The sequence below is a fragment of the Pseudomonas sp. 58(2021) genome, assembly GCF_017491585.1.
GTDB classification, from domain to species: Bacteria; Pseudomonadota; Gammaproteobacteria; order Pseudomonadales; family Pseudomonadaceae; genus Aquipseudomonas; species Aquipseudomonas fluorescens_BT.
In genome coordinates this window covers 1-55,611 of record NZ_JAFGYZ010000031.1, presented here as the reverse complement: position 1 = coordinate 55,611, position 55,611 = coordinate 1, and the positions used below count along the sequence as shown (strand labels likewise).

General features: G+C 60.8%; 55 protein-coding genes, 1 tRNA gene and 2 pseudogenes (1 of these 58 only partly in view). 33 read left to right on the top strand and 25 right to left on the bottom strand.

The window, feature by feature from the left end; all coding sequences use genetic code 11:
* From J5M72_RS26640 to J5M72_RS26625, 4 genes are all read right to left on the bottom strand, one after another.
* Positions 1–726, bottom strand: partial view of an aldehyde dehydrogenase (NADP(+)) gene (locus tag J5M72_RS26640; protein ID WP_207867814.1) — the 5' end (the start) only. The gene continues 867 nt to the left of window position 1, outside the view; 726 of the gene's 1,593 nt are visible here — the first part of the coding sequence; the start codon lies at positions 724–726; its stop codon lies beyond the left edge, outside the window.
* 80 nt (positions 727–806) lie between these two features.
* Positions 807–1,754: a dihydrodipicolinate synthase family protein gene (locus J5M72_RS26635; RefSeq protein WP_207867811.1), complete on the bottom strand. Its 948-nt coding sequence runs from the start codon at positions 1,752–1,754 to the stop codon at positions 807–809.
* Between the two features lie 55 nt (positions 1,755–1,809).
* On the bottom strand, positions 1,810–2,736 hold the full coding sequence (locus J5M72_RS26630) for a 4-hydroxyproline epimerase (RefSeq protein WP_207867809.1): 927 nt from the start codon (positions 2,734–2,736) through the stop codon (positions 1,810–1,812).
* A 22-nt stretch (positions 2,737–2,758) separates the two neighbouring features.
* A complete protein-coding gene (locus J5M72_RS26625) occupies positions 2,759–4,390 on the bottom strand; it encodes an APC family permease (protein ID WP_207867807.1) in 1,632 nt (543 codons plus the stop codon).
* A 222-nt stretch (positions 4,391–4,612) separates the two neighbouring features.
* On the opposite strand from J5M72_RS26625, the gene J5M72_RS26620 reads away from it, so the two are divergent.
* The 3 genes from J5M72_RS26620 to J5M72_RS26610 all read left to right on the top strand — a co-directional run bounded on the left by J5M72_RS26620 (position 4,613) and on the right by J5M72_RS26610 (position 6,393).
* Positions 4,613–5,383, top strand: a complete 771-nt coding sequence (locus J5M72_RS26620; protein WP_169430002.1) for an AraC family transcriptional regulator — start codon at positions 4,613–4,615, stop codon at positions 5,381–5,383.
* A 64-nt stretch (positions 5,384–5,447) separates the two neighbouring features.
* A complete protein-coding gene (locus J5M72_RS26615; RefSeq protein WP_169430003.1) occupies positions 5,448–5,720 on the top strand; it encodes a hypothetical protein in 273 nt (90 codons plus the stop codon).
* 46 nt (positions 5,721–5,766) lie between these two features.
* A complete protein-coding gene (locus tag J5M72_RS26610) occupies positions 5,767–6,393 on the top strand; it encodes a DUF3885 domain-containing protein (protein ID WP_207867805.1) in 627 nt (208 codons plus the stop codon).
* Positions 6,394–6,467: 74 nt separating this feature from the next.
* Here the strand turns inward: J5M72_RS26610 and J5M72_RS26605 are convergent, their stop codons facing one another.
* Positions 6,468–6,788, bottom strand: coding sequence for a hypothetical protein (locus J5M72_RS26605; protein WP_169430005.1), 321 nt, complete (start codon positions 6,786–6,788; stop codon positions 6,468–6,470).
* A gap of 140 nt (positions 6,789–6,928) precedes the next feature.
* Here J5M72_RS26605 and J5M72_RS26600 point away from each other — a divergent pair, with 140 nt between their 5' ends.
* The 19 genes from J5M72_RS26600 (at position 6,929) to J5M72_RS26510 (ending at position 29,915) form a co-directional block, all read left to right on the top strand.
* Positions 6,929–9,055, top strand: a complete 2,127-nt coding sequence (locus J5M72_RS26600; protein WP_207867803.1) for a TonB-dependent receptor — start codon at positions 6,929–6,931, stop codon at positions 9,053–9,055.
* 148 nt (positions 9,056–9,203) lie between these two features.
* Entirely contained in the window at positions 9,204–10,160 is a 957-nt protein-coding gene (locus J5M72_RS26595) for an AraC family transcriptional regulator (RefSeq protein ID WP_207867801.1), read from the top strand.
* Positions 10,161–10,301: 141 nt separating this feature from the next.
* Positions 10,302–11,657, top strand: a complete 1,356-nt coding sequence (benA, locus tag J5M72_RS26590) for a benzoate 1,2-dioxygenase large subunit (RefSeq protein ID WP_207867797.1) — start codon at positions 10,302–10,304, stop codon at positions 11,655–11,657.
* Positions 11,657–12,145, top strand: a complete 489-nt coding sequence (benB, locus tag J5M72_RS26585) for a benzoate 1,2-dioxygenase small subunit (protein ID WP_207867795.1) — start codon at positions 11,657–11,659, stop codon at positions 12,143–12,145. The genes benA and benB overlap by 1 nt, the downstream gene beginning before the upstream one ends.
* A 46-nt stretch (positions 12,146–12,191) precedes the next feature.
* On the top strand, positions 12,192–13,199 hold the full coding sequence (gene benC, locus J5M72_RS26580; protein ID WP_169430010.1) for a benzoate 1,2-dioxygenase electron transfer component BenC: 1,008 nt from the start codon (positions 12,192–12,194) through the stop codon (positions 13,197–13,199).
* A gap of 27 nt (positions 13,200–13,226) precedes the next feature.
* Entirely contained in the window at positions 13,227–13,988 is a 762-nt protein-coding gene (locus tag J5M72_RS26575; RefSeq protein WP_207867793.1) for a 1,6-dihydroxycyclohexa-2,4-diene-1-carboxylate dehydrogenase, read from the top strand.
* 22 nt (positions 13,989–14,010) lie between these two features.
* Complete coding sequence (locus J5M72_RS26570) at positions 14,011–15,132, top strand: muconate cycloisomerase family protein (RefSeq protein ID WP_207867791.1); 1,122 nt, start codon at positions 14,011–14,013, stop codon at positions 15,130–15,132.
* A 17-nt stretch (positions 15,133–15,149) separates the two neighbouring features.
* The gene (catC, locus tag J5M72_RS26565) at positions 15,150–15,440 is read left to right on the top strand and encodes a muconolactone Delta-isomerase (protein WP_169430013.1); all 291 of its coding nucleotides are present in this window, start codon (positions 15,150–15,152) and stop codon (positions 15,438–15,440) included.
* Between the two features lie 41 nt (positions 15,441–15,481).
* On the top strand, positions 15,482–16,396 hold the full coding sequence (gene catA, locus J5M72_RS26560; RefSeq protein ID WP_207867789.1) for a catechol 1,2-dioxygenase: 915 nt from the start codon (positions 15,482–15,484) through the stop codon (positions 16,394–16,396).
* 321 nt (positions 16,397–16,717) lie between these two features.
* Positions 16,718–17,233 (top strand): Hcp family type VI secretion system effector, encoded by a 516-nt coding sequence (locus J5M72_RS26555; RefSeq protein WP_169430015.1) that lies wholly within the window; start codon positions 16,718–16,720, stop codon positions 17,231–17,233.
* Positions 17,234–17,361: 128 nt separating this feature from the next.
* Complete coding sequence (gene tssI, locus J5M72_RS26550; protein WP_207867787.1) at positions 17,362–20,268, top strand: type VI secretion system tip protein TssI/VgrG; 2,907 nt, start codon at positions 17,362–17,364, stop codon at positions 20,266–20,268.
* Complete coding sequence (locus tag J5M72_RS26545; protein WP_169430017.1) at positions 20,265–24,986, top strand: RHS repeat-associated core domain-containing protein; 4,722 nt, start codon at positions 20,265–20,267, stop codon at positions 24,984–24,986. Before tssI ends, J5M72_RS26545 begins: the two co-directional genes overlap by 4 nt.
* 8 nt (positions 24,987–24,994) lie before the next feature.
* Positions 24,995–25,435: a hypothetical protein gene (locus J5M72_RS26540; RefSeq protein ID WP_169430018.1), complete on the top strand. Its 441-nt coding sequence runs from the start codon at positions 24,995–24,997 to the stop codon at positions 25,433–25,435.
* An 86-nt stretch (positions 25,436–25,521) separates the two neighbouring features.
* Positions 25,522–25,785, top strand: a complete 264-nt coding sequence (locus tag J5M72_RS26535; RefSeq protein ID WP_207867785.1) for a PAAR domain-containing protein — start codon at positions 25,522–25,524, stop codon at positions 25,783–25,785.
* 130 nt (positions 25,786–25,915) lie between these two features.
* Positions 25,916–26,311 (top strand): hypothetical protein, encoded by a 396-nt coding sequence (locus J5M72_RS26530; protein ID WP_207867784.1) that lies wholly within the window; start codon positions 25,916–25,918, stop codon positions 26,309–26,311.
* A 249-nt stretch (positions 26,312–26,560) separates the two neighbouring features.
* Positions 26,561–27,613, top strand: coding sequence for an isopenicillin N synthase family oxygenase (locus J5M72_RS26525; protein ID WP_207867783.1), 1,053 nt, complete (start codon positions 26,561–26,563; stop codon positions 27,611–27,613).
* 27 nt (positions 27,614–27,640) lie between these two features.
* Entirely contained in the window at positions 27,641–28,450 is an 810-nt protein-coding gene (locus J5M72_RS26520) for a MetQ/NlpA family ABC transporter substrate-binding protein (RefSeq protein ID WP_207867782.1), read from the top strand.
* Positions 28,447–29,247 (top strand): ATP-binding cassette domain-containing protein, encoded by an 801-nt coding sequence (locus J5M72_RS26515; protein WP_207867781.1) that lies wholly within the window; start codon positions 28,447–28,449, stop codon positions 29,245–29,247. The genes J5M72_RS26520 and J5M72_RS26515 overlap by 4 nt, the downstream gene beginning before the upstream one ends.
* Positions 29,244–29,915, top strand: coding sequence for a methionine ABC transporter permease (locus J5M72_RS26510; protein WP_207867780.1), 672 nt, complete (start codon positions 29,244–29,246; stop codon positions 29,913–29,915). The genes J5M72_RS26515 and J5M72_RS26510 overlap by 4 nt, the downstream gene beginning before the upstream one ends.
* Positions 29,916–29,930: 15 nt before the next feature.
* Here J5M72_RS26510 and J5M72_RS26505 read toward each other — a convergent pair whose 3' ends face one another.
* Positions 29,931–30,344 (bottom strand): cupin domain-containing protein, encoded by a 414-nt coding sequence (locus J5M72_RS26505; protein WP_207867779.1) that lies wholly within the window; start codon positions 30,342–30,344, stop codon positions 29,931–29,933.
* Between the two features lie 43 nt (positions 30,345–30,387).
* Positions 30,388–31,140 (bottom strand): SDR family oxidoreductase, encoded by a 753-nt coding sequence (locus J5M72_RS26500; protein ID WP_207867778.1) that lies wholly within the window; start codon positions 31,138–31,140, stop codon positions 30,388–30,390.
* A 242-nt stretch (positions 31,141–31,382) separates the two neighbouring features.
* On the opposite strand from J5M72_RS26500, the gene J5M72_RS26495 reads away from it, so the two are divergent.
* Positions 31,383–32,948 (top strand): winged helix-turn-helix domain-containing protein, encoded by a 1,566-nt coding sequence (locus tag J5M72_RS26495; protein ID WP_207867777.1) that lies wholly within the window; start codon positions 31,383–31,385, stop codon positions 32,946–32,948.
* Positions 32,949–33,296: 348 nt separating this feature from the next.
* Here the strand turns inward: J5M72_RS26495 and J5M72_RS26490 are convergent, their stop codons facing one another.
* Positions 33,297–33,542, bottom strand: coding sequence for a hypothetical protein (locus tag J5M72_RS26490; protein ID WP_207867776.1), 246 nt, complete (start codon positions 33,540–33,542; stop codon positions 33,297–33,299).
* 163 nt (positions 33,543–33,705) lie between these two features.
* On the opposite strand from J5M72_RS26490, the gene J5M72_RS26485 reads away from it, so the two are divergent.
* The 3 genes from J5M72_RS26485 (at position 33,706) to J5M72_RS26475 (ending at position 35,327) form a co-directional block, all read left to right on the top strand.
* Positions 33,706–34,350, top strand: a complete 645-nt coding sequence (locus tag J5M72_RS26485) for an ATPase (protein WP_207867775.1) — start codon at positions 33,706–33,708, stop codon at positions 34,348–34,350.
* Positions 34,351–34,436: 86 nt separating this feature from the next.
* A complete protein-coding gene (locus J5M72_RS26480) occupies positions 34,437–34,778 on the top strand; it encodes a hypothetical protein (protein ID WP_115077529.1) in 342 nt (113 codons plus the stop codon).
* Positions 34,779–34,934: 156 nt separating this feature from the next.
* Entirely contained in the window at positions 34,935–35,327 is a 393-nt protein-coding gene (locus tag J5M72_RS26475) for a DUF1801 domain-containing protein (RefSeq protein ID WP_207867774.1), read from the top strand.
* A gap of 50 nt (positions 35,328–35,377) precedes the next feature.
* Here J5M72_RS26475 and J5M72_RS26470 read toward each other — a convergent pair.
* The 5 genes from J5M72_RS26470 to J5M72_RS26450 form a co-directional block, all read right to left on the bottom strand.
* Positions 35,378–35,452: transfer RNA gene (locus tag J5M72_RS26470), tRNA-Gln, on the bottom strand.
* 201 nt (positions 35,453–35,653) lie between these two features.
* The gene (locus J5M72_RS26465) at positions 35,654–37,117 is read right to left on the bottom strand and encodes a GDL motif peptide-associated radical SAM/SPASM maturase (RefSeq protein WP_207867773.1); all 1,464 of its coding nucleotides are present in this window, start codon (positions 37,115–37,117) and stop codon (positions 35,654–35,656) included.
* 104 nt (positions 37,118–37,221) lie between these two features.
* Positions 37,222–37,800 carry a DUF1842 domain-containing protein gene (locus tag J5M72_RS26460; RefSeq protein WP_207867772.1) on the bottom strand — a complete coding sequence of 193 codons (579 nt, stop codon included), beginning with the start codon at positions 37,798–37,800 and terminating at the stop codon, positions 37,222–37,224.
* Between the two features lie 40 nt (positions 37,801–37,840).
* Positions 37,841–38,473 (bottom strand): DUF1842 domain-containing protein, encoded by a 633-nt coding sequence (locus J5M72_RS26455; protein WP_207867771.1) that lies wholly within the window; start codon positions 38,471–38,473, stop codon positions 37,841–37,843.
* Between the two features lie 34 nt (positions 38,474–38,507).
* Complete coding sequence (locus tag J5M72_RS26450) at positions 38,508–38,693, bottom strand: DUF1843 domain-containing protein (RefSeq protein ID WP_085708738.1); 186 nt, start codon at positions 38,691–38,693, stop codon at positions 38,508–38,510.
* Between the two features lie 549 nt (positions 38,694–39,242).
* Here J5M72_RS26450 and J5M72_RS26445 point away from each other — a divergent pair.
* On the top strand, positions 39,243–40,160 hold the full coding sequence (locus tag J5M72_RS26445; protein WP_207867770.1) for a LysR substrate-binding domain-containing protein: 918 nt from the start codon (positions 39,243–39,245) through the stop codon (positions 40,158–40,160).
* A 39-nt stretch (positions 40,161–40,199) separates the two neighbouring features.
* Here J5M72_RS26445 and leuD read toward each other — a convergent pair whose 3' ends face one another.
* From leuD to J5M72_RS26430, 3 genes are all read right to left on the bottom strand, one after another.
* Complete coding sequence (gene leuD, locus J5M72_RS26440) at positions 40,200–40,808, bottom strand: 3-isopropylmalate dehydratase small subunit (protein WP_207867769.1); 609 nt, start codon at positions 40,806–40,808, stop codon at positions 40,200–40,202.
* A 3-nt stretch (positions 40,809–40,811) separates the two neighbouring features.
* Complete coding sequence (gene leuC, locus J5M72_RS26435) at positions 40,812–42,233, bottom strand: 3-isopropylmalate dehydratase large subunit (RefSeq protein WP_207867768.1); 1,422 nt, start codon at positions 42,231–42,233, stop codon at positions 40,812–40,814.
* A gap of 116 nt (positions 42,234–42,349) precedes the next feature.
* Positions 42,350–42,772 (bottom strand): RidA family protein, encoded by a 423-nt coding sequence (locus J5M72_RS26430; RefSeq protein WP_207867767.1) that lies wholly within the window; start codon positions 42,770–42,772, stop codon positions 42,350–42,352.
* A gap of 134 nt (positions 42,773–42,906) precedes the next feature.
* Between J5M72_RS26430 and J5M72_RS26425 the strand changes: the two genes are divergently transcribed.
* On the top strand, positions 42,907–43,848 hold the full coding sequence (locus J5M72_RS26425) for a LysR family transcriptional regulator (protein ID WP_169430038.1): 942 nt from the start codon (positions 42,907–42,909) through the stop codon (positions 43,846–43,848).
* Here the strand turns inward: J5M72_RS26425 and J5M72_RS26420 are convergent.
* The 8 genes and pseudogenes from J5M72_RS26420 to J5M72_RS26385 all read right to left on the bottom strand — a co-directional run.
* Positions 43,811–44,008: pseudogene (locus J5M72_RS26420) on the bottom strand (LysR substrate-binding domain-containing protein); the annotation flags it as partial. The gene J5M72_RS26425 and the pseudogene J5M72_RS26420 sit on opposite strands and share 38 nt — an antisense overlap.
* A gap of 11 nt (positions 44,009–44,019) precedes the next feature.
* Positions 44,020–44,682: a glutathione S-transferase family protein gene (locus tag J5M72_RS26415; RefSeq protein ID WP_207867766.1), complete on the bottom strand. Its 663-nt coding sequence runs from the start codon at positions 44,680–44,682 to the stop codon at positions 44,020–44,022.
* A 30-nt stretch (positions 44,683–44,712) separates the two neighbouring features.
* On the bottom strand, positions 44,713–45,120 hold the full coding sequence (locus J5M72_RS26410) for a RidA family protein (RefSeq protein WP_207867765.1): 408 nt from the start codon (positions 45,118–45,120) through the stop codon (positions 44,713–44,715).
* A gap of 24 nt (positions 45,121–45,144) precedes the next feature.
* Positions 45,145–45,639 carry a PaaI family thioesterase gene (locus tag J5M72_RS26405; RefSeq protein ID WP_207867764.1) on the bottom strand — a complete coding sequence of 165 codons (495 nt, stop codon included), beginning with the start codon at positions 45,637–45,639 and terminating at the stop codon, positions 45,145–45,147.
* A 114-nt stretch (positions 45,640–45,753) separates the two neighbouring features.
* Positions 45,754–46,038, bottom strand: a complete 285-nt coding sequence (locus J5M72_RS26400; RefSeq protein WP_169430042.1) for a DUF4880 domain-containing protein — start codon at positions 46,036–46,038, stop codon at positions 45,754–45,756.
* A gap of 290 nt (positions 46,039–46,328) precedes the next feature.
* Positions 46,329–46,448, bottom strand: a pseudogene (locus J5M72_RS26395) (manganese efflux pump); the annotation flags it as partial.
* Positions 46,449–46,719: 271 nt separating this feature from the next.
* Positions 46,720–48,111 (bottom strand): ATP-binding protein, encoded by a 1,392-nt coding sequence (locus tag J5M72_RS26390; RefSeq protein ID WP_207867763.1) that lies wholly within the window; start codon positions 48,109–48,111, stop codon positions 46,720–46,722.
* Positions 48,108–48,770, bottom strand: coding sequence for a response regulator (locus tag J5M72_RS26385; RefSeq protein ID WP_169430045.1), 663 nt, complete (start codon positions 48,768–48,770; stop codon positions 48,108–48,110). The genes J5M72_RS26390 and J5M72_RS26385 overlap by 4 nt, the downstream gene beginning before the upstream one ends.
* Positions 48,771–48,940: 170 nt before the next feature.
* Between J5M72_RS26385 and J5M72_RS26380 the strand changes: the two genes are divergently transcribed.
* Genes J5M72_RS26380 through J5M72_RS26360 form a run of 5 tightly spaced genes read left to right on the top strand, consistent with a single transcriptional unit; the run spans position 48,941 to position 53,738 of the window.
* Positions 48,941–49,207, top strand: a complete 267-nt coding sequence (locus tag J5M72_RS26380) for a PepSY domain-containing protein (RefSeq protein ID WP_114882494.1) — start codon at positions 48,941–48,943, stop codon at positions 49,205–49,207.
* Positions 49,207–49,752 carry a cytochrome b/b6 domain-containing protein gene (locus J5M72_RS26375; protein WP_207867762.1) on the top strand — a complete coding sequence of 182 codons (546 nt, stop codon included), beginning with the start codon at positions 49,207–49,209 and terminating at the stop codon, positions 49,750–49,752. Before J5M72_RS26380 ends, J5M72_RS26375 begins: the two co-directional genes overlap by 1 nt.
* A gap of 51 nt (positions 49,753–49,803) precedes the next feature.
* Positions 49,804–51,099: a sialidase family protein gene (locus tag J5M72_RS26370; RefSeq protein WP_207867761.1), complete on the top strand. Its 1,296-nt coding sequence runs from the start codon at positions 49,804–49,806 to the stop codon at positions 51,097–51,099.
* Positions 51,099–51,701 carry a hypothetical protein gene (locus J5M72_RS26365; RefSeq protein ID WP_207867760.1) on the top strand — a complete coding sequence of 201 codons (603 nt, stop codon included), beginning with the start codon at positions 51,099–51,101 and terminating at the stop codon, positions 51,699–51,701. Before J5M72_RS26370 ends, J5M72_RS26365 begins: the two co-directional genes overlap by 1 nt.
* A 3-nt stretch (positions 51,702–51,704) precedes the next feature.
* On the top strand, positions 51,705–53,738 hold the full coding sequence (locus tag J5M72_RS26360; protein ID WP_207867759.1) for an LTA synthase family protein: 2,034 nt from the start codon (positions 51,705–51,707) through the stop codon (positions 53,736–53,738).
* 35 nt (positions 53,739–53,773) lie between these two features.
* Here the strand turns inward: J5M72_RS26360 and J5M72_RS26355 are convergent, their stop codons facing one another.
* Positions 53,774–55,450 carry an MFS transporter gene (locus J5M72_RS26355; protein WP_207867758.1) on the bottom strand — a complete coding sequence of 559 codons (1,677 nt, stop codon included), beginning with the start codon at positions 55,448–55,450 and terminating at the stop codon, positions 53,774–53,776.
* Positions 55,451–55,611 lie beyond the last annotated feature (161 nt).

Sequence of the window (55,611 nt, the reverse complement as noted above, 5' to 3'; positions counted from 1 at the left end):
CGAACCGGTGAAGCCGACGGCCTTGACCCGTGGATCGCTGATCAGCGCAATGCCCACTTCACGGCCCGAACCGTAGAGCAACGAGAACACACCTTCCGGCAGACCACAGGCCTTGACCGCCCGTGACACGGCACGGCCAACCAGTTCGCTAGTGCCGGGATGGGCGCCATGGGCCTTGACGATCACCGGGCAACCGGCGGCCAGGGCCGAAGCGGTATCGCCGCCCGCCACCGAGAACGCCAGTGGAAAGTTACTCGCACCGAACACGGCCACCGGCCCCAGCGGAATCTGCCGCTGACGCAGATCCGAACGCGGCATTGGCTGGCGCTGCGGTTGCGCGGTATCGACTCGCACATCCAGCCATTCACCGGTCCGCACGGTGCGGGCAAACAGCCGTAGTTGCTGGCAGGTACGGCCTCGTTCCCCCAGCAGGCGCGGTCGCGGCAGGCCGGTTTCGGCCAGGGCGCGGTCGATCAGTTCGTCACCGAGGGCTTCGATTTCGCCCGCGATGGTTTCAATGAATTCGGCCCGTGCCTCGAGCGATGTCTCACGATAACGGTCGAGCGCCGCCCAGGCCAGTGCGCAGGCCTGCTCGACATGTTCGGCAGAGCCGCCGGCGTAGGCCGGTTCCAACGGGGTGTTGGTGGCGGGATTGATTCCGTGGATGACGTCGCGGTCGCCGGTGAGGGTTTGCTGACCGATCAGCAGTTGGCCCGTCAGGGTCATGGCGCATTCCTTATCAATAAAGCAGGTCACGAATAGAGCCCGCCGCCGTGGGGGGCGGCGGGCTTGAGCGCAGCGGCAGGTCAGGCGAAGTTCTGCTGCGCCGACCAGTTTTCGTACCAGTGACGGAACAGCGCGTACTGGGCTTCCGCGTACCGACGCTGAGAGTCACTGAGGGCGTCGGTCTCGTTGAAATGCAGGGTGTATTCCTTGTCGCCGTTGAGCACCATCAGGTGTTTGTAATACAGCACCAGATCCGTGCCTTCATCGAAGGACGACAGCACCGCCAGCGCCGATTCCAGCTCCCGCGCCTGACGCCGGGCGTTGGCATCACCCCTGGCCGCCTGCTTGCTCAGCGCCACCAGTTGCAGCACTTCGCGGGGCAGGGCGTTGCCGATGCCGGTGATGGCGCCGGTGGCGTTGCAGTTGACGAAACCGTGCACCACTTGAGTGTCGACACCGACCATCAAGGTCACGTCATCATCCTTGGAGGTGATGTTTTCAGCGGCGTAGCGCAGGTCGGCGCCACCGCCGAATTCCTTGAAGCCGATCAGGTTCGGGTATTCACGGCGCAGTTCGAAGAACAGGTCGGCGCGGGTGGCGAAGCCGTAGTAAGGGCTGTTGTAGATCACCGCCGGCAAGTTCGGCGCGGCGTGCAGAATCGCGGAGAAGTGCGCCTTCTGCGCGGCGAGCGAAGCGCCTCGAGACAGCACCCGTGGAATCACCATCAAACCCTGAGCACCGACTTTTGCCGCATGGGCAGCATGGGACACTGCTTCACGAGTGTTGATGGCGCCAGTACCGACGATGGTCGGAATCCCGGCACCCACCAGCTGCGCCACGCCTTCCTGACGCTCGGCTTCGGTGAGCAGCGGCCAGTCGCCCATGGAGCCGCAATACACGACCGCGCTCATGCCGATATCGATCAGCTCGCGACCCTTGGCCACCAGCGCATCGAAGTCCGGTTTGCGTGCGGCGGTGCACGGGGTCATCAGGGCGGGCATGCAGCCGGTGAAGATGTTGTCGCTCATTATTGTTCTCCTTGGAACGGTCATTCAGATAGGTTTGGAAAAGCAGCGCAGCGGCTCAGATGCCCCACGCGAACGGATCTGTTTCGTCGATCAGCAGCGTGCTGTCGGCGGTCATGTGGGCGCGGCCGGTGATGTAGGGGCGGATGCGTTCGCCTTCCCATTCAAAGCGGCCTTCGAACTGGCTGCCGGTGATGCTCGCCTGCACCCAGCGCTCGCCCGGCGCGAGTTTTTCGTCGGCGGCCAGGCACGCGAGTTTGGCGCTGGTGCCGGTGCCGCAAGGGGAGCGGTCGTATGCTTTGCCGGGGCACATGACGAAGTTGCGGCTGTCGGCCTCGGCGTCATCGGCGAACAGTTCGATGTGGTCGATGACCGCGCCGTCCTCGCCATGAATGCCTTGGTCCTCCAGGGCCTTGAGCATTTTCCAGGTGAAGTCGGTCAGGGTTTCGACGTTGTCCATCGTCAACGTCTGGCCGTGTTCGCTGACCAGGAAAAACCAGTTGCCGCCGTAGGCCACATCACCAAGGAAACGGCCGTATCCCGGCACTTGCACCGCCACCTGTTTGCGTGAGCGATAGGCGGGCACGTTGCCCAGGGTCACGGCGCCGTCTTCATGCAGCGTTGCACTGACCGGGCCGACCGGCGTGTCGATCTTGTGCACGCCCGGTGCGATCAGCCCCAGATGTTGCAGCGAAGCAACGAGGCCGATGGTGCCGTGGCCGCACATGCCGAGGTAGCCGGCGTTGTTGAAGAAGATCACGCCGCAGGTGGCGTCCGGCGACACTGGCTCGCAATACAGCGCGCCCACCAGCACATCGTTGCCGCGCGGTTCCAGCAGGCAGGCGCGGCGCCACTGGTCATGCTGGTGGCGCAGGGCGTCGCGCTTTTCGGCCATGGTGTTGCCGGGCAGATCGGGAAAACCCTTCATCACCAGACGCGTGGGTTCGCCGCCGGTGTGGGAATCAATGACGTGTACTCGTTTCATGGACAGGTCCCGTTGAGTGATTTCAGTAAGCGCCGGCAGCGCGAGGATTGGCGTTGGAGGCAGGGGACAGCGAAGCGACTTCGCTTTCATCCTCTTCCGATTCCAGGCGCAGCAGGTGCGCCGGTACGCCGGTGGCGGCGCCCCAGTAATAGATGCCCATCGCACAGGCCGCGACGACCAGGGTGTCGAACGGATGAGTGAGGATGCCCAGGCCGCCGAAGGTGCCGAGTTTCGACAAGACGATGGTCACGGCGTAGAACGCGATCAGCCACGCCGACGAGCGCACCTGCCGGGACAGGCTGAAGTGGGCGGTCGGCACGAAGCGGCCGCAAAGCAGGTAGACGACGAACATCAGGATTTGCAGGCCGAGCAGCCAGGACACGGTGTCCCAGCCCGACCAGTAAACGATCAGCGCCGCGATGATGAACGACACCGGCCCCAGCACGCCCATGCTCTTGACCCGGAACGGGCGCGGCATGTCGGGTGCATTGCGCCGCAGCGCGGCGACGGTCACTGGAGCGACGGCGTAGCTCAGCACCAGCGCGGCGGAGACCACGTTGATCAGCGCTTCCCAGGAAGGGAACGGCAGGGTCCAGAACACCGACAGGGCGAAGGTCAGCCACAGCGCCGGACGCGGGATCCCGGACTTCTCGTCGATGTGGGTGAAGACCTTGAAGAACGTGCCGGTCTGCGCCCAGCCGTAGATCACCCGAGGTGTGGCGTTCATGTAGATGTTGCCGCAGCCGCTGGGGGAGATCACCGCGTCGGCGACCACCAGATACGCCAGCCAGCCCACGCCCAGCGCCAGGGCGATGTCGCGGTACGGCAGGGCGAATTCCTTGGAAACCCCGGCCCAGCCATTGGCAAGCAATTCGGTGGGGATGCCGCCGAGGAAGGCGGTTTGCAGCAGCACGTAGATTGCAGTGGAGAGCAGCACCGACAGGATCAGCGCAATCGGGATGGTGCGCTGGGGATTTTTCACTTCGCTGGCCACCGAGATGATCGGGGTCAGGCCGAGGTAGGCGAAGATCACGCCGCCGGCGGAAACCGCCATTTCGATGCCCGAGAGCCCGAAGGGGGCGAAGCCTTGAACCTGAAAGTTTTCCGGTTTGAAGAAGGTGAACAGCACGCCGATCACCAGCAACGGCACGATGAACTTGAACACGCTCACCAGATTGTTGGCCTTGGCGAAGGTCTTCACGCTGCGGTAGTTGAGGAGGAAGAACACGCAGAGCAGGCCGAACTGCACCAGCCAGCCGAGCAGGGTCGGATCACCGCTGCCGGCCTTGGTCAGGCTCGGAAACCAGGCCGCCGCGTATTGGCGCGATGCAACCACCTCGATTGCCACCAAACTGGAAAACGCGATCAGCGTGATGAAACCCATCAGATAACCGAGCAGCGGCCCGTGGCTGTAAACCGGGTAGCGCACCACACCGCCAGCCCTTGGCAAGGCCGCGCCCAGTTCGCAGTAGACGATGCCCAGCAGCAACACGGCGAAGCCGCCCAGCAGCCAGGAAAATATCCCTGCCGGCCCGGCAATCGCAGAGACGTGACTGGCCGCGAACAACCAGCCGGAACCGAAGATCGCCCCCAGTCCGATAAAGGTAAGGTCGATCAATGAAAGTTGTTTTTTGAACTTGCCTTGGCCTGACATGGCATCGCCTTCTTGTGAGTTATTGGATAGGCAGGTGTGAGTCACTGGAACGGCTAAACAGTGAACTCATCGGGCGTCGGGCGATTGATGTTTTGCGCAGTTCTGGATGACGAATTCGGCACAGTTGCGAAGAAAGACAGCGGCGCTCGACACGCTTCGAACGTTGCTGCAATCTGCACGCGAACACCTCAGGCCGATCCATTCACCGGGGAAGACCTTCACATGCAGAACGCGTTTGCGATCCTCTGTCAGGGCGATGAGCGCCAGCGTCCTCATACCCTCGACGCGCTGCTGGCCGGCGTGGCGCCGCTGTTGCCGATGCTGGACGTGATTCCGAACGCGGTCATTTTCATCAAGGATGTGCAGGCGCGGTACGTCCTGGCCAACCGTACGCTGGTGCAGCGCTGCGGTCTGAAAGACCTTAAACCGCTACTTGGGAAAACCAGTGCGCAGGTGTTTCCGGCGCAACTCGGGCCCGGTTATACCGAGCAGGATCGTCGGGTGCTGGAAGAGGGGTTCGTGCTGGAGGATCAACTGGAACTGCATCTGTACGGCAGCCGCGAACCGGGTTGGTGCCTGACGCACAAACGCCCGCTGTACAACCGCGACGGCGAGATCATCGGCCTCGCCGGGATTTCGGTGGACCTGCAATCGGCCAGCGAAACCCATCCGGCGTTTCAGCGCCTGGCGGCCGTCGATGAACACATCCGCGCGCATTTCAATCGGCGGGTGACACTGGGTGAATTGACCCGGATTGCCGGTATTTCGGTGGCGCAACTGGAGCGCTACTGCAAACGGGTCTTCCACCTGACGCCGAGGCAGATGATCCAGAAGGTACGGCTGGAACATGCCCATCGCCTGTTGCACACCGAACTGCCGATCACCGAGGTGGCGCTGCAATGCGGCTACACCGATCACAGCGCCTTCACCCGGCAGTTCAAGGCTTCGACCGGGTTCACCCCGCGTCAGTATCGACAGGCGACGGAGCAATGAGCGGTTCGCGGGTCATAGCGGCTAGACTGATCCTGTCAGCCCCACTTGCTGCAGGTAAAACGAGATGAGCGAATTCTGGGTACGCCGATGCTCGTATGGCCTGTGCGCGATCCTGCTGACGCTGACGGCGTCCTGTTCGAGCAAGGCTCACTACGCGACCACCGGTGATCGCTGCTATGCCAAAGCGGTGCCGACGATGGGCGAGGGTGGCCTGGCGTGGGGATCGACCCTGGGCCAGGCACAGAAAAAATCCATGGATAACTGCATGCGCTACGCCGGCCGCTCGGGCGGTACGCCCGGTACCTGTCAGGTGGTGCTGGCCAAGTGCAAGAATTGATAAGGCGCGATAGCCGCCCGAGCCATAGTGACCGGAAAGGACTTCAGTGAACCTTCATCTTGAAATCGAGCGGATTTTTACCGACCAGGCCTTCGCAAGGCCGCTGTTTTATTCCTGCCCGGGAGGACTGCGTTTCGAACTCTCCGAAACGGGAGGGATGATCGAACAGTTCCTGTTGGCCTTGCGAAAATCGACTGAAATCTGCACCGACATTTTCAGTGGCGAGCCCACGCTCGTGACCTGTCTGCGCTTTCACTCCGGCGGCCAGCGATTTACCCATCGAGCGTTACTTCAGTCCCTTCGGTCGGCTGGCATCGAGATACCTGCAGAACGCTCGATCTGGAGTGAACGCACTGATCCGGATAACTGGTTCTGCGAAAGCGAACCCGAGTACTGGATCAACCTCGCATTCGAAGCGCCCGCAGGGTCGCTTCAAGCATTGCTCTGGTGCGCACTGGCGACGGACTTTGGCGCCATTGCGCCGAATCCACGCTGCGCGGTCTACCTGTTCAATTTGAAGGCCGAAGTGATGGTTTTCCCTTACGACGACCGAGGGATGGACGTGGTCGGGCCCAACAAGGCGCTGCTTTCAAGGCTGTATCACCGCCATCAAGCGTATCTCCTCGATTACGACCGGCCCGCGATGGACGCTGACTTTGCGGGCGCTGCCTGAGATTGGCCCCGGAGCCCTTGATGCCGATCAGAGAGGTCCGAGGGCTCAAGAGCATTTAAATCAAGCTCCGTTCACTAGGTGCGTTGCAAGGCTCGCGACACGTACATTTTGGTAATCATTGACACCATCTCTTTCGCCCCGAAACAACGGAAGTAAAAGCAGCCGTAGTCGGTTTCCAGACACACAATCTTGGTCATGAACCCCCATTCCAGGCTGACCTTTCGAATCGATGCCATGGGGATTTCAATATCCAGAGCCCCGTCCTGAACCATACGGTTCATGGCATTGGCGTTCATGAAAATCGTGGAGTGGGTCACCGTTACCTTCCCGCCAACCCAGAGTCCGCCGGGGGCCAGAAAATTGACCAGTTTCGTCTTCAATACTGCTTCGGCCATCCCTGCATCTCCCTCGTTCAAATCACAATTCAGCATTTCAGCCGCCTGTTTACCTGACAAAAAACAAAATCACCATGTGTTTACTTCGTTCATTCATACGTCGCAGTTCTCACTGCCCGTTTCTGTCTGGAGTTCTCTCGATGCCCTCGCTCAAAACACTGCCCGCTGCATTGCTGGGGCTGGCCCTTGCTTGTCCGGTGGAAGCCGAGTCTCAGGGCATGGAGTTGGGGCAAGTGCTGATCGGGGCTGAAGACCAGAGCGGCGAAGACCTTTCGCTGGAGGAGGCCAAGGCCCGGTTGGCACAGGTGCCCGGTGGCACCAACGTGGTCGATATGCGCCGCCCGATGCAGGGGCGGGTGGCGAGCAATCAGGATGTGCTGGCGTATCAGCCGGGGGTCTATGCCCAGTCGGCGGGCAACGAGGGGGTGAAAATCTCGATTCGTGGTTCGGGCATCAATCGGGCTCCCGGTGCTCACGCGTCGGGGCTGTACACGATGCTCGACGGCCTGCCGCTGACCGGTCCCGGCGGCACGCCTTACGAGTTGCTGGAGCCGCTGTGGCTCGATCATGTGGAAGTATTGCGTGGTGCCAACGGCTTCGATCGTGGTGCGCTGGCCCTTGGCGGGGCGGTCGATTACGTCAGCCACACCGGCTACAACGCGCCACTGCTGAATGTGCGCTACGTCATGGGCAGCCACGGCTATGCGCAACGGCAAGTCAGCTCGGGCCAGGTGCTCGGCGATTTCGATTACTACCTGTCGATGACCGATGCGCACTCCGACGGCTATCAGGATCACACCGCCAGCAAGAGCCAGGGCGTGATCGCCAACTTCGGTTATCGCTTCAATCCGAATCTGGAAACCCGCTTCTACATTCGTCACCGCGAGACCGACAACGACCTCGCCGGGCGAGTGACCAAACACTCCATCGAACACGATCCGCGCGCGGCCAACCCGGCCTACGTGACGCGCAACGACAGCCGCGATCAGCCGGGCAGCACCTTCATCGGCAACAAGACCACGTACTACATCGACGACGATTCGAGCATCCAGACCGGCCTCGTTTATCACGATTACCCGATGGACCTGCGCGAAGGCCCCAACCGCCTGAAGGTGGCGTACACCGATGTCAGCGGCACGTTCGACTACAAGCGCCGCGACACGCTCTGGGGTCTCGAAAGCCGCAGCACGGTTGGCCTGCGGGTGACCAAACACCTGCCCAACGACGGTGCCACTGAGTTGGTTCGGATTCCCGGCGGCAACACCGCTGGTTATACGCCGGGCACGCACATGCGCAACTTCACTTATCAGGGGTCGGATTCTGTCCTGCATGTGGGCAACGACCTGGAAATCGCCGACGACCTGTGGCTGACCACCGGCCTCGCCGCGATCTACACCCGCCGCGAAAGCGCCGTGACCTACCCGGAAGGTGGCGGCAAAACCAGCCTCGGCGACTGGGATTACGCCCCACGCCTGGGCTTGCGTTATCAGGTGACGCCGGACCTGCAACTGTTCGGCAACCTCAGCCGCTCCGTCGAAGCGCCGCATCCGTGGTCGCTGATCTACAGCTCCAACGTCCGCTTTCCGGCCGGCAGCGGTGCGGCCACCGGCACTCAGCGCGACCCCATCAAACTGCAGAACCAGACCGCGACCACCCTGGAACTCGGCGGCCGTGGCGACAGCGCGCTCGGCGAATGGAGCCTGGCCTGGTACTACGCCCAGGTGCGCCACGAATTGCTTTCGGTGTTGCCGGACGCCAACGCCACCACGCCTTACGAACTCAATGCCAGCCCGACCGTGCATCAAGGCGTGGAAGCCAGCCTGCTCAGCAACCTATGGTCAGCGAACGATGGCGGCAAGTTGAGCCTGCGCCAGGCCTACACCTTCAGCGACTTCCATTACCGCGACGACGACCGCTTCGGCGACAACCGCCTGCCGGGCTTGCCGATGCATTACTACCAGGGCGAATTGCGCTACGACTTCCCGCAGGGGTTCTTCGCCGCCGTCAACACGCAACTGGTATCGAAAGTCGCGGTGGATTACGCCAACAGCTACTACGCCGATCCTTACGCCACCTTCGGTGCGACCCTCGGTTACAACGCGCCGAAAGGCGACTGGCAGACCTGGCTGGACATGCGCAACCTGACCGACAAACACTACGCCGCTACAGTTACGCCGGGCTATGACGATAAAGGACTGGACGCCGCACGCTCCACGCCGGGTGAGGGGATGGCGATGTACGTCGGGGTGTCGTGGAGTCTGCTTTGATCTCACGACAGAACGGTGATTGAAACCGTTCGATCACCGGACAGCCAAACCTTCGTCCAATTGCCCGATCCTGCTTGCCGGCGTACTGTGACCGGTGATGGCGTAAACCGTGACCATCACCATAACGACAAGATCGAGTGCCCTGCCCATGGACAGCCGCCTGCTGAGCGACCGCAGCAGCGTGTTTCGCCACGCTGACCCGTATGCCGTCTCCGACTATGTGAACCAGCACGTCGGTCAGCATTTCATCGGCCTGTCCAAAACCACCCACCCGCAAGCCAGCCTCAACCACCGCAAACTCGCCGACCTCGATCTGTGCCGCATCAGCTATGGCGGCAGCGTTCGCGTCACGTCGCTTGCACTGGAAACGGTCTATCACCTGCAAGTCCTGCTGCAAGGCAACTGCCTGTGGCGCGGGCACAAGCGTGAGCATCATCTGGTGCCGGGCGAATTGCTGTTGATCAACCCGGACGATCCGGTCGACCTGACCTATTCCGACGATTGCGAGAAATTCATTCTCAAAGTGCCGGTCAGCGTGCTGGAATCGGTGTGCGACGAACAGCGCTGGCTGCATCCTGCCGGGGGCATCCGGTTCCTGCGCAATCATTACCGGCTCGACGAGCTGGAAGGGTTTACCCACCTGCTGGGCATGATCTGCCAGGAAGCCGAAGCCAGCGATCCGTTGTTGCGGGTACAGGAGCACTACGCGCAGATCGTCGGCAGCAAACTGATTTCGCTGATGAACACCAACGTCAGCCGTGAATGCCTGAGTTCGCCGAGCGTCAGTTTCGAGCGGATCCTCGACTACATAGAGCGCAATCTGAAACTGGATCTGCCCGCCGAACACCTGGCGGCCCAGGCGAACATGAGCCCGCGTTCACTGTACGCGCTGTTCGAACGCCAGCTCGGCGTGACCCCGATGCAATACATCCGCCAGCGCAAGCTCGAGCGCATTCATGCCTGCCTCAGTGATCCGAGCTGCCCGGTGCGCAACCTCACCGAACTGGCGCTGGACTACGGCTTCCTGCACCTGGGGCGTTTCTCCGAAAGCTATCGCCAGCAGTTCGGCGAATTGCCGTCCGTGACCTTCAAACGCCGCCACTGAATTCCCGCCCCGAAACAATCTGAAGCACCTGCCGCGCCGTCCTGCACAAAACGGATAGCGCTCTGCAGGATTCGGATATTGCCGCCCGCGTTGCCTCCCTAATCTGACCTGGCCTGAACAATAACAATGGAGGCCCCGGCCATGTCCCTGGGAATCGACTACCTCAATGCCATGCTTGAAGAGGACCCCGAGAAGGGTGCCTACCGCTGCAAGCGGGAGATGTTCACCGATCCGCGGCTGTTCGAACTGGAGATGACGCACATCTTCGAAGGCAACTGGATCTACCTCGCCCATGAAAGCCAGATCCCCAACGTCAATGACTTTCTGACCACCACCATGGGCCGCCAACCGGTCTTCATCGCCCGCAACAAGGCTGGTGAACTCAATGCCTTTCTCAATGCGTGCAGCCATCGCGGTGCCATGCTCTGCCGGCACAAGTCCGGCAACCGTTCCAGCTACACCTGTGCGTTCCACGGCTGGACGTTCAACAACAGCGGCAAACTGCTCAAGGTCAAGGACCCGAGCGAGGCCGGCTACCCCGAAGGCTTCAATTGCGAAGGCTCCCACGACCTGACCAAAGTCGCGCGTTTCGAATCCTATCGCGGCTTTCTGTTCGGCAGCCTGAATGCCGATGTGAAATCCCTCGCCGAGCACTTGGGCGAGTCAGCCAGGATCATCGACATGATCGTCGATCAGTCACCCGAAGGCCTTGAAGTGCTGCGCGGTTCCAGTTCCTACATCTATGAAGGCAACTGGAAACTCACCGCCGAAAATGGCGCTGACGGTTATCACGTCAGCTCCGTGCACTGGAACTACGCCGCTACCCAGAACCAGCGTCAGCAGCGCGACGCCGGCGAAGAGATCAAGACCATGAGCGCCGGCAGCTGGGCGAAGAAGGGCGGCGGTTTCTACTCGTTCGATCACGGCCACTTGCTGCTCTGGACCCGCTGGGCCAACCCTGAGGACCGCCCGGCCTACGAGCGTCGCGATGAACTGGCCCGGGACTTCGGCCAGGCCCGCGCCGACTGGATGATCGAGAACTCGCGCAACCTGTGCCTGTACCCCAACGTGTACCTGATGGATCAGTTCAGCTCACAGATCCGCATCGCCCGGCCGATCTCCGTCGACAAGACCGAGATCACCATCTATTGCATCGCCCCCAAAGGCGAAAGCGCGGAGGCCCGGGCCAAGCGCATTCGCCAATACGAAGACTTCTTCAACGTCAGCGGCATGGCGACCCCGGATGATCTCGAAGAATTCCGCTCGTGCCAGACCGGTTACGGCGCCGGGCGCGGCTGGAACGACATGTCCCGTGGCGCGACCCATTGGGTCGAAGGCGCGGACGCGGCGGCCAAGGAAATCGACCTCAAGCCCTTGCTGTCCGGCCTGCGCACCGAGGACGAAGGCCTGTTCGTGCTGCAACACAAGTACTGGCAGGAAACCATGCTCAAGGCCGCCGCCAGCGATAAAAACCTGATCCCCGTGGAGGCTGTGTGATGAGCAATCTCTACGACACCGTGCGTGATTTCCTCTATCGCGAGGCGCGCTGTCTGGATGACGGTCAGTGGGATCAATGGCTGGAACTCTACGCCGCCGACGCCAGTTTCTGGATGCCGGCCTGGGACGACCACGACACCCTGACCGAAGACCCGCAAAGCGAAATCTCGCTGATCTGGTACGGCAACCGTGGCGGCCTCGAAGACCGGGTGTTCCGGATCAAGACCGAGCGCTCCAGCGCGACCATTCCCGACACCCGCACCTCGCACAACCTCAGCAACATCGAGATCGTCGAGCAGGGCGAAGGGCAATGCCAGGTGCGCTTCAACTGGCACACCCTGAGCTTTCGCTATCAGGTCACCGACAGTTATTTCGGCACCAGCTTCTACACCCTCGACCTGCGCGGCGACCAGCCGTTGATCAAGGCCAAGAAAGTCGTGCTGAAGAACGATTACGTCCGTCAGGTCATCGACATCTACCACATCTGATCGAGACGGCGGCGAGCCGGGCTCGACGCTGTGAGCGAGGTGCACCATGAGTTTCCAGATCGCACTGAATTTCGAAGACGGGGTCACCCGTTTCATCGAGGCCTCGGGCCACGAGACCGTTGCCGACGCGGCCTACCGTCAGGGCATCAACATCCCGCTGGACTGCCGCGACGGCGCCTGCGGCACCTGCAAGTGTTTCGCCGAGGCCGGGCGTTACGACATGGGCGACAATTTCATCGAAGACGCCCTGAGTGAAGACGAACTGGCCCAGGGTTACGTCCTGACCTGCCAGATGCGCGCCGAAAGCGACTGCGTGGTGCGGGTGCCGGTCGGCTCGCAGGTGTGCAAGACCGAACAGGCGAGTTATCAGGCGTCGATCAGCGATGTCCGGCAGCTTTCCGAGAGCACCATCGCGCTGTCGCTCAAGGGCGAGTCCTTGAGCAAACTGGCGTTCCTGCCGGGGCAATACGTCAACCTGCAAGTACCGGGCAGCGAGCAGAGCCGGGCCTATTCCTTCAGCTCGCTGCAGAAAAACGGCGAGGTCAGTTTCCTGATCCGCAATGTCCCCGGCGGCCTGATGAGCAGCTTCCTCACCGGGCTGGCCAAGGCCGGCGACAGCCTGAATCTGGCCGGGCCGCTGGGGAGTTTTTACCTGCGCGAGATCAAGCGGCCGTTGTTGCTGTTGGCGGGTGGCACCGGGCTGGCGCCGTTTACCGCGATGCTGGAAAAAATCGCCGAGCAGGGCAGCGAACATCCGGTTCACTTGATCTACGGCGTGACCAACGACTTCGATCTGGTGGAGCTTGACCGCCTCGAAGCCTTCGCCGCGCGTATCCCGAACTTCAGCTTCGGCGCTTGTGTGGCCAATCCGCAGAGCCGGCACCCGCTCAAGGGCTACGTCACCCAGCACATCGAACCGCGTCACCTCAACGAAGGCGATGTCGACGTGTACCTGTGCGGCCCGCCGCCGATGGTCGAGGCCGTCAGCCAGTACATCCGCGAACAGGGCATCACGCCGGCGAATTTCTACTACGAGAAATTCGCGGCGGCCTGAGTCTTCTTTCTGAATGTCGAGGTTGTCATGAACAACAGATTCGCCAACAAGGTCGCGCTGGTCACCGGCGCGGCGCAGGGCATCGGTCGCCGGGTGTGCGAGCGATTGCTGGAAGAGGGCGCACACGTCGTCGCCGTCGACCGCTCCGCACTGGTTCACGAACTGCAAGGCGAGGGCGTTTTGTCGCTGACCGCCGACCTTGAGCAATACGCCGATTGCGCTCGGGTGATGAGCGCCGCCATCGATGCTTTCGGGCGCCTGGATGTGCTGGTCAACAACGTCGGCGGCACCATTTGGGCCAAGCCGTTCGAGCACTACGAAGTCGAGCAGATCGAGGCCGAAGTGCGCCGCTCGTTGTTCCCGACGCTGTGGTGCTGTCATGCCGCATTGCCGTACATGCTTAAGCAGGGGCGCGGCGCGATCGTCAACGTATCGTCGATTGCGACCCGCAGCCTGAACCGCGTTCCGTATGGCGCGGCGAAGGGCGGGATCAACGCGCTGACCGCCTGCCTGGCCTTCGAGAATGCCGAGCGCGGGATTCGGGTCAACGCCACCGCGCCCGGCGGCACCGAAGCACCGCCCCGGCGCATTCCGCGTAACAGCGGCGAACAGTCCGCGCAGGAGCAGGCCTGGTATCAGGAAATCGTCGCGCAAACCCTCGATAGCAGCCTGATGAAACGCTACGGAACCCTAGACGAACAGGTCGGCGCGATCCTGTTTCTCGCCTCGGACGACGCCTCCTACATCACCGGCGTGACCCTGCCGGTCGGTGGCGGTGACCTCGGTTGATCACGCTTGAATGGACACTGAAATGAACCGGATCCTGATTGAAAACCTGTCGGCGGTCATCGTCGACCTGCCGACCATCCGCCCGCACAAACTGGCGATGCACACGATGCAGAACCAGACGCTGGTGATCCTGCGCCTGCGTTGCAGCGACGGTATCGAAGGCATCGGCGAAGCCACCACCATTGGCGGCCTGGCCTACGGCTATGAAAGCCCGGAAAGCATCAAGGCCAACATCGATGCACACCTGGCGCCGGCGCTGATCGGCATGGACGCGGACAACATCAACGTCGCCATGCAGAAACTCGACAAGATCGCCAAGGGCAACACCTTCGCCAAGTCCGGCATCGAGAGCGCATTGCTCGACGCCCAAGGCAAACGCCTTGGTTTGCCCGTGAGCGAATTGCTCGGCGGCCGGGTCCGCGACAGCCTCGAAGTGGCCTGGACCCTGGCCAGCGGCGACACCGCTCGGGACATCGCCGAGGCCGAACAGATGCTGGAAGCGCGGCGGCACCGGATCTTCAAACTGAAGATCGGCGCCAACCCGCTGGAGCAAGATCTGAAACACGCAGTGGCGATCAAAAAAGCTTTGGGCGAGCGCGCCAGCGTGCGGGTCGACGTCAACCAGTACTGGGACGAGTCCCAGGCGATTCGCGGCTGTCAGGTGCTCGGCGACAACGGTATCGACCTGATCGAACAGCCGATCTCGCGGGTCAATCGCTCCGGGCAAATTCGCCTGAACCAGCGCAGCCCGGCGCCGATCATGGCCGACGAATCCATTGAAAGCGTCGAGGACGCCTTCAGCCTTGCTGCCGACGGCGCCGCCAGTGTGTTCGCCTTGAAGATCGCCAAGAACGGCGGCCCGCGCGCCGTGTTGCGCACTGCGCAAATCGCCGAAGCCGCCGGCATTGCCCTGTACGGCGGCACCATGCTCGAAGGCTCCGTCGGCACCCTGGCCTCGGCCCATGCGTTCCTCACGCTCAGGCAACTGACCTGGGACACCGAGCTGTTCGGTCCGCTGTTGCTGACCGAAGACATCGTTACCGAGCGCCCGCAATACCGCGACTTTCACCTGCACATTCCACGCACCCCGGGCCTGGGCCTGACGCTGGATGAACAGCGTCTGGCGCGTTTTCGCCGGCACTGAACCCTAAGGAGAACGCCATGTTGTTCCACGTAAAAATGACCGTGAAATTGCCCGCCGATATGGCTCCGGCCGTTGCCACAAAGCTCAAGGCCGACGAGAAGGAGCTCGCCCAGCGCCTGCAGCGCGAAGGCCAGTGGCGCCATCTCTGGCGCATCGCCGGGCACTATGCCAATTACAGCGTGTTCGATGTGCCCAGCGTCGAAGCGCTGCACGACACCCTGATGCTGTTGCCGCTGTTTCCCTACATGGACATAGAGATTGACGGTCTCTGCCGCCACCCTTCGTCGATTCACGCCGACGACCGCTGACCGCGGAACCGACCCCACAACAACAAGATGAGGTGAACACCATGACCGTGAAGATTGCCCATACTGCCGAACTGCAAACGTTCTTCGAAGAAGCCGCCGGTTTTGCCAACGATGGCGGCAGCTCGCGTCTGAAAACTATCGTCCTGCGGATGTTGCAGGACACCGCTCGGATCATCGAAGACCTTGAGATCAGCGAAAACGAATTCTGGAAAGCCGTCGATTACCTCAACCGTCTGGGCGGCCGCTCCGAAGCCGGGTTGCTGGTGGCGGGCCTCGGCCTCGAGCATTTCCTCGACCTGTTGCAGGACGCCAAGGATGCGCAGATCGGCTTGACCGGCGGCACGCCGCGCACCATCGAAGGCCCGTTGTACGTGGCCGGCGCGCCGCTGTACGAAGGCGAATGCCGGATGGATGACGGCAGTGAGGAGGGCGTCGCCACGGTGATGTTCCTCGAAGGCCAGGTGTTCGATCCGCAAGGTCAGCCGTTAGCGGGTGCCACGGTCGACCTGTGGCACGCCAACACCAAAGGCACTTACTCGTTTTTCGATCAGAGCCAGTCCGAGTACAACTTGCGCCGGCGGATTATCACCGACGCCGAAGGCCGCTACCGCGCCCGCAGCATCGTGCCGTCCGGCTATGGCTGCGACCCGCAAGGCCCGACCCAGGAATGCCTGAACCTGCTTGGCCGTCACGGCCAGCGCCCGGCTCATATTCACTTCTTCATTTCCGCACCGGGGCATCGGCACCTGACCACGCAGATCAATTTGTCGGGGGACAAATACCTGTGGGATGACTTTGCGTATGCGACCCGTGAAGGGTTGGTCGGGGAAGTCGAGTTTTTGGAAGATGCAGCGGGACGTCGCGCTGAATTGAAGTTCGACTTTCAGTTGCAGCAGGCGCCGGATGCGGCGGCGCAGCAGCGCAGTCAACGGCCAAGGGCGTTGCAGGACTACTGATTCCGGAGCTCTCTTCGGATTGGCTGAACTGCGCAAAAAGTTGCGCAGTTGTTCGTAATAAAAGCACGGTGAAAACCGCTGGAGGCCTTGTCTTTAAAGGCCTGCAGCCAAGTGCGCAAGAAGTTGCACAGTACTGCGCAACTTCTTGCGCACTTTTTCGCTGTTTCCTACAGAAAAAATTGGAAAATTCCCACGAGAGCTTCGTAAACCCTTGATGGGTAATGGCCATGTGATTGCTGGCACGACTTTTGATAACTCCTTCGCTACCTGGGCAGGCAATCACGCCGTCCGGTTCTGTCTATCGAGCAAGGAGCACACCCCATGGCAACACCCGCGTACATGTCGGTTACCGGCGAAAAACAAGGCCTGATCACTGCCGGCGCGTTCACCGCCGACTCCGTTGGCAACACCTACCAGGAAGGCCACGAAGACCAGGTCATGGTTCAGGCGTTCACCCACGACGTGATCATCCCGCGTGACCCGCAATCCGGTCAGCCAACCGGTCAGCGCGTGCACAAGCCAGTTGTGATCACCAAGGTCTACGACAAGGCTTCGCCGCTGCTGCAAGCAGCCCTGACCTCCGGCGAGCGCATGAGCGAAATCGTTATCCAGTGGTATCGCACCTCGGCGCAAGGCACCCAGGAGCATTACTACACCACCAAACTGGAAGACGCGATCATCGTCGCCATCAACAACAAAATGCACAACTGCCAGGACCCGGCGAACGCCCACTTCACTCATCTGGAAGAAGTGCAGTTCACCTACCGCAAAATCACCTGGACCCACGAAGTCTCCGGTACTTCGGGTTCCGATGACTGGCGTGCTCCGGTCGTTTAATCGCGACTGATGGTTGTATCGCCTCGGCCGGTTTCGCCGGTCGAGGCATCTTCACTACTCAAAGAATTTTTGCCGTCCGATCCTTAGCGATCTGGCGCGCATCGCAGCACTGTACGAGGGACAAGGGAATGTTCTCACCGGCCAACCAGCCCCATTTCAATCTGACCATCGATGGCGCGGACAGCGACTTTCAGGTGCTGTCGTTCACCGGTCGGGAAGCCCTCAACACGCCCTTCGAATTCGAGCTGGAACTGGTCAGTGAAAAGGCCTCGATCAACCTCGAAAGCCTGCTGCACAAACTGGCGTTTCTGCAGCTGTCGCCGAGCGGAACCGGGATCCACGGGCTGATCTACAGCATCGCCCAGGGCGAGGCGGGCAAGCGCCTGACCCGCTACAGGATCTCGCTGCGACCGCAGCTTTCCTACCTCGCACACCGCTTCAACCAGCGCATTTTTCAGCAGATGACGGTGCAGCAGATCATCAGTCAGGTGCTGGAAGAACACGGCATTCTGGCCAGCGACTACCACTTCCAGCTGAGCGCGGTGTATCCCGAGCGCGTCTACTGCACGCAGTACGATGAAAGTGACCTGCATTTCGTCCAGCGCCTGTGCGAGGAGGAGGGGATTCACTACCACTTCCAGCACACGTCCAGCGGCCACAAACTGACCTTCGGCGATGACCAGACGGTGTTCCCGAAACTCGCGCCCGTGGCCTATCAGCAGGACTCCGGGCTGGTGGCGGACAAACCGGTGGTCAAGCGTTTCGGCCTGCGCCTGGCCACCCGCACCAGCCGCACCACGCGGCGCGATTACGACTTCGTCAAACCGAAGATCGAGCTCGAAAGCGACGCCAAAAGCAGCGCCCAACCCGACCTGGAAGACTACGATTACCCGGGCCGTTTCGTGGACCGTGAGCGCGGCAAGCACCTGGCCAACCGCAACCTCGAACGCCACCGCAGCGATTATCGCCTGGCCGAGGGCAACAGCGACCAGCCGATTCTGGTCACCGGGCATTTTCTGGCCCTGACCGACCACGCCAACCCGACGTGGAACGACCTTTGGCTGCTCACGGAAATCTTCCACGAAGGCAAACAACCGCAAGTGCTGGAAGAGTCGGTGACCAGCGACACCACCGACAACAAAGACGATTTCCATCAGGGTTATCGCAACCGCTTCAACGCGATCCCGTGGGACGTGCCGTACCGCCCGCCGCTGGACCACCCGAAACCCAAAGTCCTCGGTTCGCAAAGCGCCGTGGTCACCGGTCCCGAAGGCGAAGAAATTTTCTGCGACCAATACGGCCGGGTGAAGGTGCAGTTCTTCTGGGACCGCGAAGGCCAGCACGACGACAAGACCACCTGCTGGATGCGCGTGGCCTCCAGCTGGGCCGCCGAAACCTTTGGCTCGATCAACATTCCTCGGGTCGGCATGGAAGTGCTGATCACCTTCCTCGAAGGCGATCCCGACCAGCCGCTGATCACCGGGTGCCTGTACCACGGCGCCAACCTGCCGCCGTACAAATTGCCGGACTTCAAGACTCTCGCGACGGTCAAGAGCAAGGAATACAAGGGCAGCCGCGCCAACGAACTGCGCATCGACGACACCACCAGCGAAATCAGCATCGCGCTGCGCAGTGATCACGGTGCGAGCGCGATCAACCTGGGTTACCTGACCCATCCGCGTCCTTCAGGTGGGCAGCCGCGCGGCGAAGGTTTTGAATTAAGAACTGACCGCCACGGCGCCGTACGTGCCGGCGCCGGTCTGTTGATCACCACCGAACCGCGCCCGAACGAATCCAAACACCACAAGGACCTGCCGGAAACCGCCGAGCGCCTGGCCACCGCCAGCGATCAACAGGACGGTTTCGCCACGCAGGCCAAGGAACTTCAAGCCCAGGAAGCCGGCGATCAGGACGACGTGGCCAAGGCCTTGCACGCGCAGCACCAAGGCGTGCTTGGCTCGGGACCGGCGAACCTCACCGCCAATGAATTTCCCGAGTTCACCGAGCCGCATCTTGTACTCGCCAGCCCGGCCGGCATCGCCCTGACCACACCGCGCTCCAGCCACATCGCCACCGGCGAACATCTGGCGCTGAGCAGTACCGGTCACACCAGTTTTTCCATCGGCAAACGCCTGCTGGCCAGTGCCAGTCGCGGCATGCGCCTGTTCGTGCAGAGCATGGGGTGGCGCCTGGTGGCGGCCTCCGGCGACATCGACGTCAAGGCGCTCAAGGACAGCATCAACCTGCTGGCCAAACTCAACATCACCGCCAACGCCGACCGCATCACCATCACCGCCAAGACCGAACTGGTGATCCAGGGCGGCGGCAGCGCCACGACCTACAACGCCGGCGGCATCACCCATGCCACCAGCGGCCCGTACACCGCCCACGCGGCGAACTTCGCCTACACCGGCGCCAAAAGTCTGGCCGGCGTGTTCCCGGAACCGCCGAAACCGGGCAAGGGCAACCTCGAATTGTTCAACCAGTACGCCGGCCGCCAGGGCATCAAGGACGGCGACTACGAAGTCATCGATGCCTTGGGCAAAAGCATCAAGGGCAAGCTCGACGCCAAAGGTTTTGCCAGCGTCGCCGGCGCCGCACCGGGCCCGGCACGGGTGCTGTTCGGCAAGGATCCTGCGGACACCTGGAGCGAAGGCAGCTACATCGGCAAGCCGGAATGGCCGTTGAATCCACCGGGTGCGGAAGACATTCCGAGCCAAGTGCAAGCCATGGTGGCGCAGGCGTTGCCGAGCAAGAACTGGGACATGTTGGAAAAGGGCAAGGAATTGGCACAGACAGGGATGGGTGCAATGCAGACCGCGCAAGGTGCGATGCAAACGGCGCAGCAGGTGAAAGGGGCAGTGCAGGGCGGGGTGGCCGGACTGCCGAAACTGGCGAGTGCGGCGATGCCGAGTGCGTCGGGGATTCTCGGGGCGGCGAGCAAAGCGGGCAAGTTGCCAACGCTTCCGGCTCCAGCCCTGCCAAAAGCTTCCTTGAAAACCCCGGGCCTGCTGGCGGGAGAGGTGTTGTCATGACGACTGGATCCGATGGTGCGAAAACGCGTGAGCCGCAAGTCGCGGTGGTGCCACTCAACACGATCGATATTCAGGATGTCGGACGCGGCGCTGCCAAATTCGATGCCTGGTTGCAGTCCATCAGCGGCGGTGTCGTCACACTCGATCGGGTCAAGAACGTCGCGGGTGCTCTTCCTGTCGTGGGCAACATCATGGCGTTGGTTGATGCCCTTGGAGACATCGTCACCCTGGCCAAAAGCAAACAGCGTCAAGTGCTGGATTGGGTCAGCCTGGGTATCAACCTGATTGGTGTATTGCCTGCGCCACCGACCATGGCTTCTGCGCGCATGACACTACGCCCGACCCTGGGGTTGGTGCGTCAGGAGCTGCGTAACAGCGCCAAGATGCTGCTGGGGGACTCTCTGATTGAAGTGTTGATCGGGCATCTGAACGCGACCATCGTCGGCACCATCGATGACTTCGTCAAACAGGCACAACCCAAACTGGCGGGCATTCTCGACGACGCTGGAAAACTGGGTCAAAGCGCGGTGAACGAGATCGCCAAGGGCCTGGAAAAGGTGGTCAATGGCAAGCTCGATGCGAAGGGAGACCTCAATGCGGCCGGTTCGAAAATCACGGCGGCGCGCGGTCAGTTGTTGCATGACCCCAAGGCGGCTATCAGCAACATTTTCGGTGCCGCTTTCAGTGCCTACAAGGCTGCAGGCAAAGGCGTTGCCAACAGTGCCGCCAAGAACTTGCTGCCGGAGAAAGCCAAGGCTCTGGTACTGAGCAACACATCGATGCTTCGCACGCTGGGGGTGGAGCTGCAATCCCAGATGAAAAAGCTTGGTGACCCGGGCGTTCAGCATTCCATCGGCTGGCTGTTGCAGATGTTGGCGGGCTCGGTAGTAACTTGGCGCAAACGTCGCTCTCATGGTCAGGCCGCCAGTGTCAAACCGGGGGCCACGAGCAAGGCAGAACAACGCGCCGGCAAAGGCCAACTGGAGTTGCAGCAAAGCCAGGTTCGAGCCCGTTCTGATGCCAGTGATTGCAAGAATCGCGTCCCGACAGGCACGAAAAGAAACATCAGCTTTGCACGCGGCACGGAAACCATCACCCACACGGATTTCCGTTTGCCGGGCCCGTTTCCCGTCGTCTGGAACCGTACTTATTACTCGAATCTGGAGGCCTACGACAAAGGCAGCCTAGGTGCTCGCTGGATCAACGAGTTCACCACTCGTTTCGATTATGTGGATGACGGGTTGGTCTTTCATGCGGCCGATGGCCGAAGTCATGAGTATGCGTTGCCCAAAGTCGGCGATGCCCATCATGACCCGATTGAAAACCTGACTCTGATTCGCTCAGGTGAAAATCAATTGCTGCTGTGCCGCGGTGTCGAGAGAAAGGAGACCTACGTGCGTCGTGGGGCACGCTTTCTGCTCGCCGGCATCGAGCTGCGCAGCGGTGCTGGAATCATGCTGCACTATGAGCACATGCATGGTAATGAACCGGTGCTCTCTGACCTGCTCACCTATCAGGGGGACGTTACAAAGGTTCATCTACAACTCGGAACACTGATCGATGACCACGGACGTCTGACAGGTTTGTGGGAGATCGCCGATGGCATTCCTCAGCGCCAACTGTGTGCCTATCACTATGATGCGTTGGGCGATCTGGTTCAGGCACGGGATGAAAACGGTTATGCCTGGAATTATGAATTCCGCAGCCATCTGATCACGCGATACACCGACCGGACCGGGCGGGGCATGAATTTGCAATGGCAGGGGGACGGCTCCGATGCCAAAGCGATTCGTGAATGGGCGGATGATGGAAGCTTCGATACTCGACTTGAGTGGGACGAAAACATTCGTCTGACCTACGTCACTGACGCTCACGGCAATGAGACCTGGCACTACTACGACATTCTTGGCTACACGTACCGTATCCGTCATCCGGATGAGCGTTCGGAATGGTTGTTCCGCGATGAGGCCAAAAATGTCGTGCGACATGTCCACACCGATGGAAGCGTTGATCGGTTCAGCTACGACGAGCGTGGCAATCTTCTCGAACACATCCGTGCCGATAACACCGTAGTGCATTACGCATACGATGATCTGGACCAACTGATCAAGGTTAGTGATGCAGAGGGCGGACAGTGGACCAGAGCTTATGACGACAGCGGCAATCTTGTGGAAGCTGTCGATCCTCTGGGTAACAAGACGGAGTACACCTACACATCTGCCGGCTATCCGGAGACCGTCAAGGATGCTAACGGAGCAGAGAAGAAATTCGAATACAACGATGCCGGTCAGTTGACCGGGTACACCGATTGTTCCGGCAAAACCAGTACCTGGGAGTACAACGGCCTGGGTCAGTTGATTTGCTTTACCGATGCGGCAGGGCAAAGCACCGAGTATGAGTATGTGGCAGGTCAACTGGTGTTGATCAGGCATCCGGACAAGTCTGAGGAGCGTTTCAGTCGCGATGCCGAAGGGCGACTGTTGGCCCATGTCGACGGCCTGAACCGCTGCACCACCTGGAACTACAGCGCCGCCGGCCTTATCGCCGAGCGAGTGGATGCGGCTGAGCAAACATTGCGCTATCGCTGGGACCGTCTCGGTCGTTTGACCGCTTTGGAGAACGAAAATGAGCGTAGCGCCCATTTTCACTACGATCCGATGGGGCGGTTATTGGAGGAAACAGGTTTCGACGGCCATATTACGCGCTACCAGTACGACACTGAATCAGGTCGTTTGAGCAGCAAGCTTGATGGCGAGCGGCGAGTGGCTTTCCAATTCGACCTGATGGGCCGCCTGATAGAGCGCCGTGCGAGTCTGGGCGAACAGGTACAAAGTGAAACATTTGCCTACGATGGCAACGGCAATATGACACTGGCTGAAAATGATCACAGTCGCTTGCAGTGGTTCCACGATCCGGCGGGCAACCTGCTGCGTGAACATCAGCATTATCTGAGTCTGGAGCAGCCTCGGATCGCAGTCTGGCAACATGAATACGATGCCCTGAATCAGCGGGTAGCGACTGTGCGTCCGGATGGCCAAAGAGTCAGTTGGATGACCTACGGCAGCGGGCACTTGCTGGGATTGAAAGTGGATGACCACGAGTTGCTGGCCTGGGAGCGTGATGATCTGCATCGCGAAATCGCCCGTCATCAGGGCAACCATTTATTGCAGACGCAGAAGTGGGACCCGGCTGGGCAGTTGCAGGAGCAATTGTTGGGTCGCAGCGATGACAAGCGCACGTTGCTCAAGCGTGAATATCAATATGATCCTGCGGGCCAACTGATCCTTCTCAACGACACGCGACGCGGGCCGCTGACGTATCAGTACGATCCGGTGGGGCGCCTGATCAAGGCGGCGAGTCGACAGGGTGTGGAAACTTTCGCCTTTGATCCTGCCGGTAACTTGCTTGATGAGCCGGTTGAACAGATGCGCCGACCTCTGGATCAGGACCCGATGCGTAGCAAGCGGGTGGATAACCTGCTGCGCGAGTACTCGGGTACCCACTATGAATACGATGATCGAGGCAATCTGATACAGCGTTGGCACAACGGCAGTATCGCCAGAATGCGCTGGGATTTGTTCGACCGTTTGGTTCACTTTGATGATGCCCGACTGGAAGTCGAGTATGCCTACGATGTATTGGGACGCCGCCTTTACAAGAACTCGACTGCGCATTTCAAGCGACGGCCTGAAGCCGGCTCACAGTGGAACGACAATGAGTTTGTCCGCAAGCAGCGAGAGTCGGGTTGTGGTTTCACATTGTATGGCTGGGACGGCGATACGCTGGCCTGGGAGAGCAGTCCGGCTCTGCTGGATGGTGATCCCGGACGCACAGTGCATTACATCTATGAGCCGGGTACTTACATTCCGGTTGCGCAAGCTTTGCGACACCAACCAATCATTCTGATGGGGCAGCCTGACTTCAGCGGCGAGTATCAATTGGAGGACGACCCGGTGTGGAATCACGTACCTGTGGCACTGCCAATCGACGTGTTGAGTTGGTATCAATGCGACCGAATGGGGGCGCCTCTGGAGTTGACCGACCAGAATGGCGAAATAGCCTGGAGCGCTCAGTACAAGGCATGGGGGAGCGTGTCTGAGCAGCGTTCGCCAATGGCGCAGCAACAGGGTATTGGCAACCCGATTCGCTTCCAGGGGCAATATCACGATCATGAAACGGGGCTGCATTACAATCGTTATCGTTATTACGATCCGTTGATTGGACGCTTCATCAGCAAAGATCCCATCGGTTATGACGGTGGGTTGAACCTCTTTGTATATGCGCCGAGTCCACTGGGCTGGATTGACCCGCTAGGCTTGGCAAGATGTCCGTGTGCCGATCTGAAGAAAGGCAACCCTGAAGGAACCGGGCCATTCAGAGGTGGATCTTACGGAGGCACCACGGCCTCGGGGATCGAGTCGCATCACATGCCGGCAGACAGCACCAGTCCGATTAAGAGAAGCCAGGGGCCAGCAATACAAATGGAGCCCTATGACCATAGCCAAACAATGAGTCACGGCCACCAGGGTAATCCCGGAAAAGCCTATCGAGCTCAGGTTCAGTCAAAAATCGAAGTGGGAGACATGAGAGGTGCAATGGCGATGGAGATCAGAGATGTGCGCCGTGTAGCCACTCAGGTCGGACAACCCAGAAAGTACAATGAAGCAATGCAAGAAATGCTGGCGTATGCCAAGTGCCGTAAATTTCTGGATAAGTGAGAGAAACCATGAATGATCAAGCGTTCAAAGTGTGGCGAGATAAACTGGTTTCATTGGATCGCTACGAGAACCCGGAAGATGCTCGTGAGTTCTCGGCGCTCGTGAGCAGTGTCCGCGACGAACTCGATGCAAAAACCATTGATGCACTACTGTCGACCTTTTGCGATGAAGACGACTACGGTGTGCAAGAGCGCGTGGTGGGTGTTCTTGATCATGCTGAAGCGGGCGTTTTTGCTGAAAGGCTTGCGGTGAACTTCTCAACGTTGCAAAGACAGGCAAGTGGCAAGGAATGGCCTCTTATTCTGATCGGTCGTGTCGTGAACTCGGACAACGCAGAGAAGATCAAGGCGATTGTCGCGGCTGCGAAGAAGTCCCCGGATCTTGACGCCTTTATTCGAAGTGATGAGTTCCTGGATGAGTATCCGGAGATCGAAAGCTACTTCCCCTGATACGACTCAAGGCCCGCCGTTTTCACGTTTGATGGGTTCGACGGCCCCATTTGGCATGCCAGAAGTCAGGTCAAAGGAGTGACAACATGAAAGACGCAATCCGCCTCGGCGACTCCACCACCCACGGTGGCAAGGTCCTCGAAGCCTTCTCCCAAACCAACCTCAACGGCAAGCCGATTGCCGGGGTCGGTCACAAGGTCAGTTGCCCTTTGTGCAAGGGGATTTTCCCGATTGCCGAGGGCAGCAGCACCTACACCGTCGATGGCACACCCATTGCGCTGGACGGTATGAAAACAGCCTGTGGGGCGGCGCTGATTGCCAGCGGGCCCAAAGGGGCCGTTGTCAGCTAAATCGATATTTGTAATTGCCGTCTCCATGACGCGGCCTTTTCGGCGCGTTATTTGAACAAGACATGCTTCACCCAAAACATGCTTCACCTCAAAAAGAGCTCAAAACGCTCCAACATTTAAAGGAATAAATATGAAGACCGCTTCTTTGATTCTCGCCATGGCAGCCGCGTTTGGCACCAGCATGCTCGCCCACGCCGAAGGGCAAGACGCCGCCACCCTGAAAGGGATTTACGACAACGGTCGCAACATGTCAGGCCTGATCAAAAGCTGTGTCGACAAGGGGTTCCTGAAAGCGGACAGCACCGAGAACGCCAACAAGATGGCTGCATTCGTTAGCAACATGCCGGGTGATTTCGACAAGCGTGACGGCGACAAGAACGAACAGTCTGGCCGTAAAGGCGAAGTGTTCACGGATGGGGAATACAAGAGCCTGGAAAGCAACCTACCGCCGAACCTCACCCTCAAACAATGGTGCGAACAGGCGGATCAGGGCATGCGCGAAGGGTTGAAGCGCGTCGGTCTGTAGCCGTCAGCTGATTCAGGACCGATGGTAACGGCAAGCCGAATGCCGTGGTCGGTCCTGAGGTCAGTCGAGCCGCTCGATAGACCGAACTAAGCTAATGCAAAAAAGATATTTGTTCGGTGTTTTTAATATCGTTTAGTTTTGTTTCATAGACGAATCAAAAGCATCAAACCGACAGACCCCCGATTGCCATGACGGCACACGCTGAATCGATCACAGGCTCTTCAGGTTTGATTCACACGGGAGTGAATCATGCCGCACACCTCAGCTATCACCGCATTACCCATCCTCGACCTGTCCCTGCTCGACGGTACGCCGTCGCAACGCCAGGCCTTTCTCGATGACTTGCGCCACGCCGCCCGCGATGTGGGCTTTTTCTACCTGACCGGCCATGGCATCGACGCCGCCCTGCTCAATCAAGTTCAAGACCACGCCCGTCAATTCTTCGCCTTGCCTGACAGCGAGAAAACAGCCGTCGGCATGATCAATTCGCCGCATTTTCGCGGCTACAACCGCGCCGCGTCCGAGATTACTCGCGGGCAGCCCGATCAGCGTGAACAGTTCGATCTGGGCGCCGAGCGCGACGCCTTGCCATTGAACGTCGACAGTCCGTTGTGGGCACGGCTGCAAGGGCCGAATCAATGGCCTGAAGCGTTGCCGCAACTCAAGCCGCTGCTGCTCGACTGGCAGCAGGCGATGACCCAAATGTCGCTGCGTCTGCTGCGCGCTTTCGCCCAGTCACTGTCGCTGCCGGAAGATGCCTTCGACCGCTTGCACGGCGACAAACCCAACGAACACATCAAGCTGATGCGCTATCCGGGGCAGTCCTCGACGGCGAGCAATCAGGGCGTCGGCGCGCACAAGGATTCGGGTTTTCTCAGCTTTCTGCTGCAAGACCAGCAGGCCGGACTGCAAGTGGAAATCGAAGAGGGGCGCTGGATCGATGCGTTACCTCGGGACAACACCCTGGTGGTCAACATCGGCGAATTGCTGGAACTGGCCACCAACGGTTATCTGCGCGCCACGGTGCATCGCGTGGTTTCGCCGCCAGCGGGCAGTGAGCGCTTGTCCATCGCGTTTTTCCTGGGCGCGCAACTCGACGCGGTCGTGCCGCTGTACCCATTGCCGGCGGTGTTGCTGCGCGAAGCTAAGGGGCCGGCGAGTGATCCGCTCAATCCGTTGTTTCGCGATGTCGGCTGGAATTATCTGAAGGGCCGACTGCGTTCGCATCCCGATGTCGCGCAGCGCTTCTATGCCGATGCGTCGAACACTCAGACACCGCTTCGCAAGATCGCCAACGCCTGATTCATCACTCGCAAAAGGACTCTTCCCATGTTGAAAAAAGCAGGCTTGACCCTGGCCGTCCTCGGCGCGCTGGTGACTTCGTTTGGCGCTCAGGCGCTGGAACCGTTGCGTGTTGCCGCCGACCCGGTGCCCCACGCACAGATCCTGGTCTACATTCAGAAAATCGATCCGCAACTGAATCTCAAGGTGATCGAAATCCCTCAGGGCGTGAATTCGAACGAGCTGCTGGTTCACGGCGATGTGGACGCCAATTACTTCCAGCATCTGCCGTACCTGCAATCCCAGGAAAAGGCCCTCGGCGAAAAACTGGCGGTGGCCGCGACGGTGCATATCGAACCGTTGGGGATTTATTCTCATCGCCACAAAACCTTCGCCCAGGTGCCGGACAAAGGCACGGTTGCAGTGCCGAACAACGTCACCAACCTGAGCCGTGCGTTGTACCTGTTGCAGGACAACGGCCTGATCAAGCTCAAGCCCGGTTTCAACGACCCGGCGGCGGATCAGGCAACGCCCAAGGACATCGCCGAAAACCCGAAACACCTGAAGATCCTCGAAATCGAATCGCCGCAACTGCCCCGCGCACTGGACGACGTCGACCTGGCGGTGATCAACGGCAACTACGCGCTGGAAGCCGGGCTGGTGCCGGCCAGGGATGCGCTGGGGCTGGAGAAGGCCGAGCACAATCCTTACGCCAACATTCTGGTGACCACGCCGAAACTGGAAAACGATCCGCGCATTCAGCAGCTGGCCAAGGACCTGACCTCGCCGCAAGTCGCCAAGTACATCGCCGAGAACTTCAAGGGGTCGGTGATCCCGGTGGCGGACGCCAAGCCATGATCGTCGTCGAGCAGTTGAGCAAGACTTACCCGTCAGCGCCGACACCGGCGCTGGATCAGGTATCGCTGAGCATTCCCGATGGCGCGATCTACGGGATTCTCGGGCGCAGCGGTGCGGGCAAGTCGACGTTGCTGCGTTGCCTCAATCTGCTCGAACGCCCGGACTCGGGGCGGATTCTGCTGGATGGCGAGGATCTCACCGCGCTGTCCGATAGCGAACTGCGCCGCCAGCGTCAGCGCATCGGCATGATCTTCCAGGGCTTCAATCTGCTGCATTCGCGCAACGTGTTCGACAACGTCGCGGTGCCGCTGGAAATCGCCAAAATCGCCAAACCACAACGCCATGAACGGGTTCGCGAGCTGCTGGATCTGGTGGGCCTGGGCGACAAGGCCGAAGCCTTTCCATCGCAACTGTCCGGCGGGCAGAAGCAGCGGGTGGGCATCGCCCGGGCATTGGCGGCGCGGCCGGCGTATCTGCTGTCGGACGAAGCCACCAGCGCCCTCGACCCGGAAACCACCGCGTCGATTCTGGAGCTGTTGCGCGACATCAATCGGCAGCTTGGTTTGACTGTCGTGCTGATCACCCACGAACTGGACGTGGTCAAGTCGATCTGCGATCACGCCGCGTCCATGGCCAACGGAAAACTGGTGGAGGCGGGGCCGGTCGCTCGTTTGCTCGCCGATCCAAAGTCGGCCCTTGGCGCTTCGCTACGACCCAGTTGCGGCTTGCCGCTGGGGCATGACGCGCCGGGCCTGAGTTTTCTGCGGCAATACGGCGTACGGGCGGCCCACTCATGAACCGCACCGTCGACTGGAACGAAATCCTGCAACTGGTGCTCAACGCCACCGGCGAAACCCTTTACATGGTGCTGCTCGCCGGTCTGTTCACGTTGCTGATTGGCTTGCCGCTGGGGGTGTTGCTGTTCATCAGTCGTCGTCAGGGGTTGTACCCGTTGCCGAGGCTCAATCAAGCCTTGGGCGCGATCATCAATCTGGGACGTTCGCTGCCGTTCGTGGTGATGCTGATTGCCCTGATCCCGCTGACCCGGCTGGTGGTCGGCACCACCCTGGGCAGCACCGCCGCCGTCGTACCGATCACCATCGGCGCCTTTCCGTTTTTTGCGCGGATCGTCGAAAACGCCCTGGACGAAGTTGAAAAGGGCCGGATCGAAGCGATCCTCGCCATGGGCGGCGACATCCGTCATGTGATTTTCAAAGTGCTGCTGCCCGAAGCGCTGCCGGCCCTGCTGGCAGGCGTCACCTTGACGCTGGTGATGCTGATCGGTTTTTCCTCCATGGCCGGGGTCATCGGTGGCGGGGGACTGGGCGACCTGGCGATCCGCTACGGCTATCAGCGGTTCAACAACGAAGTGATGGTCGCCACCGTCGTGGTGCTGGTCATCCTCGTTCAGGGCGTGCAGAGCCTGGGCGATCGGCTGGTGCGATCGCTGGCTCATCGACGTTGAAGGTCGGTTGCAGGCTTACTTTTTGAGGGGCGTGACGAGCGCCGTTTCGTCGGTGTCGAGGACGAACACCGCCAGCAGGCGCGCAGGCTCTGTGTCGCTGGCGTTGGCGCTCACCAGATGCACGGAACCTGGTTCCTCGACGAAGTTTTCGCCGACGTGATAGATCTTTTCCGGCTCGCCTTTGACTTTGATGCGGAACGAGCCTTCCAGAACCGTGGCGTAGATGAAGGCGGTTTTCGGATGGGTATGTGACGGCGAAGCAGCTCCCGGCCCGTACTCGACGACCACACCCCTCATGCTTTTGCCGGGGATGTTGGGAATCGGGCGATCAAATACTACCGAAACCTTGCCGGCGGGTGGCTCGGCGGCTGATACGGCGTTGATCGAAAGGGTTGCGACAATGACGGCCAACAGCAATCGGATAACCATGAGATGTCTCCTTGGTTGACAGGGAAGGGAATGGCGCGAATGACTATCGGGCTGCCGACTGAGCGATCCAGTTTTCAAAACGGATGGCACCCAGGCGTGAGTGCTTGCCGGTGACCAGCGATTGATCGTCGAGCAGCGTTCCGAAGTAGCGTGCGTGCACGTCCGGTACGACCCTGCGTTTGTCCTGGCGCGCCTGCAGAAAGCGCCGGACCAGTTCGTCCAGCGGCAACGCCTCAGGCCCGCCGACATCCACTGAACCGTTGAGCGGAGCGGCCAGGACGACGTCTACCAGCGCCGCCACCACGTCGTCAGAAGCAATCGGTTGAATCAGCGCCGGAGGCACACGAAGTTCATCGGCGACGGCAAAGGATTCAGCGATGCCACCGACAAACTCGAAAAACTGCGTGGCCCGCAGGATCGAGTAAGGCATGCCGGATGCCTTGATCAGGTTTTCCTGGGCCACCTTGGCGCGCATATAGCCGGCCTCGGGCAACCGTTCACACCCGACAATCGACAGCGCTACGTGATGACGCACCCCGGCCGCCGCTTCGGCCGCCAGCAGGTTACGGCTGGAGGTTTCGAAGAAGTCGAGGACGGCCTGATCCTCCCACGACGGAGCATTGGCCACGTCGACCACGACATCGGTGCCGTCCATGGCGGCCGCCAGACCTTCGCGGGTGATGCTGTTGACGCCCGTGCCGGGGCTGGCGGCGAGCACGTCATGGCCGCGCTCGCGAAGAAGGTTCACCAGTTTCGAGCCGATGAGGCCGGAGCCTCCGATAACGACGATCTTCATGGGTCTCTCTCCTTGATGACGCCAACCATTGGCGTCAGTGGGATAGAGACTGCCGGTACGAATGAGGGAAGTCCTTGCGGCGACCTTGGGTTTGTCTTGTCGAAACCTTGCATTTTTGTCCAGCCAGCGCCCCGGAATGGACGCAGTGGCGTGTTCAAGTCAGGCGTATTATCGTTCTCGACTTCTCACCATCTGCCGCCCGGGACACGGAGTTGAAGGCGCGTCGCAAAGGGACGTTCGCTGTGCCATTCACGTTTGAAGACTATGTACTGGATCAGGAGCGTCGTGAGCTGACCTTGCGCGGGCAGGTTGTATCCGTCGGCCCGCAGGTGTTCGATCTGTTGCTGCTGTTCCTCAACAACCCCGACCGCGTGTTGAGCAAGGACGAATTGCTCGGCACGGTATGGAGCGGGCGCATCGTTTCCGAATCAACGATCACCAGCCACATCAACGCCGTACGCAAGGCCATCGGTGATACCGGCGAGGAACAGCGTCTGCTGCGCACGGTCGCCCGCAAAGGCTATCGTTTCATTGGCCGGGTCTCCGATATGACCGAGCCGGTGCCTCACACCGACGAGGGCTCAACTGCAGCTCCCCGGGCACTGGTGCTGCCGGATAAACCCTCGATCACCGTCCTGCCTTTCTACAATCTGAGCGGCGATCCCGAACAGGACTACTTTGCCGACGGTATCGTGGAGGACATCATCGCGGCGTTGTCGCGTCTGCGCTGGTTGTTCGTCATCGCACGCAATTCGAGTTTCACGTTCAAGGGGTGCACGGTAGATGCCCAAGGGGTCGGGCAGGAACTGGGCGTGCGCTATGTGCTGGAAGGCAGTGTGCGCAAATGCGGAAACCGGGTGCGCATCACCGGGCAACTGATTGACGCCACGAGCGGGGCACACATCTGGGCCGAGCGTTTCGAAGGCACCCTCGACGACATCTTCAAGCTGCAGGATCAAATCACCGAAAGTGTCGTCGGGGCCATCGCGCCACAACTGGAGCGCGCGGAGATCGAGCGCGCCAAACGCAAACCGACGGAAAGCCTGGACGCCTACGATTACTACTTGCGCGCCATGGCAAAGCTGCACAGCGGCACCCAGGAGGCCATCGAGCAGGCGCTGCCGATGTTCTACAAGACCCTCGAACTCGATCCGGAATTCGCTTCTGCCTATGGCATGGCCGCCTGGTGTCACTTCTGGCGCAAGCTCAATGGCTGGATGACGGATCGCCCGGCCGAGATCGCTGAAGGTATACGCCTGGCGCGTCTGGCGGTCGCGCTGGGACGCGATGACGCCGTGGCGTTGACGCGCGGCGGACATGCGCTTGCGCACCTGGCGGGTGATGTGGATGCCGGCATCGCCTTGCTCGACCGCGCACGTCTGCTCAATCCCAATCTCGCACCTGCGTGGTTTCTCGGCGGGATCCTGCGTGCGCTTCGCGGAGAAACCGCGCCCGCCATCAAGGACTTGAACCATGCCGCTCGCTTGAGCCCGCTGGATCCGGAAATGTTCAGAATGCACGTCGGCATGGCTCTGGCGCATTACTTCGCCGGGGACTTCGAGGCCTCGGCAGACTTCGCCGAAAAAGCCTTGGGCAACCTGCCCACGTTGTTGGTGGCGGCGGCACTGGTGGCGGCCAGTCATGCGCTGGGCGGGCGCCCGGAGAAAGCCCGCTGGGCGATGCAGCGCCTGCAGACGCTGAGCCCGGCGCTGCGTCTGGGGCATCTCAAGGACTGGCTGCCGATTCAGCGCCCCGAAGATTTTTCGCGGTTCATTGAAGGGCTTCGACTGGCGGGGTTGCCGGAGTGATTGCTTGAGTGCACCCGCTCCAGTCTCGCGGACATGCACGGCTGTACCGGGCTTAAGCTAATACCAAAACGGGAGCCATCATAAGGGGCATCACTAATAGCGATGAAAGATTAAAAATGGTCATCTGCTTGATTTTCGGAATAAGGAGTTCAGCCGAAAAAGCCTTGAAGCAGCGGAATGTCCGGGAACAAAAAAGGCGCATGAGCTGTTAACTCATGCGCCTTTCATTGCTGACTTCGACGTCTTCGTCCCCCGGCGGGCCGGGATCGTTGTGGGTTCGGTGTTATGGCTCATCGGCGGACACCTCCAGGTCTGGCGCTGCGGGCGCAGCCTGAAGAGTCTGGCGGCTCATCGTGCAGGCGCGAGCCAGGTGTCCAGCACGCGCCGGTCGAGCTCTTCCCAGTCCGCCATGCCCAGCACTCGCGTGGTGTTGAGGCCGCGCAGATAGCCGCGCAACTGATTGGCCACGGCCCGTACCGACTCCGAATCATCCGCTGACCGGCCCAGCACGGTTTCGTATTCGACAAGGTATTCGGCCACCCGGTCGCGGAATTCGGGCAGGACGGCATCGCGGATCAAATCAAAGGTTCGCACGGAAAATCCTCATTTGTTTTCGTTGTGATCGAGTGTGCAGCAGTCTGCACGCAGCGCAACTATTGGTTCAAGTAATAGTGATCATCAAGAAACGCAAGTTCTGCTTTGTGGCCGACAGGCGGAAAATCGCCTCCATCGAAACGCAGCTCAAGGAATTTGCGCGATGAAGACTTTGACCCGACTGGCTTTGGTCGCCCTGCTGATGGGCGGGGTAGCCACCACTGCACCGACTTACGCAGCCGACGCCGGTTCGTGCCATTTTCTTCCCATCGGCGGTACCGCCAGCGCACTGCAGCACTCGCAAACCGTGGGTGTGCTGTACAGCGAAAACACCCTCGAAAACCTGCAATACCTCGAGCGTTACCACGATGTGGCGGTCAACGGTGCCAAGGACGCACTCGATGCGCGGATCCGTGACGCCTTCGTCAACAGCTCCGATCCGGAACTGGCCATCGACTGGTTGATGAGTTCGCTGCAACAGCAGTTTCTCTCGGTGACCGTCTACGACAGCCTCGATGCGCTGGTGCAGGCCCATCCCGACGTGGTGGTGATGCTCGACACCCACAACCGTCTGCTGACCCAACGCAACAGTCAGGTCGAAGCGCGGTTCGCTGCACGCTTCTACGACGCCAACCTGCAATACATCGGCAAGGCCGAAGGCGCGGTGGAGAAGCAACTGCCTTCGGTGTGGGTACACAACAAGGCAGCACCCGAGATTGCAGCCCAGATCGAAAAACAACGCGACCTGCAATTCAGCGCCTTGAAGCAGTTCGATGACTCGCTCAAAGCCCTGGTGAGTGCAGGCTGAGCACCCAGATCAAAAATCGCGACGCCAGCGGCCGTGACGCTGAACGTTGCTTGAGAACCGAACCTTTTATTTTCAGGATTTTATCCATGCGTGCCTTTTTTATCCCTGCCATGGCTTCTGCCACTTTACTGCTGACCGCCTGCGCCTCTGCGCCGAACGACCCGACGCTGACCCTGCAGACGCACAAGACGCCTGCCCAGTACGCCGAATGCGTCGTGCCGAAACTGCAGGGCAGTGCGCTGAACCCGACCGTGTCGCAGACCCAGCGCAGCTACCGGATCGTGGTGCCGAGCAAGGTGGCGGCGGACAACGTGCTGGAAGCCTACAAGGCACAGGATGGCGGCAAGGTCTTTTTATATGAACGCCATTTGCTGGCGTCGAGTTTCATGCCATCGAGTTTTGAACGGGCTGCCCAGGAGTGCCTGTGACGGCTGACGGTTAACGCTTTTGACGATGCTCCTTTGGTTGGCCGCAACCAACCAATTCCTTTGCCCCGCATATTGCGGGGCTTTTTTTTGCCCGGCGTTTGGTGCAGTCGGCGCTACGCTGGATAGCGAATAAGGCTTTTTCGGGAGAACAAGGAGATGAAGAAGGACAGCAGCGGCGCGGCGACTGAGAATCCCTCTGTGCTGATCGACGCGAGAATCAAGGAATTGAACGACTGGCGCGGCCAGAAGCTGGCCGAGATCCGCGCGATCATTCACGAGGCCGATCCTGAGGTTGTTGAGGAGTGGAAGTGGCGGGGCGTTCCGGTCTGGTCACACAACGGCATCATCTGCACCGGGGAAACCTACAAGGCCGTGGTGAAAATGACGTTTGCCAAAGGCGCGGCACTGGAGGATCCGTCCGGACTGTTCAATGCCAGTCTGGAGGGCAACACCCGGCGGGCGATTGATGTTCACGAAAACGACAAAATAGATGCAAAGGCACTGAAAGCGCTGGTGCGTTCGGCGATTACGTTGAATTCGAAAAAGTGATTTGCCGTTGAGGCAGAGGTGAAGCGGAGGATGGTGAAACGAGGAAAAAATGGCAGGGGCGGCTGGATTCGAACCAACGCATGGCAGGATCAAAACCTGCTGCCTTACCGCTTGGCGACGCCCCTGTAGCTATTGTGTTCAGTCCCGGGAGGACCTCTGCAACAGTGGGCGGCACTTTACCAGCGCTCTTGCGTTCTGGGAACCCCCGAGGCAAATAAATTTCATGGAAAACAGCTACTTATTTTCCGGAGTGGTTGAAACGGCCGGATTTTCAAGATGCCTGAGCGGTCCAGGTGCCCGAATCCTGCGGGCGCCTGGACCCGATTTCACACCAGGGTACTCGGCGCCACCCCCAGCAACCCCGTCAACGTGTTCATGATCGCCTGCTGACGGGCGCGGTCCGTCTGGTGCCTGGCCTCGGCGGCCGCGACGTCGGCGTGGCAGTGCGGGCAGATCGATTCGTGGGGATGAATGTACTGCAGGCAGCTGCGGCACAGCGCCAGTTGCACGGGGATGCGTCCTTCTTCCGGCGATTTTTGGCCCTGATTGACCCACGCCAGTTTGATCACTTGTCCGCTGTCGCTGACGCTGCTGACTTTTTCGCCGGTGTCGATGCGTTCGGTGATCAGGTCAAAACGTCCGACCGCAAACGAGCGCTGGGCGGCGTCCTCGACTTTGACGATGCGCTCGCGCAAACCCTGTTTCTGCAATTCCAGGGTTCGGTAGTGGCAGTAAGGATTGTTGCCGGGTTTGCCCAGCAGCGAGTGCGATGTCCAGGTGCAGCCGCCCCGGCAGACGTCGTTGTAATAGCAACTGCGGCAATAACCCCAAAGATCGTCGACCGAGCGCAAACGGCCGAAGTGCATGCCTTCGCTGTAGTGCCAGATGTCGTGCAGGCTCATGTTGCGCACATTGCCGCCGGAAAACCCGACGGTGGCCAGCGACGGGCAGCCTTTCACTGTGCCGTCCGCCTCAAGCGCCAACACAGTCTGACCGGCCGCGCAGCCGCTCCAGTGCACGCGTTCGTCACCGAACCCACGCCACAAATGTTCGTAAGGACCGTAGTAGCCGATGTTGTTGCCGACGTTCATCAGCAGGCCGCGATCCACGCCTTCGCGGTACAGGCGCGCGAGCAGCGGCATCACTTCCAGCAATTGATAGGGTTGCAGCAGCAGTTCCGGGTGATCCACCGCATTGCCCATGGCCACGGTGATCTGGATCTGCCAATGGGTGGCGCCCAGTTCAATGATCGTGTCCATCAGCTGCGGCAAATCGGGCAGGGTCGCCGCGCCGATCTGAGTGTTGACGCTCACCGCCAGCCCGGACGCCTTGGCCCGGCGCAGGGTGTCGACCGCCTTGTCGAACGAACCGGGCACGTTACGCACTTTGTCGTGCAACGGTGCGAGCCCGTCCAGAGAAATCCCGACCCCGTTGAGGCCCGCATCAACCGCTGCCTGCATCTTCGCCGGCGTCAGGTTGCGCCCGCCGGTCTGGATCGCGCAGTACATGCCGTGGTCGTGGATGGCCTGGATCAGTTGCGTCCAGTCCTTGCGCAAATAGGCTTCGCCGCCGATCAGGGTGATCTCGCGGGTGCCGAGGGCGGCGAGGGAGTCGATCACGTCGAGGCATTCACGGGTGTTCAGTTCATCGGGGCGTCGATGCCCCGCGCGCGAGCCGCAATGCAGGCATTTGAGGTCGCAGGCCAGGGTAATTTCCCAGACCACATGCACCGGCACGTAGCGTTTGAGGTCGGTGTCACTGAGGTAGCGGGCAGGGCGGATGTCTGTCATGGGAGATCCTTGCGCACGGTCCTGTGCGCGGCACGATTGGACTGATCTCGATTCGCTGCAAGACCGGGCGAGGCCAGCAGTGACCTCGCCCGGATCGTGCGCTTTTAGCGTGCTTCCAGTCGGGCAATCTCCGCGTTCAGTTGCTCAAGGGCACTGCGCAATGCGCCCTCGTGAGCCAGCTGTTGTTCACCTTGCTGCACGGCGACTTTCAACTGCGCCAGATCACCGCTGGCCTGAGCCGTTTGCACGGCCACCGCATACAGCGGCTGGACATGATGCTCGGGCGGTAGAGGCTCAACACTCGGCGCCTGATGCACGGCAACGTGCCGCACGTCCTGCCACTGGCCGCCTTCGTTGTAGCGGTAATCGACAAAGCCGCTGGTCCAGTCGTTCAGAATGCCCTTGAGGTGGAAGGTCTGGGCGATCTGGCTCAGCGGGCCGCTCGGGCTGCCGTCGAGGGTGAGAATGAGGTAGGTCTCGGTGGATGGCGTGAGCCTGGCCTCGGAATAGTCGCCCCAGACCCGGGCATGGAAATTCACCGGTGGCCAGGTACTTTGAAACACGCTCGCGGTTCCGCTGACTTTTTTGCGGACGGTATCGACCACGATATCGAGGGTCAGAACCGGTGCGCCCAGCAGTGAATTGCTGGCGATGAGGCGGGTGTGAAAAAGTCCGATCGACATGATGCTGCTCCCTTGTGAAAGTAATGGTTCCAGTAGCCGATCAGCGACTTTGCAGGCGGCTGATTTCTGTCTTGGCGGTGTCCACCGCTATCCGCAATTGCGGCAATTGCTCCAACTGCTGTCTGGCCTGTGCGGACAGACTCTTCATCTGGGCCAGGTCACCGCTGGCGATGGCGCCCTGAATCGGCGCGGCATACAGCGGCAGGACCGGTTTGTGCGGCTCGATCATAGGGCCAGGATTGAAAGCCTGAAGAACGTTCGAAGGCACCTCCACCAGATGCGCCGGCACGTTGTTCAGTTCGTGCCAGCGCTGGCCGTCGAAGTACTCATAGTTGGCCACGCCTTCGCGCCAGTCGGTGCCGACCACCAGATGGATCTTGAAGTTGATGATCGAGTTGGAGCCGGGGCCGCCGTGGTTGCCCTGGGCGGTGATCAGGATCTTGCTGACACCGGGCTTCATCACCGTCATGTAGGTGTATTCGCCCCAGACGTCCGAGTCGATGTCGAGCGGCGGATTGGTCGCCTGAGTCACCGCGGCGTTGCCGGTGACATGCTGCTGTGGCGTGGACACCAGCAGGTTCAGCGCAAGACTCTGCGCCCCCGGCTGACCCGTACCGATCCGATAGCTCACGGGGAACAAGCCGACATTTTGTTGCTGAACTGAACCAGACATGTGAATTGCCTCCATTGCAATGTGGGAAATGGCCTTAGTGTTTTTCCAGGCGGGAAACTTCCTTGGCCAGTTTTTCGTACGCGGTTTGCAGCTCCTTCGCTTCCGGCTTCGTCGAATCGCGCTGCTTCAACAAAGTCTTCATCTGTTGCAGATCGCCTCCAGTGATGGCGCTCTGGATGGCGACGCCGTAAGGCGGCATGTTGTGTTTTGAGCCAGTCATATCGAGGGTCTCCTCGTGGTGGTTGCCAAACGTCCCCTTCAGGCAAGGGGCGCCTTCCCTGACAGGCAGGCGACAGCCAGCGCCAGGAATCACTGGCGAGGTAATGCCTGATCCGTCCGGATCCGGTGAAGTGATCAGTTGAGTGGCGCGGCAGTGAGGGGGCTGTCCCGACTCACGCGCAGGCGTCGTCAGCCAAAACCGTCAGGCCTGGTATCGGGCGTCAGTAATGAGGTTTGCCGGAGCGGCAAAGGGGAAAAGTTCGCCTGTACGTTGGTCATCTTTCTGTCCTTGATAGAAAGCAACGAAACACAGGGATAGGTCGCTCACTCATCAAGAGTGCATTAACCCGCAAGCACAAAAAACCATCCCTGATTTATCTTCCAGTGCTGCTGATGGCGCTCATCGAAAGATGTTTGCCAAGTGGCCAGCATATCGCCAGCTACGCAACCCTAGCCCTGTTTGTTCGCGGCTGCCAGAAAAAGCGCCGAACGGTCATGGCCGCTGCTATCCTGCGCCAATCATGAAGCAAGCAGTGGGTGAGCGCGCTGTATGAACACGAATCGTGACCAGTTTCCCTTGCCCGAAGACCTCAAGGTATTCCTGACGGTCATCCGCAAGAACAGCTTTGCCAGCGCCGCCGACGAGTTGGGCTATTCGCCGGCCTACGTCAGCAAACGCATCGCGATGCTCGAAACCACGCTCTCGACAAAACTGTTGCACCGCACCACCCGGCGCATCGCGCTGACCGACGATGGCGAGCGGGTACGCATCTGGGCGGAAAAGCTGCTGGGGGATTTCGATGACTTTCTCGGCGAAATGGCCCAGGCCCGGCACCAGCCAGCCGGGTCGCTGCACATTTGCAGCAGCTTCGGCTTCGGTCGCAATCACGTCGCACCGGCGATCAGCGAGCTGTCCCGAACGTGCCCGAAGCTCGATATTCGCCTGGACGTGTTCGACCGCGTGGTCGATCTGGTGGGCGAGGGCTTCGATCTGGAAATCCTTGTCGGCGATGATCTGCCGGGCCAGCACCTGGCGCGCAAACTGGTCAGTAATCGACGGGTGCTTTGCGCCACGCCGCAGTACCTTGAGCGCCGGGGTACGCCGCATTCGCTCGAGGATCTGAAAGACCATGATTGCCTGGTGCTGAAGGAACGCAACAATGCGTTCGGCATTTGGGAGCTCACCAAAGACGGGCAGCAGGAATCGGTGCGGGTCAGCGGCCCGTTGTCCTCCAACAGCGGCGAAATCGTGATGGAGTGGGCGCTCAGTGGCGGCGGGATTCTGTTGCGCTCGATGTGGGACGTCAAACCGATGCTCGAACAGGGGCGGTTGGTGCAGGTACTGGCGGATTACACCCAGAGCGCCAACGTCTGGGCGGTGTACCCGACGCGGCTCAGCGAGTCGGCCAAGTTGCGGGTGTGTGTAGAGTTTCTCGAAGAGTATTTTCGCGACTTGTCTGTTCAATGAAAAACCGGGTGGTTCAGTGAGCCACCCGGTTTTTTGCTTTCAGCCCAACCAGGGATTTTCCGCCAGATGACGCGCTTCAAAGGCGCGAATCTGCTCGGTCCGTTGCAGCGTCGTGCCGATGGCGTCCAGCCCCAGCAGCAGTGACTGTTTGCGCAGCTCATCAATCTCGAACCCGATCAGTGTTCCGTCCGCCAGTTCAATGGTTTGCTCGGGCAGGTTCACGCGGATATACGCGGTCGCCTGAACGCTGATGACTTCGGCGACCTGTTTGAACTGCGCGGCATTGAGCTGAATCGCCAACACGCCGTTGCGCTGACAGTTGTCGTAGAAAATCCCGGCAAACGTGGTGCCGATCAGCGCCCGGATTCCGACCTGCTTCAGGCCCCACACCGCGTGCTCACGGCTGGAACCGCAGCCGAAGTTGGGGCCGGTCACCAGAAATGCTGCGTCCTGCCAGGCGGGCTGATTGAGCACGAACCCGGGATTGGGCTCGCCCGAGGCCAGAAAGCGCAGATCGAAGAACAACCCCCGATCCAGCCCCTGACGATCAATGCCCTTGAGGAACTGCTTGGGCATGATCACGTCGGTGTCGATGTTGGCCGCCAGAAACGGCGCGGCGCTGCCGCTGATAGTGGTGAACGCTTGCATGGCTCAAACTCCCGGCGCGAAGGCGCGCACGTCAGTCAAGTGGCCGGTGATGGCGGCTGCGGCGACCATTGCCGGGCTCATCAGGTGGGTGCGCGCCCCCGCGCCCTGACGACCTTCGAAGTTGCGATTGGTGCTGGACGCGCAGCGATCCCCCGGCGCGAGGACGTCGTCGTTCATCGCCAGACACATCGAGCAGCCGGATTGCCGCCATTCGAAACCGGCGTCGCGAAAGATCTGCGCCAGCCCTTCGTCTTCCGCCTGATCGCGAACCCGCGTCGAGCCGGGCACGATCATCGCCCGTACGTGGGGCGCCACGTGTCTGCCGCGCACCACACGCGCCACATCTCGCAAGTCTTCGATCCGCGCATTGGTGCAGGACCCAATGAAGGCATGGCTGATCACCACTTCGTTCAGCGGCGTGCCGGGTGTCAGGCCCATGTAATCGAGGGCGCGTTGCAGGCCCTGACGCAGAATCGGATCGGGCTGGCTGGCCGGGTCCGGCACTCGTCCGCCGACCGGGGAGGCCTGATCCGGGCTGGTGCCCCAAGTGACCATCGGTTCCAGAGCCGAGACATCCAGGCTGACTTCACTGTCGAACATCGCACCCTGGTCGCTGTGCAGGCCTTTCCAGCGCTCGACCGCCAGCGCCCAGAGTTCGCCTTTCGGCGCACGGGGCTTGAGTTGCAGATAGGCGAAAACCTTGTCGTCCGGCGCCATGAACGCTCCACGGGCGCCGGCCTCCACCGCCATGTTGCAGATGGTCATGCGCGCTTCGACGCTGAGCTCGCTGATCGCCGGGCCGGTGAATTCGATGGCATAACCGGTTGCTCCCGAAGCACCGATTCTTTCGATCAGGGCCATGATGATGTCTTTCGACGTGATGCCCGCACCGAGCTTGCCGTTCACCGTCACCCGCATGGTTTTCAGGCGCTTGTAGACCAGGGTCTGCGTCGCCAGCAGGTGTTCGATTTCCGAGGTGCCAATGCCGAAACCGAAGGCACCCAGTGCGCCGTAAGTGGTGGTGTGGCTGTCGCCGGCCGCGACCACCATGCCCGGCAGAATGAACCCCTGTTCCGGCGCCACGACGTGTTCGATGCCTTGGCGCTTGTCCAGCACATCGAACAGCTCGATGCCGAAGTCGCGGCAGTTTTCTTCGAAGTACGACACCTGACGCGCGCCCCCGGCGTCAGGCATGGTCGCAATGCGCATCGGCGCCGTGGGGTTCACATGATCGACTACCGCCAGCGTCGCCGCAGGCCGCCACACCGTGCGCCCGGCGTCGCGCAAACCGCTGAAGGCTTGCGGGCTGGTGTATTCGTTGGCGACCTGACGGTCGATGTAGAGCAGCACGTGGCCCTGATCGTCGAGATCGCAGACGGTGTGACTGTCGATGTGCTTCTGGTACAGCGTTCTCGGGCTGGGCATCGCTTGCGCTCTTTTCTGTCCGGGGCAAAAACAACATGACGCCAGCATATTGATTGCGCAAACGCCATCAAGAGCACTTCAGTGAAGCCGTTGAACACGGATTGTGAGCAATTGCCTCAGATTTTCGCCTGCGTTTCCTCCGGCACTTTGGCAATCACCTTGATCTCGAACTGAAACCCATACAGCCACGTCACGCCGACCGCGGTAATGGTCGGATGCGGCGCCTCGCCCCAGAACTCCGGCACCACTTCCCAGATGGTTTCGAAGGTCGATTGCGGGTCGACCATGAACACGGTCACGTCCACCACGTCGTCGAAGCTGCCGCCGGCTGCGCCGAGAATCGCATTGAGGTTGGTGAAGGCCAGGCGCACCTGTTGTTTCAGATCCGGTTCCGGTGAGCCGTCCTCAAGGCTGCCGACCTGGCCTGAGACAAACAGAAAACCATTGGAACGAACCGCCGGGGAATAACGATTGCGCTCGTAAAGGGCATGGCGTCCGGGCGGGAAAACCACGTCGCGTTTTGGCTGGGCATTGGTCATGGTGTGTCTCCTTCAATGGGGTGAAAACTTCTGATGGAGAAACTCTAGGGACTTGCCTCTGCGCGATAAACGCGCAACCTTGGCGATCACTGTTTGTAAATCCCAAACAATCGAGCCGCTTTCAGGGGGGGAATATGGACCGTTTTGACGCGATGCAAGCCTTCGCCCGGGTGGTGGAGGCGGGCAGTTTCACCAAGGCCGCCGAGACCCTGCACATGAGCAAGACCACCGTGACCCAGCTCATCCAGCAACTGGAGGCACGGCTGCGAGTGAAGTTGCTCAACCGCACCACGCGCAAGGTCAACGTCACGGCGGACGGCGCGGCCTATTACGAGCGGGTGATCAAGTTGCTGGCGGACATGGACGATGCCGAGACCAGTCTTCCCGGCGCGGCAGCGCAGCCCAAGGGCCGCTTGCGGGTCGATGTGCCTAGCCCTTTGGCCAATCTGATTCTGGTGCCGGCGCTGCCGGAGTTCTACGCGCGTTACCCGCAGATCCAGATCGACATGGGCGTCAGCGATCGGATCGTCGACATCATTGATGAAAACGTCGATTGCGTGGTGCGCGGGGGCGAGCTGCGGGATCAGTCACTGATGGCCCGGAAGGTGGCGGATCTTCAGCTCGGCGTGTATGCCGCGCCGAGCTATCTGGCCCGTTCCGGCACCCCGGCGCACCCCCGTGAGCTGGAAGATTCCCATCACCGGGTAGTCGGTTTCCTCTGGGCGCGCACCGGCAAACCGGTGCCGTACGCCCTGCACAACGAACACGAAGACTTGCAGATCAAGGGCCGCCACGTGCTGGCGGTGGATGACGGCAATGCTTACCTGGCGGCGGGCCTTGCGGGGCTGGGCGTGTTGTGGTTGCCCAAGTACATGTCCAGGGCCCGAGAGGCCAACGGGGAGCTGGTGCCGCTGTTCGAAGACTGGTGCCTCGATCCGATGCCGCTTTACGTCGCGTACCCGCCGAACCGCCACATCAGCCGCAAGTTGCGGGTGTTCATCGACTGGATCGCCGAGGTGATGGCCCGCCACGCACCGGTCATGGATCGCTCAGGTTCGCCAGCAACCACTCGATAAAACTGCGGGCCATCGGATCGTTTTCGCTGTCGCGGTGGGCCAGCAGTGCCCAGTTCGGGCCGCGAATGGTGTCATCCACCAAAGGCTGCAACAGCCCGTCGGCCCGGGCCTTGCGGCTGAGCAACTGGCTGACCAGCGCGATCCCCAGACCTGAGCACGCAAGGCTATGCCTCAGCGGAAACGTTGAGGCAGGGCTTCGGCAAAGGGATAGAAGTCAAACCACGGTTTGGCTTCGTCGATCACCTGCCTGAAGGAAGGGCGCTGAACCAGCCGCTCGAAAAAGGCGCTCAGGCGAGGGTGGTCGTCGCCAAACGGCACCAGCGTGCTGGCGTAGAACAGGGCCGGTGCGGCGGAACAATCGGCCAGGCTGAAATCCGCGCTGGCGATCCATTCGCGGTCGGCCAGTTGTTGTTCGAGCATGCCGTACGCCGTGGCCAGCATTGCCCGCTGACTGCTCAGGTCGCCCTGGGCGGACTGGATGCGGTCGGCGACGATCTGCTGCATCGGCGTCATCACGTAATGGTCGCAGAAGCGGTCCCACAGACGCACGTCCAGCGCGGTCTCCCAGTCTTCGGGAATCAGTCGCTTTGACTGCCCCGGTTGATGATCCAGGTACTCGATGATCACGCTCGATTCCGGCACTGTGCGCTGGCGGGCGTGATCACGCAGCACCGGGAATTTGACCAGCGGCCAAAGCGCCTGCAGCTCGGCCCGTTCGGCTTCGTTGGAGAGGTCGATCAAGCGTTTTTCGAAGGCGACGCCGTGTTCGTAGAGAGCGATCAGCGCTTTGTGGCAGTAGGACGACAACGGGTGGTAATAGAGGGTCAAGTCCATCGTTCAACACCTCGATGAGGGGAAATGGCGTTACTCAGGTATAGCCCGCCTGCGCACGGCCACGCATTTGATTTCCACCAGCAGCCCCGGATGGGCCAGTTCGCTGACGCCGACGCAGGTCCAGGCGCAGAAGCCTTTGGGGAAAACGCGATTCTTCACCTCGCGAAACACTGGCATGTGTTGACTCATGTCGACGTGATAGGTGGTCATCTCCACCACATCGTCGAAGCTGCAACCGCCAGCCTTCAACACCTCGTCGAGGTTTTCCCAGGCGCGGATGAATTGCTGCTCGGGGTCTTCGATGACTTTCAAATCAGCTGTCCTGCCCACCTGGCCGGCGCAATAAAGTGTGTCGCCGACCAGAACCGCCGGGGCGTAACCGGCGCGTTCGACGATGGGTTTCATGGATTCGGGGATGATGATTTCGCGATCGGGCATCGTGTTTTCCTTCAATGACGGATTTCAGCGACCGTGCGCGGCCGCCGCCAACTGCTCGGTATCCACCCGAACGAACACTGAGTCACCCACCGCCGTCAGCACATCCCCGGCGTACACCTCGCAGATCACCCGGCTCTTGCGCCCGACTTCACCCTCGACTTTTGCCTTCAACGTCAGCGGCACGCCCATCGGCGTCGGCTTGATGAACTTGATGCCGAGGTTGCCGGTGACGCAGTTGATGCGCGGCAAGCTCTCGGCTTCGCGCCCTTCGGCGCGGTAGTGATAAGCCATTGCGGTCCAGTTGGAATGGCAATCCACCAGCATCGCGATCAGGCCACCGTAGACCAGCTCCGGCCAGCCGCAGTATTTGGCTTCGGGCACGTGCTCGGCCATGACGTGCACGCCGTCCTCGTGCCAGAAGCTCTTGATGTGCAAGCCGTGCGGGTTGCGACTGCCGCAGCCGAAGCAGACGCCGTCGGGGGCGGCGGAGTCTTGCAGGGAGGTGTCGAGAGTGGACATGCCGGGATCATCCTTAAACGGGTTAGCCAAACCGGGGGATTCTAACCCTGAATCAAGGACAAGGCGTTGCCTCAAGTGACGCCTGCCGCTGTTGGCGTCGATACCCGCAGGATGCTAATTGCGCTGCGCCAGATTGCGTTGAAACTCTTCAAAGCTGCAGGGCAGGCTCGTGGCTTTGCGTTTTTTCGATGCGTCGTGCTCGTCGGGCAATTGATCGCTCAACTCCCAGACCTCAAGCATCTTTGCGTACTCGAAGGCATGGCGCGGGCTGCTCTGAATCCATTGCTGGAAGGCCTGGCGCTCGTCAGGTGTACAGGTTTCGTCTTGCAGGCGCAGGCACCAGTGCGCCGCTTGATTGAGGATTTCATCGTCGGCGTCTTGAGGGCTTTGGAGGTTCATTGACTGCTTCCAGGATGGCCGGAGAGGGCACTTTACCCTGCCTCTTGCAAAAAAAACGTCAAAGTTCGACAGGGATTTAGCCTGCCTGACGGACAGAACGCGCGCCGGCCGGACAAATCGCGCCGCCATTACGCTTTTCGCAGATTTGCCATATTCAGTCACGTTTCGCTGCAGATAGTGGTCAGCCCCACGTCGCTCAATCCAACGGATTCAGGGTTGACAACGATCTTGCCGGCGGCGCGAAGGACGAAGGTGATTTCGTCGAACGGCTCGGGAAAGGGTACCCGGGATCAGGCCGAAAGGTGCTCGTAGAGAATCGTCGCACCGACGATCATCAGCACCACGCCACCGACGATTTCCGCACGCTTGCCGACCACGGTGCTGAGCACCCGGCCCAGCATCACGCCGATGGCGGCCGCGAAGGCATCCGTGGACATGGCGAGTGCGAGGAAGATCAGGGAAACAGGATTCACGGGCAATACTTCCAGTCGGGCCATGAGTCAACGACACAACCACACGCCCGACTTTCGGCATGGATGTGTCGTCGGTCTCACCAACCAGAAGGTGTTCGCACCACGGCATGTTGCCGAATATTTTGATACGAACGCTTCCGAGGGGCTCGGAAGCAGGTTACTCCCCAACGAAGGCCCGGATCATGGGCAGGCAAACATGAAAGTTTCGTTAAACGCCCGGTGCTGGTTCGGTTGATCCTGCAGGGATTCGCAGCTCGGCGCACAACCCGCCTTCAGGCCGGTTGTACAGCTGCAGGGTGCTGCCGATCTTGCTGACGATCATCTGCACGATGGCCAGTCCCAGACCCGCGCCATTGGCGTGGCCCTCGCTGTAGAAGCGTTCGAACAACCGCGCATAGTGCTGCTCATCGATGCCGGGGCCGGCATCTTCGACGCTGATCGACACTGAACCGCAGGCCTGTGGCTGCACCTGAATCCGCACCTCGCTGCCGGGCGGGGCGAAGTTCAGCGCATTGGTTACCAGATTTTGCAGAGCGATGGCCAACGCCACCGGATCGGTATCGACCGGGCAGTGATGGTCGCTGTCGAGGATCAGGTCGACGTCTTTTTCCAGGGCCAGCGGCGTCAGTTCGGCCAGTTCCTCGCGCACCAGGGCGGTCAGTTCGACGTGGGTGTTCTCCGGGGATGCCAGACGCGGTTCGATGCGCGCCATGGTCAGCAATTGGCTGGCGATGCGCGTGGCGCGGTCCACGGCACTGACCAGAAACTCCAGTGCTTCTTCGCGTTGTTGCGCGGTGCCCGCCAACTGCGCGTTCTGTGCATGAATCCGCAGGATCGCCAGTGGCGTACGCAGCTCGTGAGCGGCGTCGGCGATAAAGCGTCGCTCCCGGGCCAGCAGGTTGTCGATCTGTTGCAGCAAGCGGTTGAGCGCAGTCTGCATCGGCTCCAGGTCCTGGGGCAGGGGGCTCAGGTGCAGCGGTTTCAGGGTGTCGGTGTCGCGGCCGCGAATCGATTGGGCCATGGCGCGCAACGGCTGCAAGCCCCAGCCGATGGCCAGCCAGATCAGGATAGTCAGCAGCGGCACGCCGATCAGGCTCGGCCACAGGGTATGGCCGACGATGCGGGTGATCAGGTCCTGGCGGATGTCGTCGCGTTCGCCGACCCAGATCAGCAAGTCCTGTCGCGGGTCCTTGAGCAAAAAGGCGCACCAGTCGCGGCCGTTCTCCAACAAGTCATGGGCGCCGAGGGTGGCGGGTGGTGCATCCAGAACCGGGGCTTCGGCCGAGCGCATCAGCAACTGACCGTCATTGCGCCAGACCTGAAAGGTCAGCCGCGTCTCGTAGGGATGCGCCGCCTCGCCATCGCCGACCCGACTCATTGCTTCATCGAAGGCCTGGTGCAGACGCTCCCAATCGTTGTCACCGGGTGCGCGTTGCGCGAGCACGGCTTGCAGCAAACGCGCACTCTGCGCCAATTGGGCGTCGTAGATTTCTTCGACCTCATGATGGCTGTAGCGCAACACCGCCCAACTGATCAGCACATCGCCGAGCAATACCAGAATCAGCACCGGTAGCAGAATCCGTGCGCGTATCGAGTTCATGGCTTGAGCTCCACGACGTAACCCACGCCGCGCACGGTGCGGATCAGTTCGGTCGAAAGTTTCTTGCGCAGGTTATGGATCAGCACTTCCAGCGTGTTGCTTTCGACCCGTTCCTGCCAGCCGTACAGCGTGCGCGACAGGCGTTCGCGGGTAACAACCTTGCCGGGACGGGCCATCAGTTGATGCAACAGCTGATATTCCATCGGTGTGACCACCACCGTGCTGCCTTGCCAGGTGACTTGCTGGCTGCTCGGGTCGAGGCAGACGCCGGCGTGTTCCAGCACCGGTTGCGCACGCCCCTGACTGCGTCGCAGCAAAGCGCGGATACGCGCCTTGAGTTCGTCGACATCGAATGGCTTGACCAGATAGTCGTCGGCGCCGGCATCCAGCCCGGCGATGCGTTCGGCGGTGCCGTCGCGGGCGGTGAGGATCAGCACCGGCAAATCATGCTGCGTGGCCCGCAATTGTTGCAGCAGCGTCAGCCCGTCGAGCCTTGGCAGGCCGAGGTCGAGCAACAACAGATCGAAGCTTTCGCTGCGCAACGCGTGCAGCGCACTGACGCCGTCCTGCAGCCAGTCAAGGGTGTAACCCTCGTTGCTCAGGGCGACGCGGATGCCCTGACCGAGGGCACGGTCATCTTCAACCAGAAGTAGGCGCATGGCATTTTCTCTGTAGGAAATCGGGCGCGTGATCGGCGGCATCATGCCGCTCGCCTTGCTGCCTTGGCAGCCCTTGTGGCGGCGAAGATGTAACGGCTCGTTGCCAACTAAGCTTTCGCTAAGCTTGGTTTTGCACAGTGAAGCCTTTCCCATCCAGCGAGAGTGCTTCCATGCGCAAACTTGTGCTGTTGTCCCTGATTGTCGCCAGCCCCCTGGCCGTCGCCGGCCCGCAATGCACCACGGCCGAACGTTCGCAGTGGCAGGACCAGAAAGCGTTTCAGGAACAGCTGAAATCCCAGGGGTATGAAATCAGCAAGTTCAAGGTCACCGACGGCAACTGCTACGAGATCTACGGCTTCGACAAGGACAAACGCAAGGTCGAGATCTACCACGACCCGGTCAGCGGCAAAGCGGTGAAAACCGAGATCAAGGGCTGATGCCACGCGAGTCCCTGCGCCTCTGGGACCCGGTGGTACGGGTGTTTCACCTGTCCATCGCCGGGGTCTTTGCCGCCAACTACTTCTTCAATGAGGCCGGCGACGACTGGCATGTCTGGCTCGGTTATTACGCCATGGGCTGGCTGTTGGTGCGTCTGGTGTGGGGATTCGTCGGGCCGCGCAGTGCGCGTTGGTCGGACTTCTGGCCGACGCCGTCACGGCTCGCGGCCCATGCCCGGTCGCTGATCGCCGGGCGGCCCGAACATCGTCTCGGGCATTCGCCGATCGGCGCGTTGGTGATGCTTGCGATGCTGCTGGCGATGCTGACTGTCGGCGTCAGTGGCTGGGCCATGGAAGAAATCGACGCCCTGTGGGGCGCCGACTGGCCGCTGCAAGTCCACGAAACGGCCGCCGATGTTTTGCTGGCGCTGGTCATCGTGCACATCGCGGCCGCGCTGTTTGAAAGTGTTCAGGTGCGCGACAACCTGCCGTTGTCGATGCTCACCGGGCGCCGGCGTCGCTTGCCGGACGATCCGGGCCCGTGACAGGGAGGTTCTTTCGATGGTTTGCCATCTCGTAACTGCCATGAGCTGCCTATGCGTGCCTTGTCCTTTCGTTTGAGATTCGTTGTCGCCGCGCTCGCCGTGAGCCTGATTTTTATCGCCGCGTGGCGCAGTCACCCGGAGCACGTGCTGGCGCCGTTCGCGGTTGAAACGCCTGTCGCCCAGGCTTCGGCAAATCCGGCCGAGCCGATGTACAGCAGCCGTTTCGTGTCCTCGGAACTGGATGATTTCGTGCACTCGTCTTCGGTCACCGCGCTGCCCGGCGGCGACTTGATGGCCGTGTGGTTTGCCGGCTCCCGGGAGGGCGCCGCCGATGTGCAGATCCGCACCGCGCGCTTCAACGCCAAGACCGCAGAGTGGGGCGCCGAACAGGTGCTGGCCACCCGCGAATCCACCGTCGCGGGCACCCAGCGCTACATCCGCAAACTCGGCAACCCGGTGATCGCCCTGGCGCCTGACCAGCGCTTGTGGATGTTCTACGTGTCGGTGTCCGTCGGCGGCTGGGCTACCAGCGCGATCAACGTGATGGTCTCCGATGACCTGGGGCGCAACTGGACGGCGCCGCGACAGCTGATCACCTCACCGTTCTTCAACATCAGCACTTTGGTGCGCGCCGCGCCGGTGTTCCATGCCGACGGCTCGATTGGCCTGCCGGTGTATCACGAGTTCATGGGCAAGTTCGCCGAGTACCTGTACCTGAGCGCGGACGGCGACGTGATCGACAAATTCCGTATCAGTCGCGGCAAGCATTCGCTGCAACCGACCATCGTGCCGCAGGACGAACGCCGCGCCGTGGCGATGCTGCGTTATGCCGGTGAAACCCATCACAAGGTGCTGGCCAGCCGTACCGAAGACGCCGGGCAGACCTGGAGCGAGCCGTATCCGCTGGAGCCGGCCAACCCCAACTCGTCGCTGGCGGCGGTGGGCACCGCCGATGACGGTTTGCTGGTGGCGCTCAATGACCTGCGTGACGGTCGCTTCAAGCTCAGCCTGTACGGCACCGATGCGAATCTCAACGACTGGCGCAACGTGATCGAACTCGACCAGTCCCCCGATCCCCTCGGCCAGCCGTTTTCGCCCGAGGCCTACAAGGCAATCATCGGCGAAGGCTTTCGGGCATCGAGCGGGGCGCAGCGTCTGCCGCTGGAGCAACGCTTTCTGAGCAACCTCGACTACCGCGTGTGCAAACCCGAAGGCTGTGAGTTCGAGTACGAATACCCGTACTTCAGCCGTGGCAGCGATGGCCTCTATCACCTGGTGTATTCCTGGAACAACACCTTCATCAAACATGTCAGCTTCAACGATGCCTGGCTGGCGGAGCGCCTGTGATGCTGTTTCTCTGGCAAGCCCATTTGAGTTTCATCCTGCTCGGTTTTGTCCTGCTGGGCTCCCTGCAATTTACCCGGCGCTGGCGTCCGTGGCTGTTGCCGGCGTTGGCGCTGGTCAGCTTCATTCCGCTCAATGGCCTGCCGCTGGCGGCATATGTGCGCAGTTTTACCGATGACCTGGCGATCACCACGCTGGTGTTTCTTGGCTGGGCCGCGTTGTTGCGCCTCGGTGTGGTTCACCCACTCAAACCGCTGACGCGGGCGCAGGTGCTGGGGCTGTTCGTGGTGCTGACGGTGCTGCTGTACCCGGCGACGATGGGCCTGACGTATGTCGATCCTTACCGTTGGGGCTTCAATCCCCGACCGATGATTGTGGTTGTCGGGCTGGCGACACTGGTGCTCTTGCGACTGCGCAATACGCTCGGCGTGGCGATGTTGGCGCTGGCAACGTTGGCGTTCGCGCTGCGACTCAAACCCTCGGAAAACTATTGGGATTACCTGATCGACCCTTTGCTGGCGGGTTATTGCCTGATTGCCGGTTTCGCATTTCTCGCCAAAGCAGCGTGGCAACACCTGCAATCCGAACGAACGACACAGAGGTAAATGATGGGGTGGTTGCAATCGCGTCGCCTGCGCTATGGCGTGGGCGCGACAGGTTTGGCGTTTCTGCTGTTTGCCTTGCTGCGGCTGGTGTTCTTGATCGGGTTTTCCGGGGTGGATGTCGCGCAATTGTTTGCCGACCCGCAATGGTTGCAAACCCTGGGCATCGGGTTTCGTTTCGACTTGAGGCTGGCGCTGTTGCTGGTGCTGCCATTGGCGGTGCTGGCGTGGCTGCCGCGCTGGAACCTGACCACAGTGCCGTTACTGCGCGGCGTGGCCCGGGTTTATCTGCTGCTGGCGTTGGGGCTGATCGGGCTGGTTTACATCATCGATTTTGGCCATTACGCCTACCTCGGCGTGCGGATCAACGCCACGGTATTGCGTTATCTGGACGATGCGCAGATCTCGCAGCAGATGGTCCGGGAAACCTATCCGGTGCTGTGGATTGCGCTGGGTTGGCTCGCGGTTCTGGCGCTGTGGTTCTACGGGTTTGTGCGACTGGAACGGTTGACGCTGGCCCGTGAACCTCAAGTGATCCGCCGCAGCTCAGTCGCCGTGGGCGCGGGGCTCGGGTTGGTGGCTGTGCTGCTGGCGCTGTTGGGCCGGGTCGACAAACTCAACCTGGAAAATCCGGTACCGCTGCGTTGGAGCGATGCGTTCTTTTCCGGCAACGGACAGATCGCCGCCGTGGGCCTGAATCCGGTGCTGTTCCTCTACGACACGCTCAAGGCCGGCCAGGCGCAATTCGACGAGGCGCAGGTGCGGGCGCATTACCCGGTCATTTCCAGGTATCTGGGAGTGGATCGAGCGGATGCGCAAAGCCTTGCGTTCGAGCGCCGGCAAGCCGTACAGCCCTACAGCGTCGCGGCCGAGCGGGCACCTAACGTGATGTTCGTCATGCTCGAATCCCTGGGCACCAGCGCGGTGGGGGCGTATGGCAACCCGTTAAACCCCACGCCCAACCTTGATCGTCTGGCAGGTGAGAGCTGGTTCTTCAAACACTTCTACGTCCCGGTCACCGGCACTGCAAAAACCGTGTGGGCGAGCATCACCGGCGTTCCCGACGTCACCCGACAGGAGACCGCCACCCGTCATCCGCTGATCACCAACCAGCACACGCTGATCAATGCGTTCACCGATTACCAGAAGCTCTACATGATCGGCGGCAACGCCGGTTGGGCCAACATCAATGCGCTGATCCAGCAAAGCATCGACGGCGTGCGTCTGTACGAGGAGCGCGACTGGCGTTCGCCACGTGTGGATGTGTGGGGGATTTCCGATCTGGACCTGTTCAAGGAAGGCGATGAGATCCTGCGCGCACTGCCCAAGGACAAACCGTTCTTCGCCTACGTGCAAACGTCGGGCAATCACCGGCCTTTCACCATTCCCAGAGACAACGACGGCTTCGAGGTCAGCAACCTGTCGCTGGAACAGGTGCAAAACGCCGGTTCACGCAGCGTCGAGCAATACAACGCCGTGCGGCTGCTGGATTTCAACATCGGTCGCCTGATGGAACTGGCCAAGGCCGGCGGCTATTACGACAACACGATTTTCGTGTTCTTCGGTGACCACAACACCCGCATCAGCCGCATCCCGCACATGCCGCCGGCCTTCGAACAACTGGGGCTGGAGAGCAACCATGTACCGATGCTGATTCATGCGCCGGGCCTGCTCAAACCCAAGGTGATCGAAGAAGCGGTGGGGCTTGCCGATCTGTTGCCGACGGTGGCGGGCATGGCCGGCGTGGCTTTCGAGAACCGTGCCATGGGTCGCGACCTGCAGCAACCGGCACCCGAAGGCGAGCGTGTGGTGCCGCTGGTGTTGCGCGAGGGAACGTTTCCGCTGATTGGCGGGGTGACCAAGGACCATCTGCTGCAAATGCAACACGACGGCAGCGCGCCGACGCTGCATGACTTGAAATCGGCGACACCGCTGGAGAATGTGGCTGATGCGCATCCTGAGGAGTTTCAACGACTGGTCGAGCTGACGCGGGGGCTGCACGAAAGCGCACGGTTGATGCTGTATCGCAACGTGCGTTGACGGCCCTCTCTCGATGAAAGAGGGCCGCCCCGGTTTCAGGTGTGATGGATGTCGCGATCCTTGGTTTCCGGCATGAAGAAGATCCCGAGAATCGCCGTCATTACCGCGATGACAATCGGGTACCACAAGCCGTAGTAGATATCCCCGGTGGCCGCGACCATCGCAAACGCCACGGTCGGCAGGAACCCGCCAAACCAGCCGTTGCCGATGTGGTAGGGCAGCGACATCGAGGTGTAGCGAATGCGCGCCGGGAACAACTCGACCAGCCACGCCGCAATCGGGCCGTAAACCATGGTCACGTAGATCACCAGTACGGTCAGCAGGACCAGGACCATCGGGTAATTGGTCTTGGCCGGGTCAGCCTTTTCCGGGTAGCCGGCCTCTTTCAACGCGGTGCTGAGGCTGGCGGTAAAGGCGTCGTTGCGGGTCTTGAAGTCGGCGGCCGGCAGGGCGGTGCCTTCGAAACTTTCGATGACTTTGTCGCCAATGCGCACCTGGGCCACGGTGCCCGGTTCCGCCACCACGTTTTCGTACGGGATCGCCCGTTTGGCCAGGAGGGTTTTCGCCAGGTCGCAGGAGCTGGTGAATTTGGCCTTGCCCACCGGATCGAACTGGAACGAGCATTGGTCAGGGCTGGCGACCACTTTGACCGGGTTCTTCTCCTGAGCGACGAAGACATCAGGGTTACCGTACTGGGTCAGCGCATGGAAGATCGGGAAGTAGGTCACCGCCGCCAGAATGCACCCGGCCATGATGATGCCCTTGCGCCCGATGCGGTCGGACAGGCTGCCGAAAATCACGAAGAACGGTGTACCGATCAGCAGCGAACCGGCGATCAGCAGGTTGGCGGTCTGCGGGTCGATCTTCAGTGTTTGCAGGAGGAAAAACAGCGCGTAGAACTGCCCGGTGTACCAGACCACCGCTTGGCCGGCGGTGCCGCCGAGCAGGGCCATGATCACGATTTTCAGGTTGTCCCAACGGGCAAAAGACTCGGTCAGCGGGGCTTTCGAGGATTTGCCTTCTTCCTTCATTTTCTTGAACACCGGCGACTCGTTCAGTTGCAGCCGGATGTATACCGAGACCGCCAGCAGCAGGATCGACAGCAGGAACGGAATCCGCCAGCCCCAGGCCTCGAACGCCTCGGTGCCCAGCGCCGTGCGGCAAGCCAGAATCACCAGCAGCGACAGAAACAGCCCCAGCGTCGCGGTGGTCTGAATCCACGAGGTGAAATACCCGCGTTTGCCCTTCGGCGCATGCTCGGCGACATAGGTCGCCGCGCCGCCGTATTCACCGCCCAGCGCCAGACCTTGCAGCAGGCGCAGGGTAATCAGAATGATCGGCGCCGCGACTCCGATGGTTGCGTAACCGGGCAGGAAGCCCACAATCGCCGTCGACACACCCATGATCACAATCGTGATCAGAAACGTGTGCTTGCGCCCGATCATGTCCCCCAGCCGCCCGAACACCACCGCCCCAAACGGCCGCACCGCAAAACCGGCGGCGAAGGCGAGCAGGGCGAAGATGAACGAGGTGGTCTCGTTGACCCCGGCAAAGAAGTGCTTGGCGATGATCGCGGCGAGAGAGCCGTAGAGGTAGAAGTCGTACCACTCGAACACCGTTCCGAGGGAGGAGGCGAAGATGACCTTGCGCTCCTCTCGGCTGACGCTGTGGTGCGGGGCACTGCCGGTGGACATGCTGTCGAGTACGGCCATGGGTGTTCTCCGTCGTGCTTGTTGTTGTAGGCCGGAGCACTTCATCAACGTCGCGTACCCGAGGCCTTTGGCTGATGCTGGAGCAGGTGTTTCCTGGAGCGTGCACAGACTCTCGACCTCGCGGGAGGGCGGGGTTTCTTTGAGCATAATTGGGATTGGGG

Excerpts from the sequence above, each read along its gene's own strand:
- J5M72_RS26515 (WP_207867781.1), top strand. The coding sequence starts at position 28,447 with ATGATCGTCGTCGAGCAGTTGAGCAAGACTTACCCGTCAGCGCCGACA.
- J5M72_RS26540 (WP_169430018.1), top strand. The coding sequence starts at position 24,995 with ATGAATGATCAAGCGTTCAAAGTGTGGCGAGATAAACTGGTTTCATTG.
- J5M72_RS26405 (WP_207867764.1), bottom strand. The coding sequence starts at position 45,639 with ATGTCCACTCTCGACACCTCCCTGCAAGACTCCGCCGCCCCCGACGGC.
- leuC (WP_207867768.1), bottom strand. The coding sequence starts at position 42,233 with ATGCCCAGCCCGAGAACGCTGTACCAGAAGCACATCGACAGTCACACC.
- J5M72_RS26595 (WP_207867801.1), top strand. The coding sequence starts at position 9,204 with ATGGACAGCCGCCTGCTGAGCGACCGCAGCAGCGTGTTTCGCCACGCT.
- J5M72_RS26505 (WP_207867779.1), bottom strand. The coding sequence starts at position 30,344 with ATGGTTATCCGATTGCTGTTGGCCGTCATTGTCGCAACCCTTTCGATC.
- J5M72_RS26510 (WP_207867780.1), top strand. The coding sequence starts at position 29,244 with ATGAACCGCACCGTCGACTGGAACGAAATCCTGCAACTGGTGCTCAAC.
- J5M72_RS26555 (WP_169430015.1), top strand. The coding sequence starts at position 16,718 with ATGGCAACACCCGCGTACATGTCGGTTACCGGCGAAAAACAAGGCCTG.
- J5M72_RS26485 (WP_207867775.1), top strand. The coding sequence starts at position 33,706 with ATGAAGACTTTGACCCGACTGGCTTTGGTCGCCCTGCTGATGGGCGGG.
- J5M72_RS26365 (WP_207867760.1), top strand. The coding sequence starts at position 51,099 with ATGCTGTTTCTCTGGCAAGCCCATTTGAGTTTCATCCTGCTCGGTTTT.
- tssI (WP_207867787.1), top strand. The coding sequence starts at position 17,362 with ATGTTCTCACCGGCCAACCAGCCCCATTTCAATCTGACCATCGATGGC.
- J5M72_RS26500 (WP_207867778.1), bottom strand. The coding sequence starts at position 31,140 with ATGAAGATCGTCGTTATCGGAGGCTCCGGCCTCATCGGCTCGAAACTG.
- J5M72_RS26600 (WP_207867803.1), top strand. The coding sequence starts at position 6,929 with ATGCCCTCGCTCAAAACACTGCCCGCTGCATTGCTGGGGCTGGCCCTT.
- J5M72_RS26615 (WP_169430003.1), top strand. The coding sequence starts at position 5,448 with ATGAGCGAATTCTGGGTACGCCGATGCTCGTATGGCCTGTGCGCGATC.
- J5M72_RS26390 (WP_207867763.1), bottom strand. The coding sequence starts at position 48,111 with ATGAACTCGATACGCGCACGGATTCTGCTACCGGTGCTGATTCTGGTA.
- catA (WP_207867789.1), top strand. The coding sequence starts at position 15,482 with ATGACCGTGAAGATTGCCCATACTGCCGAACTGCAAACGTTCTTCGAA.
- J5M72_RS26445 (WP_207867770.1), top strand. The coding sequence starts at position 39,243 with ATGAACACGAATCGTGACCAGTTTCCCTTGCCCGAAGACCTCAAGGTA.
- J5M72_RS26525 (WP_207867783.1), top strand. The coding sequence starts at position 26,561 with ATGCCGCACACCTCAGCTATCACCGCATTACCCATCCTCGACCTGTCC.
- J5M72_RS26520 (WP_207867782.1), top strand. The coding sequence starts at position 27,641 with ATGTTGAAAAAAGCAGGCTTGACCCTGGCCGTCCTCGGCGCGCTGGTG.
- J5M72_RS26415 (WP_207867766.1), bottom strand. The coding sequence starts at position 44,682 with ATGGACTTGACCCTCTATTACCACCCGTTGTCGTCCTACTGCCACAAA.
- J5M72_RS26385 (WP_169430045.1), bottom strand. The coding sequence starts at position 48,770 with ATGCGCCTACTTCTGGTTGAAGATGACCGTGCCCTCGGTCAGGGCATC.
- J5M72_RS26355 (WP_207867758.1), bottom strand. The coding sequence starts at position 55,450 with ATGGCCGTACTCGACAGCATGTCCACCGGCAGTGCCCCGCACCACAGC.
- J5M72_RS26575 (WP_207867793.1), top strand. The coding sequence starts at position 13,227 with ATGAACAACAGATTCGCCAACAAGGTCGCGCTGGTCACCGGCGCGGCG.
- J5M72_RS26630 (WP_207867809.1), bottom strand. The coding sequence starts at position 2,736 with ATGAAACGAGTACACGTCATTGATTCCCACACCGGCGGCGAACCCACG.
- J5M72_RS26400 (WP_169430042.1), bottom strand. The coding sequence starts at position 46,038 with ATGAACCTCCAAAGCCCTCAAGACGCCGACGATGAAATCCTCAATCAA.
- catC (WP_169430013.1), top strand. The coding sequence starts at position 15,150 with ATGTTGTTCCACGTAAAAATGACCGTGAAATTGCCCGCCGATATGGCT.
- J5M72_RS26455 (WP_207867771.1), bottom strand. The coding sequence starts at position 38,473 with ATGTCTGGTTCAGTTCAGCAACAAAATGTCGGCTTGTTCCCCGTGAGC.
- benA (WP_207867797.1), top strand. The coding sequence starts at position 10,302 with ATGTCCCTGGGAATCGACTACCTCAATGCCATGCTTGAAGAGGACCCC.
- J5M72_RS26430 (WP_207867767.1), bottom strand. The coding sequence starts at position 42,772 with ATGACCAATGCCCAGCCAAAACGCGACGTGGTTTTCCCGCCCGGACGC.
- J5M72_RS26380 (WP_114882494.1), top strand. The coding sequence starts at position 48,941 with ATGCGCAAACTTGTGCTGTTGTCCCTGATTGTCGCCAGCCCCCTGGCC.
- J5M72_RS26410 (WP_207867765.1), bottom strand. The coding sequence starts at position 45,120 with ATGCCCGATCGCGAAATCATCATCCCCGAATCCATGAAACCCATCGTC.
- J5M72_RS26635 (WP_207867811.1), bottom strand. The coding sequence starts at position 1,754 with ATGAGCGACAACATCTTCACCGGCTGCATGCCCGCCCTGATGACCCCG.
- J5M72_RS26370 (WP_207867761.1), top strand. The coding sequence starts at position 49,804 with ATGCGTGCCTTGTCCTTTCGTTTGAGATTCGTTGTCGCCGCGCTCGCC.
- benB (WP_207867795.1), top strand. The coding sequence starts at position 11,657 with ATGAGCAATCTCTACGACACCGTGCGTGATTTCCTCTATCGCGAGGCG.
- J5M72_RS26375 (WP_207867762.1), top strand. The coding sequence starts at position 49,207 with ATGCCACGCGAGTCCCTGCGCCTCTGGGACCCGGTGGTACGGGTGTTT.
- benC (WP_169430010.1), top strand. The coding sequence starts at position 12,192 with ATGAGTTTCCAGATCGCACTGAATTTCGAAGACGGGGTCACCCGTTTC.
- J5M72_RS26460 (WP_207867772.1), bottom strand. The coding sequence starts at position 37,800 with ATGTCGATCGGACTTTTTCACACCCGCCTCATCGCCAGCAATTCACTG.
- J5M72_RS26360 (WP_207867759.1), top strand. The coding sequence starts at position 51,705 with ATGGGGTGGTTGCAATCGCGTCGCCTGCGCTATGGCGTGGGCGCGACA.
- leuD (WP_207867769.1), bottom strand. The coding sequence starts at position 40,808 with ATGCAAGCGTTCACCACTATCAGCGGCAGCGCCGCGCCGTTTCTGGCG.
- J5M72_RS26620 (WP_169430002.1), top strand. The coding sequence starts at position 4,613 with ATGCAGAACGCGTTTGCGATCCTCTGTCAGGGCGATGAGCGCCAGCGT.
- J5M72_RS26465 (WP_207867773.1), bottom strand. The coding sequence starts at position 37,117 with ATGACAGACATCCGCCCTGCCCGCTACCTCAGTGACACCGACCTCAAA.
- J5M72_RS26535 (WP_207867785.1), top strand. The coding sequence starts at position 25,522 with ATGAAAGACGCAATCCGCCTCGGCGACTCCACCACCCACGGTGGCAAG.
- J5M72_RS26480 (WP_115077529.1), top strand. The coding sequence starts at position 34,437 with ATGCGTGCCTTTTTTATCCCTGCCATGGCTTCTGCCACTTTACTGCTG.
- J5M72_RS26570 (WP_207867791.1), top strand. The coding sequence starts at position 14,011 with ATGAACCGGATCCTGATTGAAAACCTGTCGGCGGTCATCGTCGACCTG.
- J5M72_RS26605 (WP_169430005.1), bottom strand. The coding sequence starts at position 6,788 with ATGGCCGAAGCAGTATTGAAGACGAAACTGGTCAATTTTCTGGCCCCC.
- J5M72_RS26450 (WP_085708738.1), bottom strand. The coding sequence starts at position 38,693 with ATGACTGGCTCAAAACACAACATGCCGCCTTACGGCGTCGCCATCCAG.
- J5M72_RS26545 (WP_169430017.1), top strand. The coding sequence starts at position 20,265 with ATGACGACTGGATCCGATGGTGCGAAAACGCGTGAGCCGCAAGTCGCG.
- J5M72_RS26425 (WP_169430038.1), top strand. The coding sequence starts at position 42,907 with ATGGACCGTTTTGACGCGATGCAAGCCTTCGCCCGGGTGGTGGAGGCG.
- J5M72_RS26475 (WP_207867774.1), top strand. The coding sequence starts at position 34,935 with ATGAAGAAGGACAGCAGCGGCGCGGCGACTGAGAATCCCTCTGTGCTG.
- J5M72_RS26625 (WP_207867807.1), bottom strand. The coding sequence starts at position 4,390 with ATGTCAGGCCAAGGCAAGTTCAAAAAACAACTTTCATTGATCGACCTT.
- J5M72_RS26530 (WP_207867784.1), top strand. The coding sequence starts at position 25,916 with ATGAAGACCGCTTCTTTGATTCTCGCCATGGCAGCCGCGTTTGGCACC.